This is a genomic window from Desulfurivibrio dismutans, assembly GCF_029210385.1.
Classification (GTDB): domain Bacteria; phylum Desulfobacterota; class Desulfobulbia; order Desulfobulbales; family Desulfurivibrionaceae; genus Desulfurivibrio; species Desulfurivibrio dismutans.
Genome location: NZ_JARGDQ010000009.1, coordinates 1 through 57391 on the forward strand (window position 1 = coordinate 1; position 57391 = coordinate 57391).

Genomic DNA, 57391 nt, shown 5'->3' on the forward strand with positions numbered 1-57391 from the left:
GATCATCCGCCCCAAGGTGTCATACTGGTAGCTGGTGGTATGGCCGTTGGGGTCGATATGGTAGAGGAGGTTGCCGGCCGGATCGTAGGCGGCAGTGGCAGCCTGACCCAGAGAGTCGGTGATGCGGACCGGGTTGTCCCGGTCATCATAGGCAATGGTGGTGGTTTCGCCGCCGGGTCCGATCTGCTCGATCAGCCGGCCGAGCTGGTCGTACTGGTAGCTGGTAGTTGCCCCGGCCGGGTCGGTGACGGCCAGCAGGTTGCCGGCCGGATCATGGTTCATGGTAACGGTGCGGCCGGTGGGATCAGTCAGGGCGCTCGGGTATCCCCGTCCATCCACCGAGATTTGGGTGACGGCCCCCGCCGGGTCGGTTACCGCGATCAGGTTGCCCCGGGCGTCATACTGGTAGCCGGTGACCCGGTTCTCAGGGTCGATGAACTGGGTCACCTGGTGGAAATGGTTGTAGCTGAACCGGGTGGTCTGATCCAGCGGGTCGGTGACGGCCAGCAGGTTGCCGGCCGGATCGTGGCTGAAATAGGTGGTGTTGCCGGCGGGGTCGGTTTCGGCCAGCGGATTGCGCTGATCGTCGTAGAGATAGCGGGTGATACCACCCAGGGGGTCGCGCTTCTCCAGCAGAAGGCCCTGGTGGCTGTCGTAGGTGTATCGCCAGACCTGGCCGTCCTGCTCGGTGACCAAGGCAGTTTTGATCGGCTCGGCGGTCAGCGGGGCGTAAGCGATGCCGCGGCTGCGGCCTTCGGGGTCGCTGGCGCCGACCAGCCGCCGCTGTTCGTCGAAGTAGTATTGAGTGGTGGCGCCCAGCGGGTCGATTTTGGCGATCAGCAGTTCCCGATCGTCGTAAAGATAGCTCCAGCCGTGGCCATCGGGATAGGTCACGCTCAGCAGCAGGTCGTCGACGATCTGGAACGAGTAAAGCCGACCGCCCGGATCGGTCACCGCCGCCAGTTTACCCAGGGCGTCGTAGCTGAAGCTGGTCGACCGGCCGGCCGAATCGGTGACCCCGACCAAGAGGCCGCCCAGGTAGGCAAAAGAGAGGGCGTTGCCGTTGCGGTCGCTTACGGCAGTCAACCGGCCGTCGACCGCGAAGAGGTAGGAGACGCCACTCTTGCGCAGCAGCGTGAAGGTGTGGTCGGGATGCTTGGTCAGGAGCGAATGGTTGCCGGCCGGTGGCAGGTAGCCCCCATCGGGGGCTGGGGTGAACAGTTCGCGACCGTCACCGCCGTTTTTAATCAGCACAGAGCTGTCCGAGTGTTCGATCAGTTGTAACTCGTAATTGTGGCTCCAGCCCCGGCCAAGAACGCCGGAATCGGGACTCAGACTGTTGTAATGCAGATCAAATCCGGTGGGAAGATCGGCAAGACGCCCGGCAAAGAGTTGCCGGCTGAATGAGAGGTTGCCGCTGGCAAAATTGGCCTTGGAACCGACGGTCACGTTCAGGTTGCAGTCGTCATTACGGGTGACCCGGACCGGCAGCGAGGCCGAACTGCCTTTGGACGGATCATCCACCACCCAGGCGTTAAGAACCAAGGTGTAGTTGCCGGGATCACTCAAGCCACCCAGGGCTGTTTTTCCGTTCCACAGTTCCTCGACATGGCGGTTGTCGCCTTTGGCGATTTGACCGGGATGGGCTCCCGACGAAGGCGGAATAAGGCTCAGCTCCCAGGCCACCTCCCGGTCGGGGCAACCGGTGATCTCGGCGGACAACCCCAGCACGCCACCGGAGGCCGGGTCGATACTGCCTGCACCGCCGCTGAAATTTTCGATATCAAGCTCGCAGTCCTCGACATAAAACTCATTCTCCTCGGCCACCGTGACCCCGCCGCCTAAGGCCACAAGCCGCGCGTAGTAGGGGCCACCGGGATTGCGATGGAGCAGATTGCCGGTAATCTCCTGGTAACTGAAGGAACATTCTTCGGTGGTACAGCTTTTACTGGTCAAATACCGGTAAGATCCGCTTCCGAACCGGATATAGGCGAAGATGGTTCCCTTGGTTGCATTGAGCGTCGGCTTGAATGTGACGGTGCCGGTCACATCGAAAGAATTGGAGACGGTACCGGAGGGGGCCGTTGTGGTTACCGTTGGGGTTTTGTCGACACTGAATTCGAGTTCGTTACTGTAAACCGTGACGCCGCCGCCTATTGCCCGCAGTCTTACTTCGTAGTCGCCGTGATTACGGTCCATCAAGGTGTTTCTTATTTCCTGGTAGCTGAACGAACACTCTTCTGTCTCGCACACTTTGGTGGCAATGCTGTTTCCCCAGAGGCTGGAAGATGCAGATTTGATGTACAGGTCTATGCGGCCTTTAGTGCTGCTGAGCGTCGGCTTGAATATGGCGCTGCCGACAATATCGAAGGGTTCGGAGACGGTACCGGAGGGGGCCGTGGCCGACACGGCAGGTGTGTTGTCGAAAGTAACCGTTATTTGATTAGTGGCGCTTCCTTTGCAATCTCTGGCATATCCTCTGAAAAGGGTTTCCCCATGCATGCTTCCCCGGTCAAATATATGCTCACACGATGCCGAGCCGTTTCCGGAACTGCTGCAGGTCGCATACCAACTGGAACCACGGTAAAGCGAAACACTTCCGCGATTGGTGGTGCGGCACTCGTTGTCCTCATTGCAATATGTACAGGATGCAAATGAACCGGAAACCTGCGCCATAACCCCACCGTTTCCAAGATCTGTGGCCGAGACCGAAACGCTGGCGGCCTGGAGCATTTGCGGCACCAGGCAGAAAAAAAACATGCATATGGTTGTTATGAATTTGCTTGCTGAATGGCGGCGTGTTTTCATGGCCCCCTCCGTTTTCAACCATGAGTCTAACCACTTTATGGTGACACTTGAGTGCCTTTTTCTGTGGCAGCTTTTAGTTGAACGGCGTTCAATACAACTGCCATAAGATTTTTTAAACCAGAAGATCAAAGAAACAGATAGGCAATATTGAACAAACCATCCCTCCATCTGCTGCCTAACATGGTCAGGCGGAGCTTGTCAATAACCTAAGCCGAATTAGATTTTACTCGTTTTCTTCCGGCAGTTCCTCGGAGTAGCGGCACTCTTTGTCCGGGCAGACCAGGCGGCGGCCCTTCTTGTTGCTTTTTTCTACCAGGAAGGGGGAGTTGCACAGCGGGCAGGGTTTGGCCACTGGTTTGTCCCATAGGGCGAAGGTGCACTTGGGGTAGCGGTTGCAACTGTAGAAGACCTTGCCCCTTTTGGAGACCTTCTGCACGAGTTCCCCGTCGCAGCCCTCTTCCGGGCAGCCCACCCCGGTGCTGATGGCCCGGACGTTTTTGCAGTCCGGGTAACCCGAACAGGCCAGAAATTTGCCGAAGCGGCCATGTTTGTAGACCATGGGGCGGCCGCATTTATCGCAACTCTCGCCCGATTCTTCCGGGGCCTCCCGCTCCAGGGGTTTGATTTTGCCCTCTTCGTCGCGGGTGAAATCCTGGGTGTGTTTGCAGTCGGGGTAGTTGCTGCAGGCCAGGAATTCCCCCTTGCGGCCCCATTTGATCACCAGTTCTCCCTCGCACTGGGGGCAGTTGAGGCCGGTGGGCACGGCGCTGTGTTTGACCGATTTCATCTCTTCCTTGGCCTGTTCCAGGTTCTGCTGGAAAGGGCCATAGAAATTGCGCATCACCTGAACCCAGTCGACCTTGCCGGTTTCAATCTCGTCCAGTTCCTGCTCCAGTTTGGCGGTGAAATCGGTGTCGATAACCTTGGGGAAATGGGCCACCAGCAGTTGGTTGACCATTCGGCCCAGGTCGGTGGGGTAAAACTTGCGCTGGGTAAGTCGGGCGTACTCCTTGTCGACGATGGTGGAGAGGATGGCGGCGTAGGTGCTGGGCCGGCCCACCCCGTTTTCCTCCAGGGCCTTGACCAGGGTGGCCTCGGTGTAGCGGGGCGGCGGCTGGGTGAAGTGCTGTTTGGGGGTAATTTCCTCCAGTTTCAGGATCTGGCCTTCTTCGAGGTCGGGCAGGGGCGCGTCCTTGCCGCTTTTGCCGCTCTCCTTGCCGTCTTCCGGGGTCTCGTCCATCGCTTCCACGTAGAGGGTCATAAAACCGGGAAAACGCATGATGGAGCCGGTGGCCTTAAGCTCATGCCGGCCGTCCGGGCCGGCGGCAATCCGAATGCTGGTCTGATCATAAATCGCCGGGGCCATCTGGCTGGCCACGAAACGTTTCCAGATCAGGGTGTACAGGGCCAGCATGTCTTTGTCCAGCTTGCCGGCCAGGCTTTCCGGGGTGCGACTGACATCGGTGGGCCGGACGGCTTCGTGGGCGTCCTGGGCGCCCTTGCCGGTTTTGTACTGCACCGGCTTGGCCGGCAGGTAATCGGCGCCGTAGGCCTGCTTGATGTGATCCCGGGCCATGCCCAGGGCCTCGTCGTTGACCCGGGTGGAGTCGGTCCGCATATAGGTGATCAGCCCCACCGGACCTTCCTTGCCCAGGTCGATGCCCTCGTAGAGGCGCTGGGCTTGAGCCATGGTTTTTTTGGCCGAAAAACGGAGCTTGCGGTTGGCGTCCATCTGCATGGTGCTGGTGATAAAGGGCGGGCTGGGGCGGCGGCGCTGCTGCTTTTTGTCCACCCCGGCGACTTTCAGTTCCGCCTCTTTGATCTGCCCGACCAGGCCCTCGGCCTCGTCCTGGTTGGCTATTTTCCGCTTGCGGTTGTCCAGTTTCCGCCCGTCCACCTTTTCCAGCAGGGCCTGGAAAGGTGGCGGCTGGGGGCCGGCCAGACGGGTGGTTACCGACCAGTACTCCTCGGGTACGAATTTTTCGATTTCATCCTCCCGCTCACAAACCATCCGCACGGCCACCGACTGCACCCGGCCGGCGGAAAGTCCGCGGCGCACTTTGTCCCAGAGCAACGGCGAGATCTGGTAGCCCACCAGCCGGTCCAGTACCCGCCGGGCCTGCTGGGCTTCAAAGAGATGGTGGTCAACCTCGCCGGATTTTTCCAGCGCCGCCAGCACCGCCTTGTGGGTGAGCTCGTGAAACAGAACCCGGCGGATGGGCTTTTTGATGGTCTTGAGGGCTTCGGCGATATGGTAGGCGATGGCCTCCCCCTCGCGGTCGGGGTCGGGGGCCAGGTAGATCTGTTCGGCCTCTTGGGCCGCCTTTTTTAACTCGCTGATGACCTTGGCCTTACCCTTGATGGTGACATACTGGGGGGTAAAGTCATGGTCGATATCAACGCCTAAGGTACTGACCGGCAGATCCCGGATATGGCCCACCGAGGCTTTGACCGTGTAGTCTTTGCCCAGGTGTTTCTGCAGGGTACGGGCTTTGGCCGGCGATTCCACAATAATTAATGATTTTCCCATAAGTCCAGCTTGTATAGTTTATCTTTAACAATCTTTTACTTAATTTTGCGATACTGGGGGCCGGGTTCGGTTTCAATCTGCCCCATCATTTCCAATTCCAGCAGCACCGCATTGACCTGCTGGGCCGGCAGGCCGGCCTGGCCGATGACTTCCTCGATGGCCTTGGGGTAGTCGTCCAGGACGGCCAGCACGGCGGTAGCCTCAGCGGAGAGCGATGGTGCCTGGCGGCTGGCGCCGGTTGATGCTCCGGCCGCTCCGGTGGCGGCCAGCGGGCTGCGGCCGAGTTCCTCCAGGATATCCTCTATCCCGTGCACCAGTTTGGCCCCTTCCTTGATCAGGCGGTGACAGCCTTCGCTTTTGTTGCTGTCCGCCCGGCCCGGCACGGCAAAGACTTCCCGGCCCTGTTCCATGGCCATTTCGGCGGTGATCAAGGAGCCGCTGCGGCGGGCCGCTTCAATCACCGCAGTGCCGGCGCTCATGCCGCTGATAATGCGGTTGCGGGCCGGAAAACGGAAAGGTTCCGGTCTGGTGCCCGGCGGATATTCGCTCAGGAGCATACCTGTTGTGCCGATCTTTGCAAAAAGTTTTTTGTTTTGAGGCGGGTAAACAATATCCAGCCCGCAGCCCAGCACCGCCACCGTTCGCCCGTCGGGGGCGTTCAGCGCCCCTTGGTGGGCGGCGCTGTCGATCCCCAAGGCGCCGCCGCTGACCACGGTGATGCCGGCGGCGGCCAGTTCGGCGGCCAGTTTTGCCGCCATCTTCAGCCCGTAAACCGAGGCGGCCCGGGCCCCGACCAGAGCCAGGGCAGGTTGGGCCAGTGCCGCCGGGTCGCCGGCGCCGTACAGCATCAACGGTGGATCGCTGATTTCCTTCAGCAGGGTGGGATAAAGGGGGTGGTCCCGGGGCAGGCAGTGGAGACCGGCGCGGCGGGCGGCGGTCAGCTCCCGGCGGGCTGCGGCCAGTCCCTCACGCTCGGTCAGGGCCCGGGCGCTTTTCGGGCGCAGACCCAGGGATTGCAGTTCGGCGGAGCCGAGGGCAAAGAGTTGGGCGATATCACCGGCGGCATTAAGCAGACGGTTGGCGCTGGTCAGTCCCAGGCCCGGGGTGTGGGCCAGGGTCAGCCAGCGCAGCAGCGGAATATCCGGATCAGTCGTCGTCATAAAAAGGTGAGAGGATGTTTTTGCGGGTGGGATGTTTAAGTTTTTTCAGAGCTTTGGCTTCAATCTGGCGGATCCGCTCGCGGGTGACGGAAAAGTTTTCCCCCACCTCTTCCAGGGTCAGATCGGTGGCGGTGTCGATGCCGAAGCGCAGCCGCAGGACCATCTCCTCGCGGGGGGTCAGGGTTTTCAGGACCTGCGCCAGGTTGCCCTGTAGACTGTCGTAAATGGTGGCCTCGTCGGGGGAGGTGGAATCGGCATCCTCGATGAAATCGGAGAGAAAGCTGTCCTCTCCGCTGCCCACCGGGGTATCCAGCGACAGGGGCTCCTTGGCGATCTTGAGAATGCTTTTGACCTTGGCGATATCCACCCCCAGATGTTCCGCCATTTCCTCGGGGGTCGGTTCCCGGCCGTGCTGGCGCTGGTATTCCTTGGCGCCCTTGAGCATCCGATTAATGGTGTCGATCATGTGGACCGGTATTCGGATGGTCCGGCCCTGGTCGGCAATGGCCCGGGTTACCGCCTGGCGGATCCACCAGGTGGCGTAGGTGCTGAATTTGTAGCCTCGGCGGTATTCAAACTTTTCCACCGCCTTCATCAGGCCGATGTTGCCCTCCTGGACCAGATCCAGCAGTTGCAGGCCGCGGCCGGCATATTTTTTGGCCACACTGACCACCAGCCGCAGGTTGCCCTGGACCAGCCGGTTTTTTGCCTCGCGGCTGATCTCCTCGCCCCGGCTTACCTCTGCCAGTCGAGCGCACAATTCCTGCTGGTCAAGGCCGTATTTTTCCAGGCAGGTCAGGTGCCAGTCCAGCAAAGCCGTCGCCTCCGTGGTCGGCGGCTGTCTGGCGGTCGTCTTCTTCGCCAGTTCCCGTAAGTCGCGGGTCATGGTCTGCAGGTGTTTGGCGCTGAAGCGATCTTCGGCAAACAGGGCGCATTGGGCTCTGTGGTTGCGGTCGATGCGGCTCTGGAGCCTGGGTTTTTGTTTCGCGTCGTTGCCGGACTTCAGTAAATCCCGGCGCAGAGCGGCGGTCTCTCGGGCCAGGCGGCCGGCTTCTTCGATGCGCCAGAGAAAGTTTTTTTGTTTTTCTTCGTGGGTTTCCCGGTCCAGTTCGTCCAGCCCCCGGATGATATCGCTAAGCATTCGTTTGCCGTGCGCAATCTTTTTCGCGAGCTCGTCAAGGTAGGTCAGGGCCGGCGGGGTCATGACCAGGGCGTCCTGGATGATCCGTTCGCCCCGTTCGATCTCTTTGGCCACCACCACCTCTTCTTCCGAAGAGAGCAGGGCCACCGCGCCCATCTCTTGGAGATACACCTTGACCGGGTCAACTTGGTCGGTGGCCGACTCTCCCGGCCAGAAATAAGGATCGCCGGGGTCTTCGTCCTGGTCGTTGTCATCATCGGCACGGTAGCTATTTTTCAGGCCGGAGGCAGGGGTGTCGTCATCGTCATCATCAACGCTTTTACGGTTCCGGGGCAGGGGGGTCTCGTCGTTATCCGGCAGCAGCCAGCTGCTTTCATCGTTCAGTTCTTCCTGGTCCTGTAGTTTTTCGTCCACGCCGGTTGGAGATATTCTTTTTCCCCGTTTGCCGGCGACTTTGGCCGGGTCGCTGGTTAAGTCGCCGGTGTTTTTTTTCTTGCCGCTCATCTGCCACTCCTTGTTGCTGAAGCTTGTAGCCGCTCACCAGGGTCAACAACCCGCTGCTGAACGTTTGTATGCTCGCAAAAACCCGCCGAGCGTGTTGGTCGGTAACACGAAAACAAGTAGTTACAAAGCGTGCCCAGTCGGCGGCGCGGCTTTTTGCGACGCCGACAACGTTTACTAAGGCTTGCCAAGACCGGTTGGTATGGTCAACCGTGCAAGGCCTGTTTCTGCTGCATCAGTTCCAGTAGCCGCTGCTGGTCGCCGCTCTGGTAGGCGGCGTTGATTTCCCGGTTGAGCTGGTCGGCGTTTTTTTTACGTTGGTGGCGCTGCAGCCAGGTCATGAGCTGCTGGGCGCTTTCCTCCCGGTGCTCATCGGGGTAGAAAGACCCTCCTTGGATCAGCAGGCGGGCCACTAAAGTCTTGAGGCCGCCGTTGGCCAGGTTGAGCAGGTTCTCCGGGGCGCGGACAAAATCGCTTTCGGCATCGGTCATCAGCGCCAGCAGCCGGTGGGAGGCAGGGCTGGTTGCGATTTCTTGCAGGCCGGCGGCCAGGAAGTCAGGCAGGTAGGAACCATGCAGAAAAAGGAAAGCAAAAAGCTTTTCCTCGTTGGGCTCCAGCCTGACGGCTTCTTCCTGGTTCTGTTCTTCCGTTGCCGGCCGGCGAACCTGGGGGCGGCGGCCGATGCTCTGGCAGAACTGGTCCCCGGAAATGCCCAGCCGTTCACTGAAGTGCGCGATAAAGCGGGTGCGCAGCAGCATCTGGTCGTCCAGGCTGTGGACGATGGGGGCCAGCTCTTCGATGATCCGGTTTTTGCCGTCAACTCCCAGGCCGTGCCGGGCCACCAGTTCGGCAAAGACGAATTCCGGCAGCGAAACGGCGGCCTCGCTCAGCCGTCGCAGTCCGTCGCGGCCATGCTGGCGCACAAAGGTGTCCGGGTCGTGGCGGTCCGGCAGGATGGCCACCCGGCCCGTGAGCTTGGCGGCCAGAAACAGGGGAATGGCCCGCATGGCCGCTTTCAGCCCGGCGGCGTCACCGTCGAACAGCAGCACCACTTCATCGGCGTAGCCCCGGAGGATCCGGAGGTGTTCGGCGGTCAGGGCGGTGCCCAGAGGGGCGACCACTTCGGCGATATCGTGGGCTGCCAGCGCCAGCAGGTCGAAGTTGCCCTCCACCAGCAGGCAGCTTTTGGCCTTACGAATGGGGTCGCGGTGCTGATACAGGCCGAACAGGGTGCGGCTTTTGTCGAACACCGGGGTCTCCGGAGTGTTGAGGTACTTGGGCTCGCCCTCGCCCAGGATGCGGCCGCCAAAGCCGCAAACCCGGCCGGTCAGGTCGGTGATGGGAAAAATTATCCGGTTGCGAAAACGGTCGTAAAAGCCGCGCGAGGACAAGCCCGAATCGCCGCTTTTTTTTGCTGCCAGCAACCCGGCTTCGGCCGCCGCTGCCGGTGAGAGTTTTTCCTGGCGCAACTGGTTGTACAAAAAATCCCAGCTGTCCGGGGCGTATCCCAACTGGAAGCGGGCGATGATTTCCCCGGACATGCCCCGCTGAGCCAGGTAATCACGAGCCGCGGCGGCGGCGGGGCTGTGCAGCAGATAATGGTGGTAGAGTTCGGCCGCCCTGGCGTTGATGGCGTAAAGATTTTCCCGCTGGCGGGCTTCCGCCTGCTGCTGGGGGGTCAGGGTGTTTTCCGCCATGGGAATGCGGTAGCGGTCGGCCAGTTGTCTTAAGGCTTCGGGGAAGCTGAGCCGGTGGTAGAGCATGAGAAAGCTCAAAACATCGCCCCCCTCGCCACAGCCGAAACAGTGGAAGCTGCCCCGCTGGGGGCTGACCATGAAGGAAGGAGTTTTCTCGGCGTGGAAGGGACACAGGCCCTTGAGATTGGCTCCGGACCTCTGCAGGCTGACATGCTCACCGATAATCTCGGCAATATCAGCCGCTTCCTTGATGCGTCGAACGACTTCCTGGCGTGACTGTTCTGCCGCCATAAGTTCAAATCCCCTCGGTAACCAAAAGGGCAGACGGGCTGCCTGGGCGTCTTTTTCGCCCCGGGTTAACTGTCCAAAAAGAACCTGGTTTTCCGCCGCTGTCAAGGGAAAAGGCTTTACCGGGGGCAGTGGGCCTGGTACTTTTGGTGGCCACTGCAAGGGGGCGGCGGCCGTTGGTTGCTACCCCGGGAAACACTGCAAGGAAATGTAATGACGGAAACCACCTTTGTCTGGCCGCTGTTGATCCTGCTCAGCGGTTTACTGTTGCTGTGGGGCGGCGGCGAGCTGCTGGTGGGCGGGGCCCGTCGGCTGGCACGGCTGTGGGGGATGCCGCCTTTGCTGATCGGCTTGACCGTGGTGGCCTTCGGCACTTCGCTGCCGGAACTGTTTATCAGTCTGGCGGCGAGTTGGCGGGGTCATCCGGAGATCATGCTGGGCAATGTGGTCGGCAGTAATATTGCCAATATCGGTTTGGTTCTGGCGCTCTCCCTGTTGCTGGTGCCGCTGCGGCTCTCATTCAGGACGGTGGCTCTGGAACTGGGCCTGTTGCATCTGGTTACGGCACTGCTGCTGGCGTTGGCCTTTTACGGTTTTTTCCCTCGCCTGGGCGGGGTTTTGTTTGTCGGGACGTTGATCTTTTACACCTTCCAGGCCTATCGCAGCAGCAGCGCGGCTAAGCAGGCCGCCCGGCACCAGGCGGCCGAAATCGAACACCAGCCGAGGGATGGCGGCGCCATTATCAGGGCCCTGCTGCTGGTGATCGGAGGTTTGGCGGCCCTGGCCTGGGGGTCGGAGTTGTTTATCCATGGTGCAGTGGCCATTGCTTCTTATTTCGGGGTTTCGGAGCTGGTGATCGGCCTTACTCTGGCCGCCATCGGCACTTCACTGCCGGAGCTGGCCACCTGTCTGGTGGCCATTCGTCATCGCCAGGATGCGCTGCTGGTGGGCAACATCATCGGCAGCAACCTGTTCAATCTCCTGATGGTGCTGGGGGTTACCGCCAGCCTGATGCCGTTTGCTCTGCCGGCGGTGCTGCTGGCCCGCGATCTGCCGGTGATGCTGGCCTTTTCCCTGGCCCTGCTGATTATCCTGGCCTGGCGCCAAAAGATGGGACGCCTGTTCGGGGGAGTCCTGCTGGCCGGCTATCTGCTCTATATCGCCCTGTTGGTGGTAACAGGATGAGGCCAGGGTGTTCTTCGCCTGGACGGGGCCGTGCTGGCCGGAACTTACGTGAAAGCAAAAAGAGGGTCAAGAAATGAAAAATCGCTATAACCACGAAGAGGCCCAGGCCTTCGCGGCGTCCCGGCCGGAGTGTTCCGAATTCCTGGCCCTGCGGGTTTATACCTCGCGGCTGATCGGCGCCGAGGCCGAACTGGTGCTCCACGGTGGCGGCAATACCTCGGTCAAGGACGTGGCGCATAACATCCTGGGCGAGGAGATGGAGGTGCTCTACATCAAGGGCAGCGGCTGGGATCTGGCCACCATCGAGGCCGCCGGCTTTCCCGCCTTGGATCTGGCCTGGCTGCGCCGTTTGCGGGCTCTTGACCGTTTAAGTGACGAGGAGATGGTCAATCAGTTTCGTACGCATCTGCTGGATGCTTCCGCCCCGGGGCCTTCCATCGAGACCCTGGTGCATGCTTTTCTGCCCCACCGTTTCATCGATCATACCCATGCCGACGCCATTGTCACCCTGACCAACCGCCAGCGGCCGGAAGAGCACCTGCGCCGGGCCCTGGGGGAAAAAATCGCTATTCTGCCCTTTATCATGCCGGGTTTCCCGCTGGCCAAGGCGATGGCGGTGGCCTATGAGCAAAATCCCGGCATCGAAGCGATTATTCTGCTTAATCATGGTATTTTCACCTTTGCCGACGAAGCGGAGATCGCCTACCGGCGGATGATCGATTATGTCAACCGGGCCGAAGATTATCTGACCCTGGCCGCCGGGAAGCCGGTTACTGTTTCGGCGGCGGCAATCGAAGTCTCCGAGTCACCGGCGGAGATTCTGCCCTTGCTGCGGGGGGCGTTGAGCCGGGGCACGGAAGATTGCCGCAGCTTCAGCCTGGAGTGGCGGCGCGACCCTGATCTGCTAACGGCCCTGGCCCGCCCCGACGCCCGGCATCTTTTTACCGGCGGGGTGCTGACCCCCGATCATGTGATTCGTACCAAAAATTATCCCCTGTGGCTTGATTTTGCTGGCGCAGTCGACGAGGCCCCCCGGGCCGCCGTGCTGGGGCGGGCCCTGGCGGAATACGCCGCCGCTTACGAGCGTTATTTTGCCGAGCAGTGTGCGGCTCTGCAGGTCGAGAAAAAGCGGCTGGACCCCATGCCCCGGGTGATCATGATTCCCGGCCTGGGCCTGCTGGGGGCCGGCGACGGCCCGGCGGCGGCCCGGATCGCCGCCGATATCGCCAGCCACACGGTAAGGGCCAAGTTGCGGGGTGAGGCCCTGGGAGAGTATCGGGAACTGGAGGCGGCTTCCATCTTTGCCATGGAGTACTGGAGCCTGGAGCAGGTCAAGCTGGGTAAAGGCAGCCCGCGTTTGCTGGAGGGCAGGGTAGCCTTGGTCACCGGCGGCGGTGGGGCCATGGCCCTGGGGATTGCCGACCGGCTGCTGGCCGCCGGGGCCCGGGTCTTTTTGGCCGATATTCAGCCGGAGCGCCTGCAGATGGTGGTCGACAAGCTGCGGGAGCGTTTTGCGCCTGAACTGGTGCAGGGGGTGGAGTTTGACGTAACCGACCCGGAATCGGTGCGCTCGGGGCTGGAACGGTTGGTGGCCCAAACCGGTGGTCTGGACATCCTGGTGCCCAACGCCGGCATTGCCCAGGTGGCCCGGCTTGAGGATTTGCGCCTGGCGGATTTTCGTCGGGTGATGGCGGTTAATGCCGACGGGGTGCTGCTGACCATCCGGGAAGCGGCGAAAATCTTCCGCCGTCAGGGCTGCGGCGGCCAGATCGTGATCAACAGCAGCAAGAATGTCTTCGACCCCGGCGCCTCGTTCGGGGCCTACAGCGCCTCCAAGGCGGCGGCTCACCAGCTGGGCAAAATAGCCGCCCTGGAGCTGGCCGAAATCGGAGTCAGGGTCAACATGATCAACGCCGACGCGGTCTTCGACGCCGAGGGGGTCAGTTCCGGCCTCTGGGACCTGGTGGGCCCGGAGCGGATGCGGGCCCGCAACCTGGACCCGGAAGGCCTGCGGGCCTACTATCGCGACCGCAACCTGCTGAAAACCGAGGTCAAGGCCGAGGACGTGGGTAACGCCGTAGTCTTCTTCGCCGCCAACCTGACCCCCACCACCGGCGCCACCCTCCCGGTGGATGGCGGCATCCCCGCCGCCTTTCCCCGGTAAAAGCCGGTAAGCACCGCATCTTCGGGCGATCGCCCCGGCTTGCGTACCTGGGGTACGCGGCGCCGGGCCGCTTGCCCGAACCTGCGGCATTTACCGACTTTTACCTCGTCGCTAGGGTTGTGTCTTGGGTGGTGGTTTTCGTGGGGGTGGGGATAGTGGAGGATACTTTGGTCAACCAGGGATAGGAATGACGGGCCCAATTACCTCGGGACTATTCCTGCCAGGCAACACCAGGTAAACGGGCCGCAGCACCGCAGGGTGCGGCGGCGGTGGGGGCGCTGGAAGCTGGTTGGGTGTACGCAATTACGGTGGGGTGGTTGTCTGTGGCAACATGCAAGTGCAAGCTGTGTGCAGCGAAGTAAATTGTTAAGCAACACCAGGTAAACGGGCCGCAGTGCCGCAGGTTGCGGCAAGCAGGCCGGCGCCGCGTACCCCGGGTACGCAAGTCGGCCTGATCGCCGCAAGATGCGGTGCTGCGGCCCGTTTACCTACCAGCCCCAGAGGAGGTCGCGGGACATCCAGCCGGTGAGGCCGTTTTCATGGCGAACTTTCACCCAGCCGCTGCCCCTTTCCAAAGTATGCAGCACCACCCCGTAGCGGGCCTGCCCTACCAGGCGGTAGCGGGTGCCGGGGCCGCTGCGGATGTTGGCAATCGGCACCTTAACCACCAGGTACGGGGTCCGGCCCACCAGAGGCTGGTAAACCCACCCTTCGTCACCCTCAAAATCGCGGACCTTCAGCCAGTTGTCCTGTCGCCCGATGATCATTAAGGGATAGCCTTTGCCCAGCTCCCACAAGATTGAGTGGTTGGTGCCGGGCCCGCTGCGCATGTTGATCTTGGGGCGGTCGACGCTGACCATTTCAATGGCCTGGGCCACGGAAACCAGGCCGAGCAGGAACAGGACGGTGAAAAAGAGGCTTAAGGCAGTGCGTTTACCGATCATGGTCATACCTGTTTTTGGGGTTTGCAGGGTCGCGGTTGCCGTCTTGGTTATGGGGCCGGTTAGCGGTTAACCCGGTTCCCGGTTTCCCGGGCCGGGGCGGCAACGGGCCGGGAGGCGCGCCCGCCCACCGGCACTCCGCCGATCTCCAGAGAGATGGCGTCAAATTCGCAGGCCTTGTCCATACAGGCCAGGCAGGTGATGCACTCGGCATCGTCCGGGGATTCGTTAAATTTGACCCCCATGGGACAAACCTGGTGGCAGGCCTTGCAGTTGGTGCAGCGGGAATGATCCAGGCGTAGCCTAACCAGCTTTACCTTGGCAAAAAGGGCGTAAAAAGCGCCCAGCGGACATGTGGTCCGGCAGAAGGGCCTGCTCGCGTAAACGGCCCATATCATGAACATAACCATAATAAATAATTTATTCAAGAAAAGAAGGCCTGCCGCCTGGCGCAGGCCGGGCTGCATGAGCAGCATGGGGATTCCGGCGGTCAGGGTGCCGGCCGGACAAACGTATTTGCAGAACCAGGTTTGCCCGGAACCCATATGGTCAACCACCAGCAGTGGCAGCAGGATGACGAAAAAGGCCAGAAAGCCGTATTTGAGGTAACGCAGCACCGACGGGATACCGAACTTGCGGCTGGGAATCTTGTAGAGCAGATCCTGGATCAGCCCAAAGGGGCAGAGCCAGCCGCAGACCGCCCGGCCCAGCACACCGCCCATCACCCCCATGAACCCGACGATATAAAGGCCGATATAGAGCTGGCCGCTATCGATGGTGTGTCGTACCCCGGCCAAGAGCTGTTGCAGGGCGCCGATGGGGCAGGAGGTGGTGGCGGCCGGGCAGGAATAACAGTTCAGCCCCGGTGAGCACAGCACCTTCAGTGGCCCCTGGTAGATGGTGCGGGTGACGGGGAATTCCCAGTAACCGTTAACCAGCAGGGTGGAGAGCACCTGTACCCAGCGTCGGATGGTTTCCATCGGTTCAGCCTACTCCGATACAGCTCAGGCACACCTGTACGGCCTGCTCCAGTACTCGCCGGGGCTCACCGGTGGCAATGCCGATGATGCCCAGGAGCGTGAAAACCAGAATCACCACAAAGGGGGTCCGGCGAACTTCGACTTTGGTTTTGCTGCTACGGCTGGGCTTGCGGCTTACTTGCGGGGGCATGGAATCGACTCCAGTGATGACGATGGTTGTTTAGATAATAGTATCCGGTTTTTCCAGTTGGCGGTGAAACTCCTCTTCCACCTGGTCCGGGTCGCCGAGATTGTAGGCGATGATATTTTTCAAATGATAAAAACTGTCCAGGTCCATGGCAAAAAGCCGCAGGGCCAGGCCGTCGGGTTCCACTCGGACCACTTCGCCCTTCATCTGCAGACGCAGGTTGCTGGTGCTGCCGGTAAGATAAAGCTCCACCCGACAATGCTCACCAACCCGATGGCCGCTGACGCCGTCCACCGAGACCCCTTTCAGGCTGAGATCGGAGGTGCGGCAGTGTTCGTAAGTGTGATTGTCAAAACGCAGGGTGGCGGTGGCCCGGAAGGGAACCCGGCTGTTGTGGCGGCGGTTGGCGGTGGTCATGGCCTTACTCCCTGGTCTGGGCGGTTGGTGCGACCCCATGGGGCGGATCGGTGATCTCGGTGGTCAGCCCTGCTCGGGCATGGTCAGAAATCCTTCCCGTTCCAGCAGGGAGCGGGGGTTGAGCAGGGGATAGGAGGCGTCGTCGTCGGTGGTCCCCAGGCCGGCTATATCTCCGTTGGCCGCCGTCTGAAAGCGCTGCAGGATCAATTGATTGCGGTTACCGAGGCGGACCGGCACCACTCCGTGCCATTGGCCGTGGCTGAGCACCAGCAGGTGGTCGGCGTCTTCCGCCGGCAGCGTCGGCAGGCCGCCGCCCCTGGGCATGATAAGGGGAAGTTTGAGTTTTTTCAAGCGGCTGGCGGGAATTTTGGCCAGGGGGCCCCGAAAAAGCCGGGGTAACCGCCGGAAGAGACGGCCGAAAGCATTCAACGGTACTTCGGTGGACGCCAGTCGGGCCTGGCGCTCCCGGGGCTTGATCGGCATCAGCCGGGCGATGGCATTGACGGGAATAAGCAGCGGGAAATCGCCAAGTTCAACCAGTCGGCAAGGTTCGCCGGGGATTGGGGCGTAGTGGTGCAGCCGGTTGTTTCCCCGACGGCGCTCCCAGGGCGGCAACGGGGCTGTCTCGGCGATGGACTGCTTGGTGATGCCGTTTCCCACCGCCGACTTTGCTTCGGGCGCACTTGCGGGCTGGTTCCCGTGGTCGGCCACCGCCGTGGTGGCTTCGTTGGCCGGGGCGGCGGGAGGAGGGGGTGGGACGTCGTAGCCGGTCGCCGCCGGTTTGGGAGGAGGCGAGGCCTGGGACGCTGACCCCGCCCGCCCGTCTTCAGTGGCGGTTCGGGGGGCGGTTGGCGGCGTAGCCGGTCGCTCTTTCAGGCGATTTTTAAGGCTGGTGAAGCGTTTGTACATGCGCCGCCCCAGTTCCTCCTCCCGTTGGGGGTCAAATTTGCCTTCCTCGTAGACATTGACCACATGAGCTAAGGCTTCTTTAAGGAAGTCCAGGCAGTCAGGGTCTGCCGTCGCCTCCCGTTTGCGCATATAAAGGATGACCCCTTCCGCCATGCCCAGCATGGCCAGAATGTTTTTTCGGGAATTAAAACGCTGCTTCAGGCAGGCGCAGGCTTCCAGCAGCGGTTCACTGCGGCGCACCGGCAGGCGATGGTCCTGGGAGATGATTTCTGCCTTGAATATACGGATCGACTCGTCGATGGAAATGGCCATGGTGAAACCTTCAATTTGGGTAACTGTCCAGCAGCACCCCCGAAAGCGGCGATCAGGTCGGCTTGAGTACCTGATGTACGCTACGCCGACCTGCTTACCGCAGGGGGCACTGCTGAACAGTTACGTACCAGAATGAGCTGGATAGTTACCAATTTGGATGACCTTTTTTGCTGCATCTTAACCGATTACGATATACCATGCGGGGATGGAATATCCCATCCCTTATTATCTTCTGATAACCGCCGCCGTGGTGTTGGGGGCGGTGGTCGGCAGCTTTTTAAACGTGGTTATCCTTCGCTTGCCGGCCAGCATGCTGGGGGCGGCGGAGAACATCATCTGGCCGGCTTCCCGTTGCCCGCAATGCAAAACGTCCCTGGCCTGGTACGATAACATTCCGATTGTCAGCTTTGTCCTGCTCCGTCGGCGCTGCCGGGCCTGCGGTGGTAAAATCTCCTGGCGCTACCCTTTGGTGGAAGCGGCCATGGCCGGCCTGGCCCTGGCTCTGCTGCTGCGCTTTGGGCCGACATTGGACTGGCTGATTTACTTTATCTTTTCTGCGGCCCTGCTGGCTATCTTTTTTATCGATCTCGACCACCAATTGATCCCCGATGTCATCAGCCTGCCAGGCATTGCGATGGGATTTGCCGCTTCCTTCGGGTTAAGCGGTGTTACCTGGCCTGATGCCGGCCTGGGCATTGTGCTGGGCGGCGGCACCTTTTACCTGGTGGCCCTGGGCTACAGTCTGGCCACCGGTCGCGAGGGCATGGGCGGCGGGGATATCAAGCTGCTGGCCATGCTGGGGGCTTTTCTGGGCTGGCAGGCGCTGCCCTTCATCATCCTGGCCAGCTCGCTGCTGGGGCTGGTGGTGGGCATCGGCGCCATGATCCGCCAGGGCAAGGGCGGCCGCAGTGTGATCCCCTTTGGCCCCTTCCTGATCACCGCCGCCTGGCTCTGGCTCTTCTTCCCGGAACAGATCGACCAGCTTTGGCGACTGCTTTTCCTGCCGTAACCGTCCAGCAGCACCCCCGAAAGCGGCGATCGGGTCGGCTTGAGTACCTGATGCACGCTACGCCGACTTGGCTTACCGCAACCTGGGGCACGGCTGTTCAGTTACATGCCAGAATGAACTGGATAGTTACTTCCTGCCTTAAGCTCGTCCCCGCTTTTTCAACTGTACCTGCAAAATACTGATGGCCGCCGGGGTGATGCCGGAGATACGGGCGGCCTGGCCCAGGGTGCGAGGGCGGACCCGCTCCAGTTTTTCCGCCACCTCCAGGCTCAGGCCCGGCATCCCGGTGTACTGCAGATCATCGGGCAGCCGCTGGGCCTCCAGCTTGCGGAAACGCTGCACCTGTTCCTGCTGGCGGTCGATATAGCCGGCGTATTTGAGCTCCAGTTCCACTTCCTGGCGGATGTGGCGGGAAAAATCGGCGGGCTGTTCCGAGTCGTTGGCGGTGGGGCCAGAAATGGGGACAGATTTATTTTTGTTGTCCAAAAATAAATCTGTCCCCATTTCTGGCCCCATTTCTGCCAGGGCCAGCACCGTGTCGATATTCATCTCCGGTCTTCTTAGCAGTTCCGCCAGGCTGGCGGGCTGGCGCAGGGGGGAGCTTTGTCGCCGGGCCAGTTGCTCGTTCACCGCCGGGGAGGGGTAAAGCCTGGTCTGTTCCAGTTGCTGCCGCAACTCGGCCATGGCCTGGCGTTTGCGGCGGAAGCAGCGGTAACGCTGCTCATCCAGCAGGCCGATTTCGCGGCCGATTTCACACAGGCGAAAGTCGGCGTTGTCCTCCCGCAGCAGCAGGCGGTACTCGGCCCGGGAGGTGAATAGCCGATAGGGCTCCTTGGTCCCCTTGGTCACCAGGTCGTCGATCAGCACCCCGATATAGGCCTGGGAACGGTCCAATACCAGGGGCTCCAGGCCTCCCAGTTGACGGGTGGCGTTGATGCCGGCCATCAGCCCCTGGGCCGCCGCCTCTTCATACCCCGAGGTGCCGTTGATCTGGCCGGCCAGGAAAAGATGGTCAAGGCGCTTGCACTCCAGCCAGGGGTGCAGTTCCAGCGGATCGACGTAGTCGTACTCGATGGCATAGCCCGGACGGATCATGCGGGCCTGCTCCAGCCCCGGCACGCTGCGGATCATGGCGTGCTGGACGGCCAGCGGCAGGCTGGTGGAAAGCCCGTTGGGGTACACTTCCAAGGTATCCAACCCTTCCGGTTCCAGGAAGATCTGGTGGCGGTCCTTGTCCGGGAAACGGATCACCTTATCTTCCACCGAGGGGCAGTAACGGGCCCCCACCCCCTGGATGATCCCGGTGAACAGCGGTGACTGGTCGCAGCCTTTGCGGATGATCTCGTGGGTTTGGGCGGTGGTGTAGGTGATATGACACGGCACCTGGGGCAGGGTCGGCTTTTGCCCGACGTTGGCAAAGGAAAAGAGCTGGGGCGGCTCATCGCCGGGCTGGCTCTCAAGTTGCCGGTAGTCGATGCTGCCGCCGGCCAGCCGCGGCGGGGTGCCGGTTTTCATCCGACCCATGGCAAAGCCCAGCTCCTTGAGGTGCCCGGGCAAGGAGCGGGAGGGCGGGTCTCCCAGGCGACCGGCGGCGAAATGCTTGAGCCCGACGTGAATCAGGCCGTTGAGAAAGGTGCCGGTGGTGATGATCACCGCTCCGGCCCGCAGCTCTTCCCCCAGCGAGGTTGCCACCCCGCAGACCCGGGGCCGTCCCCGGCGCTGCTCGATGAGCAGCCGGTCGGCGGTGGCCTGGCGCAGCTCCAGGTTGGGCTGCTCTTCGATTACCCGTTTCATTCGTTGCGGGTACAGCCGACGGTCGGCCTGGGCCCGGGAGGAGCGCACCGCCGGCCCCCGGCTGGTGTTGAGCTGCCGGAACTGGATACCGGTGGCGTCGATGTTGCGGGCCATCTCGCCGCCCAGGGCGTCGATCTCCCGCACCAGGTGGCCTTTGGCCAGCCCTCCCACCGCCGGGTTGCAGCTCAGGGCGGCGATGGTATCGGCGTTGATCACCAGCAGCGCCGTGCGGCTGCCCAGCCGGGCCGCCGCCAGGGCCGCCTCGCAGCCGGCATGGCCGGCGCCGATCACTATGACATCGTAATGTTCATTCATCTTTTGACCGGTGCGTTTACGGCGCTGTGGTGGGTTGTCTACGGGCGAAAAAGCGTACTTCCGGCCGGCGGGCAGTGCGCCAGAAGGCGGGGGTCAGCAGAACGATCACCGTATAAAGCTCCAGGCGGCCGGCCAGCATGCAGAAAGTGAGAATCACCTTGGCCAGGGCCGGCAAATCGGCAAAACCGTGGGCCGGCCCCACCAGGTGCAGTCCCGGGCCGATGTTGTTGAGGGTGGCGATCACCGCCGTGGTGCCGGTGACCAGGTCCACCCCCAGGGCGGTGACCACCAGGGTGGCAATCAAAAATATCATGAAATAAAGGGCGAAAAACCCCAGTACGGCGGTCATTACCTCCCGGGGCACCCGGTGGCCGCCCAGCTTGATGATGCTCACCGTCTGGGGGTGGATCAGGCTGCGCAACTGCAACCGGACATACTTGAAAAAGAGCAGGAAGCGCACGGTTTTAATGCTGCCGGCGGTGGAGCCGGCCATGCCGCCCACCAGCATCAGCCCCACCAGGATCAACTGTGACGACGAGGGCCAGAGGGTGAAATCGGCGGTGCCAAAACCCGAGGTGGTGAGGATGGAGACCGTCTGAAAGGAGGCGTAGCGCAGCGAAGTGGCAAGGTTTTGGTAAATATTGAAGTGGTAGTTGAAAAAGGTGATCAGCAGCATGGCGCCCACGGTCAGCCCCAGGTAGAGCCGGAACTCTTCACTGTGCCAGTAGGTGAGCAGCCGCCCCCGCAGCGCGTGGTGGTGCATGGCGAAGTTGATGCCGCCGATGAACATGAAGATAATGATCACCACTTCAACGTAGGTGGAGTTGAAATGCCCCACGCTGTCGTTGTAAGGCGAAAAGCCGGCGGTGGAAATGGTGCAGAAGGCGTGGGTGGTGGCGTCGTAAAAGCTTAAACCCCCGAACATCAGCAGGGCGATCAGCACCAGGGTGAAGAACACATAAACCGACCAGAGAATGCGGGCCGTGTCCTGGATGCGGGGGGTCAGCCGGTCCTTGGTGGGGCCGGTCATCTCGGCCTGGAACAACTGCATGCCGCCAATCCCCAGCAGCGGCAGGATAGCCAGGGAGAGCACGATGATCCCCATGCCCCCCAGCCACTGGGTGGTGGCCCGCCAGAAGAGCAGGCTGGGGGCCAGGGCCTCGATGTCGGTGAGGATGGTGGAGCCGGTGGTGGTAAAGCCGCTCATGGACTCAAACAGGGCGTCGACGAAGGAGGGCACCTGGGCGGCAAGCAGGTAGGGCAGGGAGCCCAGCAGGGCCATGCCCAGCCAGCAGACCGTCACCACCGCGAAACCATCCCGCAGGCTCAACTCCTTGATGGGCCTGAACAGCAGAATCAGCCCCGCCCCGACCCCGACCCCGATCCCGGCGCAGAGCAGAAAAATTTCCACCAGCCCGTCATCGTAATAGGCACTGACGGGAATGGGGGTCAGCAGAAAAAGGGAAATCAGCAGCAGCAGCTTCCCTAAAATATTTAACACGCCACCGGTATGCATGACTTTCTATCCCACGCTATTCTTGGCCAGACTAGCAAGAAAATGAGCGGCAGTGCCGCAGATTCGGGCAAGCGCCCCGGCGCCGCGTACCTCGGTACGCAAGTCGGGGCGATCGCCCGAAGATGTGGTGCTGCCGCTCATTTTCACTTGTCGAAGAGGGATTCCACTCCCTGCTCCGCGTCGCTGGTAAAGAAGATGATCAGGTTGTCGTCCGGGGCCAGCATGGTCTCGCCGGTGGGGATAATGGTCTGGTGCCCCCGGATGATGGCGCCGACAATGGAGCCGTGAGGGAAAGTCAGGTGCTTCAAGGGCAGGTCGACAAACTGGTCCTGGTCCGGCACCTTCATCTCCACCACCTCGGCCTCGCCGCCCAGCAGGCTGGCCACACTGACGATGCGGCCGCCGCCGTGGCGCACATAGCGCAGAATCATATTGGCCGCCACCTGGCGTGGACTCAGAGGGACATCGATGCCCAGTTTGCCCAGCATGGGAACAAAGCCGGGGTTGGAAATCAGGGTGATGCACTTTTTGGCCCCGTGGTGCTTGGCCAGCAGGCTGGAAAGGATGTTGGTGGTGTCGCTGTTGGTCACCGCGATCACCAGGTCCACCTGGTCGATATCCTCTTCCAGCAGGTCGTTGGCTTCCAGGCCGTCGCTGTTGAGCACCACCGTGTCGTCCAGCTGCTCGGCCAGGGTCTCGCAGACCGCCGGGTCCTGCTCCAGCAGGCTGACATCGATGTTGAGCTGTTCCATCTGGCGGGCCACCATGGCGCCGATGGGGCCGCCGCCGATGATGAACACCTTGCGGGGCAGGCGGCTGGTGCTGGCAAAGAGCAGGTGCTCCACCGCCGGTACGTCCGGGCGGCGGGCCACCAGGTAGAGTTTGTCGCCGGGTTCCACTTTGTCGTTGCCCCGGGGAATGATGGTTTTTTCGCCCCGGGTGATGGCGACCACCAGGAAGTGGTAAAGATCCTGCAGGTCCCGCAGGTCGGCCAGGGTGGAACCGACGCAGGGGTGTTCCTCCTTGGCCACGTAGCCCAGCATGTCCACCTGGCCGTGGCCGAATTCCGCCACCTCGACGGCCTGGCTCAGGGTGGTGAGCCGCAGGATCTCCTCGCTCATGGCCAGATCCGGGCTGATCACCAGGTCGATCCCCAGGGTCTCTTCCACTCCGGAGGTGCCGTGGGCGTAGAAGTCCTTGTTGCGGACCCGGGCAATCCGGGTCTTGACCTTGTACTGGCGGGAGATGATGCAGGCAATCAGGTTGATCTCGTCGCTGTCGGTGACCGCGATGAACAGCTCGGTGCGTTCGATACCCGCCTTTTCCAGCACCTTGGGGGAGGCGCCGGTACCGTGCACCGGCATGACGTTGAGTTCGCGCTCCAGGCGGCGCAGCTTCTTCTCGTCGCTGTCCACCAGCACCACTTCCTGGCCCTCGCCGGAGAGCTTTTCACAAAGATGGCGGCCGACCATGCCGGCCCCGACGATCATGATCCGCATCGGGTGCCTCCGCTTTGATTCGTCGAAGTTTTTGGTTGTTGCACCGGGGTGGGGGCCGCGAAGCCCGGTAGCGGCTCATTCTCGGCGGGTTGCCTGCCCGCTCCCAAATCATCTATGGCGGTGCCGGCAGCCTCCTGCACGTCCATGTGCCCGGCTGCCGGCAAACCCGCCGCTACCGGGCTTCGCGGCCCCCGTCCAAGTGCGCAAGCCTGACTCTTTTCCCAATGGATAAGGGCCCACTTGGAGGGGGTGTCGCGGCGTAGGGCAAAAGTTCCGTCCGGCTTGGGGTGCAGGCGGGCGTCTGCGTACTCTTCCAGGCGGCGCTGTTCTTCGGCGGACAGGGGTTCTTCGGCCGGGATCATCCAGAGCAGGGAGTCGATGGCCCTTTGCCGATCCGGATAAATTCGTTCGTGGTCGAGGATGATGAAGTCCACCCCGGCGTGGATACCCAGCCGGTAGAGGATATTGATGGTGTAGATATAATCCGGGCCGGGGTCGAAGGGGCGGCCCAGGGCGGCAAACAGCTCCGGGTCGAAGGGGCCGGCCCCCACCCGGTCGCCGATAATGGCCAACCGCCGGCTGTAACGGTCCATTTTGGCCAGGGCCCCGGCCAGATTGTCCACCGCCAGGGAGCGGGAGGCGATGACCACGTCGTGGGGTTCAAGACCCAGGGCGGCCCAGTCATCCTCCCAGGCCGCCTGGACGGTGCGAATGTTTGACAATTCCTGGCTTTGCTTTTGCTTGTCCAGTTCTGCCAGCATGGCGGCGGAGTAGTCAACGGCGCTTACCTGTTGTACCCGGCGGGCCAAGGGCAGGGCCAGGGTGCCGGGGCCGCAGCCGGCATCCAGCACTGTCCAGTGGGGTTGCCAGGCAAACTTGGCCAGGAACTGGTCGGTGTAGGGCGAATCCAGGTTGCGGGTGGCGAAATCCGCCGCCCGCCGGTCCCATTCCCGCCGATTGCGACGGGGCCGGCTCTTGTGCTGCCGCTCTTCACGCCACATGGCATTCCAGTCCAGATCTTGGTAGCGCATGTTAACGAGGTTTTTTTTGTAAACGGCTTAGGATGACGGTGTGTTCGCTGTCATCGCTTTGCATCCGGCGCTGGCTGATGGCGATGGTAAACCCCTTTTCCTTCTCCGCCCGGGTAAGGAATGGGGAGACGCTCTGGCGGCGGATGTCGTGGGCCAGGTAAACAGTGCCGCCTGGCGCCAGAAAACGGTCTATGATCTCCAGCAGCGGGGTGAAAAACTCTTCCCGGAAGAGGATCTCGGCCCCGATGATGGTGGTGAACTGCGGTAATTCCACCGGGTTCAGCCAATCCAGCAGCAGGTGTTCCACCTGCGGATCAACACCGCTGGCAGCGGCGCTTACCCGTTGAAAATCAAGGATATGCTCTTCGTAGTCGCTCAAGGTTACCCGGTGTCCGGCGGCGGCGGCGGCCAGGCCGGGCAGGCCCAGGCCGGCTCCCAGTTCCAGCACCCGGCCTTCCGGGTCGGGGGTCTGGGCGGCCATGAAATCAGCCAGCACCAGGGCCGCTTCCCAGATCTTGACCCAGAAGGGAAAACTTTCCACATCCTCAAAAGGATCCTTGTCGCCCAGCAGTGGTGCCAGGTCGCTTACCTGGAGCAGGTGCAACCGGTGCTCCCGGATATTCCACGGTTCCAGTTCCACCTGGTAGCTTTTTTGCAGTTTTGCCAGGGTTTCCGCTGCTGGCGGCGGTAGTGTGAGGTCGGCTTGCATACGTGGTCCTTTGCGGCAATGTCCCGGGGCGCAACCGGATGGCTGGCCCGGATGGTTTATAGTCTATAAAAGATGAAGTCGCCAAAAGTCCATGGGCGCGATGATGACTTCTTGCAAAGTCATCATAAAACGGCCTGCAACTCGCGCTCCAGCACGCGGATGTCCACGTAGCCGTCAAAGCGCTGAATGATTTCCCCCTGGCGATCAATGAGAAAAGTGGTGGGGATGCCGAAGACGTCACCGAAGTTTCGCGGGGTATCGGGGCCGCTCATCACCACCGGGTAGTTAATGCCCAATTCGGACATGAAATTGCGCACCCCCCGGGCATCGCCCTGGTCCACCGAGATACCCAGAACGGTAAAATCGCCGTTGCCGTATTTTTCCTGCAGGGCGATCAGGGTGGGTACTTCCTGGCGGCAGGGTGGGCACCAGGTGGCAAAGAAGGTAACCACCAGGGTTTGGCCGACGAAATCACGGCTGTTGATGGTGCGGCCGTCCTGGGCGGACGTCAGGGAAAAAGCTGGCATGCTGGTAACCGGGTCTGCGTTGCGGGAGCAACCGGTGGCGGCCGGCAGCGTGAGCAGGATCAGGGCGAGCAGGTAAATCGGCAACAGGGACAGGGGGGAACGGTGGGGTAGCATAATTCTGTTTTCTCCGTAGCTAAGCAGGTCAGTGGCCAGATAAAAAAAGTTCATAATGAAAGCAAATGGCAAGATGACTAAAAAAGACAAATTCTCACCGGGCAGGTTCCCGGTGAGAATTTGGCTTGGCAAGCGGTGATTATACCGTATTGTTTAGAGAAATGCCAACCCCCTGTTTGGGTTGGTTTTTTGGCGTGATATCAGGTGATTGTCTGGACAGTAAGGGCCGGCGTCTTACAGCCGGTTACCCCGCACCCCGATGACCACCTCTTCCACCGGGATGGAGGTGCCGGCCCGCTGCTGGGCGGCCTGGATAATGCCGCGCATGCTGCCGCAGCAGGGGACCTCCATGATGGCCATGGTGATGCTCTTAATGCCGGCCACCTGGAAAATCTCGCTGAACTTCGCCACGTAGGATTCGGCATCGTCAAACTTGGGGCAGCCCAGCAGCACCGTCTTGCCCGGCAACAGCTCCCGGTTGAAGGCGGGATGCGCCACCGGCACACAGTCGGCGGCCACCAGTAGATCGGCGCCTTTCAGGAAAGGGGCCTCGGGCGGTACCAGCCGAATCTGGATGGGCCAGTGGGTAAGGGCGGACTGGGCGGGGTCGGCCCCGGCGTAAGCGGCCGGCACCGCCGGCGCTCCGGCCGTGGACCGGGGTTGATTGGCGGCCTGGCAGGGCGAAGTGGCCGGGCCGAAGCTCTGGATATGCGACGAGGCGCAGCCACAGGCCATGGTGTCCGCCGCCGCCGGAGCGGGGGCCTCGGCCTGGACCTTTTTGGCGGCCAGCAGTTCTTCCACTGCCGCTTCATCAAAATCATCGGCCTGGCGCTCAATCACCTTCAGGGCTCCGGTGGGGCAGGCCCCAAGGCAGGCGCCCAGGCCGTCGCAGTATTTTTCCGCCACCAGTCGGGCCTTGCCATCGATAATCTCCAGGGCGCCTTCGGCGCAGTCGGGCACGCACTGGCCGCAGCCGTCACAGAGATTTTCGTCTATCTCAATTATTTTTCGTGTTACTTTCATGGTTGTTGCTCCCCTGGGCCGGGTAATTTTTTCCGGCAGGTTTTCAGTTTAAGTATACCGTGGGTTTGATTTGTCGGCGCTGTTGTTATTGCTGCTGTTCCGCCGCCCGGTGGGCCTTGCGAATAATTTGCAGATTGATATCCTCGCCCTCGGCGGTGGGGGCGGCCGCCGGCTGCCGCAGCTGTTCCACGACCCGGCAAACTTCCTCCACCAGGCCGGGGTTGGCGCCGGCCTCGGCCAGCAGTCGCCGGATGTCGGCGAAGGACCGGGGCGGTTCGGCCGCCGGTTGATAAAGATCGTGCAGGTAGGCGGCCAGCCGCACCACTGCCGGGTTGGCCCCTTCCGTGTCGGCGGCCAGTTGGGCGGCCCGATTGGCCACCCGCCCGGCATGACCGATACGCGTGAAATCATCGCCGTAAAGCTTTTTCACTGCCACCGCCACCTTATCAACCAACTCTTCCTGCTTCTTTTTCAGCAACTCCGGCGGCAACTCACCCAGGCACTGCTCGGCGTAAGGGCAGTAGGAGGCGCAGCCGAAGTCCATCTTGGGATTGAGCATGCGGTGGCCGCAATTCTTGCAAATCCGCCTGGCGTCATCCTTGAAAAACTCCATCTCGGCGCCGCATTTCTCGCAGGTGGTCTCAAACACCGCGCTGGAGTCCCAAAAGCGGCTGTCCTGTCCGGGGCATTGCATAACAATTAGCTCTCTTGGTCTCAGTTAAGTTGGTCGGCGCCGCAATAATTCGTCAAAGTAATTGGTTTTGGCCACGGGGTGGGGTCCGCAAAACCCGGTAGCAACTCATTCTTGGCCGGCCTCCTGCGCGTCCATGCGCCCGCCCGCCGGCGAACCCGTTGCTACTGGGTTTCGCGGCCCCCGTCCAGGCGGTGAGCGAGTTTAACGTTGCAAGGGTGGCGCTGCCAAGGAGCGTTCCGGGTTGGCCGCCGTCCTGTTTTCGCGGAGTTTGGCCGCTGCCGGGCACATGGACGTGCAGGAGGCAGCGGCCACCCCCATAGATGATGGGGGGCGGGCAGGCAACCCGCCGAGAATGAGCGAAAACAGGACGGTGGCCAACCCTTGCTACGGGCCCTTAGTGCAACCCCTTACCCCAAAATGGTCTTCAGGTCCTCATCCGGGGTGCTGATGGGCTTGATGTCGAAATTCTCCACCAGCACATTGAGCACATTGGGGGTAACAAAGGCCGGCAGGCTGGGTCCCAGGCGGATGTCCTTGATGCCCAGGTGCAGCAGGGTCAGCAGGATGGCCACCGCCTTTTGCTCGTACCAGGAGAGCACCATGCTCAACGGCAGGTCGTTAACCCCGCACTCGAAGGCCTTGGACAGTGCCACGGCGATCTGGATGGCCGAGTAGGCGTCGTTGCACTGGCCCACGTCCAGCAGCCGCGGGATGCCGCCGATGTCGCCCAGGTTTTTATCGAAGAAGCGGAACTTGCCGCAGGCCAGGGTCAGCACCACGCAGTCGGACGGTACCTTCTCTACGAACTCGGTGTAGTAGTTACGGCCCGGTTTGGCGCCGTCGCAACCGGCCACCAGGAAGAAGTGACGGATATTCTTGTCCTTGACCGCCTGGATAACCTTGTCGGCCACGCCCATCACGGTGTTGCGGGCAAAACCCACCATGACCTTGCCCTTGTCGGTGTCGGCGGCAAAACCGGGCAGTTCCTGGGCCTTCTTGATCACCGCGCTGAAGTCCTTGCCCTTGCCGGCGCAACCCAGGCCCACGGCGCTTTTGACCTTGTCCAGCATGGAGGGGCAACCCTTGTCGTCCACATGGGCCACTGCCGGCCAGCCCACCAGGCCGGTGGTGAAGATGTTGTCCTGGTAAGAACCCTGGGGCTTCTGGATGCAGTTGGTGGTCATCAGGATGGCGCCGGGGAACTCGCCAAACTCCTTATGCTGGTTCTGCCAGGCGGTGCCGTAATGGCCGTGCAGGTGGGGGTACTTCTTCAGCTCGGGATAACCGTGGGCCGGCAGCATCTCGCCGTGGGTGTAGATGTTGATCCCCTTACCCTCGGTCTGCTTGAGCAGCATCTCCAGGTCTTTCAAGTCGTGGCCGGAAACCAGGATGGCCTTGCCGGCCTTGGCGCCCAGGGGCACCTCGGTGGGCACCGGATGGCCGTAAGTGCCGGTGTTGCCGGCATCCAGCAACTCCATGGCCCGCAGGTTGACCTCGCCGCACTTGAGCACCAGGCCTACCCAGTCCTGCAGGCCCATGTCCTTACGCAGCAGGTTGGCCAGGCTTTCCTGGATAAAGGCGTATACCTGATCGTCTTCCTGGCCCAGGATCTTGGCATGGTCGGCGTAGGCGGCCACACCCTTGATGCCGAAGAGCAGGATGTGCTTGAGTGACTGGATGTCGGCGTTGTCGTCGGAGGCGTTTTTCATGTCCACCTCCTCGCCCTGCTTGACCATACCGTCCATGTCGGCGGCGGGCTGGAAGGTAAAGGCGGCTTCGTTGAAATCGGTTTTGCCGCCGGCGGCCTGGACTTTTTTGGTCAACTCCTGGCGCAGGGACACGGTGCGTTTGATCAGGGCCACGAAGCGTTCGGGATCGAAATCCACGTTGGTCAGGGTGGAGAAAACCGCCTCGCAGGTGAACAGGTTGACCTCTTCATCAACTACCCCCACCTTGCGCCCTTCCGTCGCCACCAAGGCCAGTCCCTGCATGGCGTAAACCAGCAGATCCTGCAGCGCCGCCACTTCCGGCTTCTTGCCGCAAACCCCAATGGTCTTGCATCCTTCACCCTTGGCCGTCTGTTCACACTGATAACAAAACATGGTTTATCCTCCTTCTGAATTGAAATAACAAAGCTGGCCGGCAACCCTTATGCCGCCGACCGGTTTCTATCTTCATGTTGCCGGTATGGTAGCGGATGGAATCTTTTGGCACCTTGACCTGGGTCAAATGTTTTGATTTTTTTTGTAACTGTCCAGCAGCGCCCCATCTTGCGGTGATCAGGCCGGCTTGCGTACTGATGTACGCGGCGCCGACCTGATCACCGCAAGATGGGGCGCTGCTGAACAGTTACTTGACCAAAAGTGCCGGATAGTTACGATTTTTTTCGATAAAGATGATGTCGCAAAAAGTCCGTCCATGGACTTTTTGCTCCCCGGAAAGCGGAAACCGCGTTTTCGCTTTCCTTACAAATCAATAACTTACACAGCAAGCTATTGATTTGCGCGCCCATCCATGGGCGCGTTGATAACTTCTTGCGAAGTCATCAATAAAGTATTTTATCCGGCATCTCCTGCCATTTCTTGAACAGCGGCAGAGCCTGGTCCCGCAGCAACTGGCGAGTGGGAAGTTGGCGCGCTGCCGACGGGCGGGCCAGTTCTTCATAGATGTGCAGATCGGCAAAGCCGATGGCCGCCGCGTCGTGGCGGTCGGCGGCGTAGTAGATGGCCTCGATGCCGGCCCAGTAGGCGGCGGCCAGGCACATGGGGCAGGGTTCGCAGTTGACGTACAGGGTGCAACCGGCCAGGCTGAAGTCTTTAAGATGGGCGCAGGCGTCGCGGATGGCTTCCACTTCGGCGTGGGCGGTGGGATCGTTGGCGGAGGTAACCCGGTTCCAGCCCCGGCCGATGATCTCTCCCTCCCGCACCACCAGGGCGGCAAAGGGCCCCCCTTCCCGCCGGCTCATGGTTTCTTCCGCCAAAGCGATGGTGGCCGCGAGGAGTTCTTTATGATCCATGCAGCAACTCCAGAATTGCGTGGTTACGGTTTCCCCGGCCGGGCAAGGTCAAAAACGTATCGCGCTGGGGACTGCAAAACCCGGTGCCCAGGCCAATTACATTGCGGTTGCCCTGTTGTGTGCGGCGTGCTGCTAGCCAGTTGTTCGCAAACATGATACTCTGGCAGCTCCAAAAACCGGTTACAACGATGTTATCATATTCGGGCGGGCAAATGACAATGGAATTTTCGATGCTTACTTATACAATGCTGGTCGTTGGCGCCTACCTGCTGGGTTCGGTCCCTTTTGGTCTGCTGCTGGGCAAAATGGCGGGTATGGATGTGCGGCGGGAGGGTAGCGGCAATATCGGGGCCACCAATGTCGGGCGGCTGCTGGGTAAAAAGCTGGGGGCGGTGACGTTGCTGGCCGACCTGCTCAAGGGAGTGCTGCCGATGATGCTGGCTTCCTGGTGGCTGGCGGGGGATCCGTGGCACTCACCGGTGGTGGCGCTGTGCGGCACGGCGGCCTTTTTGGGGCACCTGTTTCCGATTTACCTGGGCTTTAAAGGCGGCAAGGGGGTGGCCACCGCTCTGGGCGTTTTTTTGTACCTGACGCCGCTGGCGGCCTTGGGAGCCATGATGGTTTTTGTGCTGGTGCTGCTTAACTGGGGTTATGTTTCCCTGGCCTCGCTGAGCGCCTCTTTGCTGATGCCGGGGCTGGTATGGCTGCTGTACCACTCGGCGGCTCCCGTTGAGCCGGGGTTGATGGAAATTCTGGGGGCGACCTGGGCCGAGGTGTGGCTGGAGACGCTGTTGGCGCTCTTTTTCGCGCTGCTGATCTGGTTTAAGCACCGGGACAACATCGGCCGGCTGTTGCGGGGTGAAGAAAAGAGCTGGCGTAACTATAAAGAATGACGGCCGGTACGGACCTTAGTAAAGAGGGGAGTTGACGGCACTTCCTTGTGCCGTATGACCGTTTGCTGGCAGCCCTGCCCGGCTCTAAACCCTCTACAGGTCGGCGGCTTCGTGGCCCCCTAGTTCTCTTCCGGCTCGAATACCGGCCAGGCGGCGTCGAATTTGTTGGGGTCCAGCAGGACCTGTTTGGCCAACAGGGAGACCGGGTTTAAGACCACCGGGCCCAGCAGATTGGCGGTCATCTGTTCGGGCTGGCCCTTGGGGATGGCCAGGATCAGCAGCATCTCCAGGCTGCCGTCATTACTTTCGCCCAGTTCCCGCATGGCGGCGGCGGGCAGTTCCGGCTGATACTGGGGCACTAGGCGGCTGGCCTGAATAACCACAAAGGCCAGATCGGGGTTGTCCAGCGACTGCAGCCACATGAACGGCGATTTGCTGCTGTGCTGCCGCAGCACGAAGCGCCGGGACTCGGGAAAACCGGGAAAAGCGCTGGTCATGGTGATGATTTTTTCCGGGTCGATGCTGATCTCGCCGAAACGGCTGGTCGGTACGGTGATGGTTGGGGTACTTTCTTCAATTTTCATCGCTGCTTGAGCCATTGGTTCACCTCCTGGTGGTTTTAAAGGCAGACCTCATGTCCACCCTTTTTTGTAATATCGGTTTGTTGTCCGATCTCTGAAACAAATTATCAAGTATGCCGTTTTTTTTCGGCCAGGTTGGTGGCCAGGCTTTCCAGATCACCGAACTGCTCGGCGGCGGCCCGGCGGTTGGCCTCTAAAATGCGGCGGTAGATCTCGTCCCGGTGCACGGGTATATGGTCCGGCGCCTCCACCCCGAGCTTCACCTGGCCGTTTTTGATCTCCAGTACGCGGATGGAAATATCGTCGCCGATGGCCACCGCCTCTCCCGGTTTACGGGCTAAAATCAACATGGCTGTACCCTCCTGGTATTTTTTGCCGTCGGCCTTCCTGGCCGCCGGTTGCTTTAGTTAAACCGGTAAGTTAGCAGCCCTGGTGAACGCTACACCTTACAAGAAGTTCACCAGGCTCAACTGCATAGTCCTGGAGGCCGCGCTGAGGGCCGCTTCGTATGCTACTTCCTTGGCTTTTAGCTCCATGATGGCCTCAATAAGATCGGTGTCCTCCAGTTCGGAAAGATTTTCCGCCGTGGCCAGTTGCAGGTTCATGTAAATATTGCTCTGGACATCCATGCGGTTGGCCCGGGCGCCGAAATCGGCGATCTGGTTGGTCAGCTCGTTGAGCAGGTCTTCCAGGTCGGCGATGGATTTGTTCAGGCCGCTGACCTGCAGATTGTCGAACTCCAGGCCGGTGGCGTTGAGCAGGCTGCTGGTGTCTTCCCTGAGGTCAAAACTGTAACGCTCATCGCTGCTGTTGAGTTGCAGGTAGCCGCTGTCATCCCACTTGGCGTTGAGGCCCGGGATGCCGTTGAGCCGTTGGGCGATATCCTCCAGGGTGTCGTTTTCCGGGTCAACCTGGATCACCGTCACTCGCTCCATCGGCGGCACCTGGTGGTGATCGGTTACCGCCACCTTGAAGGTGCCGGACTGGATGCGGTCTTCCAGTTCCAGCCCGGTTTCACCGCCTCCCAAGGTGACATTGATGTCACCGGCCTGGGCGGCGCTGGTGGCGGTGTGGAACCCTTCGCCCTTGAGAAACTGTTCAAGATCCTTCAGGACACTGAAAACCCCGGTTTCGTAAACGGCGTCAAAACCGTTCTTGCTGATCTCGATGGTGCTGTGCTGGCCCACCTTGATGGCGATGTCGTTGTTGCGGTCGCCGGCATAGCGGACATGGTCGTTGTCCCGGTGGATGGTCCGAACCTGCATGACCCCGCCTTCCAGGCGATCGTCTTTGCCGGTGGGCTCTCCGGTCAGGCCCAGGGCCTCGAAACCGGAACTGATGGTCTCCTCGTCTTCTCCCAACTGCCCGCTTTCCAGCCGGAAAGGCTGGTCGGACCACAGGCGCACCGAACCGAAATGGACCTGATCATTGGCCAGGCCGGTGGCATATTCGCCTTGGGCCGAGGTTTCGATATGGACGTTGCGGCCGTCCACCGCAGTAAGGATCAGCCTGCCCTGCTGGTCGCGGCCGGCGGTGACCCCGGTGTCTTCCGACTTGGCGTTGATGGCCCGGACCAGGACATTATCGGCGTCCCGGTCCGTGATGGCGGTAGGTTCGTCAAAAATGCCGACTCCGTTGATGACCAGATCGTTTTCACCCATGGCGGTAGGGTCGGGATGGCCGCTGGTCACTGCGGTGCCGGCGGTAAATGAGGCGGGGGTGATTTCCGCCGTCACCCCGTAATTGCCTTCATTGATGGCGGTGGCCTTGGCGGCGGCGGAGGCGTCGGCGTAGATGGTGGAATGCTCATCGGCGGTGGTGATTACCGGCTTGCCGTTGATCAGCAGGTCGCCTTCCTGCAGGGCCGGGCCGTAACGCAGCACCCCGTCACCGGCCAGATCGGCAAACCCGCGGTCGCCACCGCCAAGGCCGATCAGAGCAAGAATGTCGTCGTCGGGCGGGTCGTTCTCGGCCCCGCTGGTGGTGATGGTAAAGGCTTCGGCACTGCGCAGGGAAATGGCGCCGGTGTTGCCGTCGTTGATGGTGTAGGTGCCGGCGGTCAGGCCGGTATCGGCGGTGGTGCTGGTAAGTGTGCCGACCTCGATGTCCGATTCATTGCCGGGGCCGAGGTTGTACAGCACCACCGCGTTTTCCTCGCCCCCGTTAGTGCCATCTCCGACCCTGGCGCCAACCCCGGTTAGTTCCGAGATGCCGTTGATTGCTGCCGCGGTGAGTTCGGCAACTTCTGCCGCCGTGGCACCATCGGGAACGGTAACGGCGAAGGTGGCCCCGTTAATGGACTGAAGCATGGTTTCGCCGTCATTGCTGCCTTCCGCAGTGGCTGCAGCACCGGCAGTCAAGGTGGTCAGGTTGGCGCGGACCCCGGTTTCATCCGTCACGGTATTGATGGCGGCCTGTAAATTGGCGCTCCCCGCCATATTTAAACCTTCCGTCAGGGTGGTGGTAAGATCTACCATGCCAACATCAACCCCGTTGATTAACAGGTCGTTTTCCGCCAGATCGGCCGTGTTCAGCACATTACCCCCCGTCAGTGATCCGCTGATCCCTTGCGGAGCGGGGTTGGCGCCATTAACGAAATAGCCGTCCATGGCGCCTTTGACGAAGGGGGTGGGTTCGGCCTGGGTGTAGCCGATGGTGCGGAAGCCGCCGAAGATGTGCTTGCCGTTGACCGCCGAGTTGCCCAGGATGATGGCCTGCTCCCAGAGGTTTTTTACCTCCATCGCGGCGTTTTCGCGGTTTTCGGCGGTCATGGGGGCGTTGGCCATTTGGATGGCCAGGGTTTTGGCCCGCATCACCAGGTCCTTGGTTTCGGTCAGGGCGTTTTCCGAGGCGCTGATCACCGTGTTGCCGTACTGGATATTCTTCTGGTACTGGCCGATCTCCGCCAGGTTGGTGCGCAGTCCCAGGGCGTTGACCAGGTTCACCGGATTGTCCGAGATCTTGGACATCTGCTTGCCCGAGGAGATCTGCTGATTGATCCGGTTCATGTCGCCGTTGACCTTGTTCAGATTGGTCAATACATTGGCGTATATGGACTGCATTGTAACCCGCATGGCCTTGTCTCCTATCTTACGGTATCCAGCAGGGTGACCAGCATTTCATCGGAGGTGGAAATCAACCTGGCCGCCGCCGTGTAGGCATGCTGGAACTTGATCAAGTTGGCCATCTCCTCGTCCAGGGAGACCCCGGAAACGGTGTCCCGCATCTCGTTCATCTGGTTGAGCACCAGGGTGTTGAACTCCACGTTGCGGTCGATGGTCCGCCCTTTGTTGCCGATATCTCCCACCAGGGAATTATAAAAACCGTTGAGCGAGTTGACCTTGCCGCCCAGGAAATAAATGTCGTCCTTGTGCTGGAGGTTGCTGAGGGCCAGGGCGTTAAGGTTGTCGCCGGGGAAGATTTCACCGTTTTCACCCACCTTGCCGGCGGCCAGGTGGTCGAGATTGTCGACGATGGTCTGGTTGATCCCGATGGTGCCGGCGCTGTGGCCGGTGAAAAAGGTGTTGAGCCCGGCCACCTGCAGGAAGTTGGTGGAATCCTCACCAAGGGCGAACTGGTGGCCGGCGGTGGGGGTTAACTGAAAACGGCCGCTTTGGCGATCGAATGCGGCCCGGACCCAGGGGTTCTCGCCGTCGCTGGTGCCCCCGGCCTCGATAATGGCCTGGTTGATGGCCTGGGCGGCATCTTGGGCGGAATAGGCCCGCTCCAGGGAAACGGTGACCGGTTCGGGCAGGGCCAGGGAGCCGTCGGCATCATAGAGCCAGATTTCAAAACTGCCGTCTTCGGTGTTCAGTTCATCACCGTATTTGAAGCCGGTCAGCAGGACTTTATCCTCCATGGGGTCGGGGGTTATCGTGATCCGGCCGTTACCGGTGATGCCGTCATCGCTTTTGTCGTGCAGCCCCAACTGGGCCAGGATGGTATCGTCCACCCCGGCCTGAATGGTGTAGCGTTGATCGGCAAAGAGGGTGACCTGGCCGGTATTGTGATCGGCGTCGGCGACTATGGTCTCTCCGGCAAGGGCATCCAGGCCCAGGATGGAGGCGCTGAGCCCGGGATCGGCGAAGTTGTCGTGCAAGTTATCAATGGTGATGGATGATTCATCGCCGGCGTTGGTGTTGCGAAAGATCAGGGCATTGGCGGCGGCGCCGTTGCTGCCGTCACCCACTGCCGCCTCGATGTTGTGATCTTCGAGGACGCCGCTGATTTCTTCGGTCAGCTTATCCAGGAAAATTGCACGAGCACTGTCGCTATCGGGATCATCCAGGTCTGTGATGGTGATCTCTTGGCCATTGACGCTAAAAACAATATCTGCGGTGTCGTCGTTAAAGCCATCAGTGTCGGTAAACTCAACGACGATCTCCTCGCCGTTGACCGTAAAGCTGAAAGCGTCGCCAGCGCTGATGCTGTTCAGGTCAGCTTCGGTAATGGCCACCCCGTTAACCTGGGTGGTCAGCCGGGCGGTGACGCCGGTATCGGCCTTGTTGATGGCCTCCACCGTGCTGGCCGCCTTGGTGGTGCCCAGGCCATGTACCGGGAAGCCGCCGTTGATGGCGCCGATGTCCAGGCCGTTGACCTGGATTGAGCCGCCGGGAATGCTACGGTTGGCGGTGCCGGTGGTCACTTTGCCGGTGGTTACCGAGGTGGGTCGACCGATGTCGCCGCCCACCAGCTGGTCGGCAAATTTTACCGTGCCGGTGCCGGTGCTGTGGACCTGGTTGAGTTCACGGACCAGGGAGTTGGCCAGGGAATCCAGCCGGCCGGCGTAGTTGTTGGGATCCCCCGGCGCCAGTTCGCCATGAATTTCAAGCCAGCCGCCCATCTTGCCGCCCAGTTGAGCACCGGTCAGGGGGCGGGAGACGGTTTTGCCGGCGCCGTCGGTGCTGACCCAGTTGAGCTGGTTGTCAACCCAGTCCACCTGCCAGGCCTCGTCGCCTTCCACCATGGGATGACCGTTGGCTAGCAAAACTGTGTAGGTGCCGTTTTTGCCGGCAAAATGGCTGATATCCACCAGCTCGGCCAGTTCCTTGACCAGGTTGTCGCGCTGGTCCCGCAGGTCGTTGGCTTGCGCATTGCCCACCTCGGAGCTGGTGATCCGGGTGTTGAGGGTGGCGATCTGCGAGGTCAGGGAATTGACATCGCCGACGGCGGTGCTGATGTTGGTGCCGATATCCGAGCGGGCCCGGATGATCTCGTTGTTCATGGTTTTAAAATGATCCGACAGCAAATGGCCGTTCTGCAGTACATTCTGTCGCGCCGCCAGGCTTTCCGGGTTATCGCTGAGCTCCTGCCAGGAGTCCCAGAACTGGTTGAGCAGATCATTCATGGCCAGTCCCCGGGCCTCGTTGAAGATCGGCTCCACCACCCGCAGGGACTGTTGCTGGGCCTGCAGGTTGCCCATCAGGGAGGACTGGCGGGTGATTCGTTCCACCATGAACTGGTCGTAGTTGCGGGCAATGGTGTCCGCCAGGACCCCGCCGCCCAGCATGGCGTTGCCGGCCTGCACCGCCTGGTTGGGCTTGATGCTGTGGGTCTGTCGGGAGTACCCCGGGGTGTCCACATTGGCCACGTTGTGGCCGGTGACCTGGATCGATCGCTGGTGGGTCAGCAGAGCCAGTTTGGCGGTATTTAAGACATGGGATAACCCGGCCATGGTTTATACCTCGCGGCTGATCATGCTGGGGCGGGCTGCCCCCGGCCGGCTGTACTGTCCCGGTTTGCCGTAACTCTGGTGTTGTTCGCCGACGGTGCTGGTGATCATGCCGATGGCGTCATGTAAATGACGCTTGGTGTCTTCGACAAAGTTGTAGTTGATGACGCTTTTGGCGGCGATCTCCTGACGCAGAGCCACCAGCTCACGGCGCTGGGTTTCCAGCCGCTTTTTTTCTTCGCCGGTGGCCATGGCGGCCAGGTCCGAGAGCCGTACCGCGTTTTCCGAAGGTTGGCCGGTGAACTCTTCCACCGCCAGCCGCAACTGTTCATCCACCTCCTTCAGGGTGGCGATCTGCCGGGTCTTGCCACGGCTCAGATTGACCAGCCCCCGCATGTCCATGGCCACCAGCGCCTGCTGTTCCTGGTCGAGCAGGGCCAGCAGTTCACGGGAGAGGGTGAATTCCTGCGCCAGCAGGTCAAAAATATTGGCGGGTATTTTTTGCCGCATGGTCTTATCCTCTGCTGTAATGCTGCTGGTTGATCTGTCGGTAAAGCATCTCGCCAAACCCCATCCCCTTGCCGGCGGCCAAGTGCTGGGCCATTTCCTGGTCGTAGAGGGAGCGGTACATCTCTTCGGCGTGGCCCCCGTCCAGCAGGTCGCTCTGCGGGCCGGCCTGGCGGGACATGCTCAGGAATTTCTGCAGAATAATGGCCTCGAAATCGGCGCAGGCCTGGCGCAACTGGGAATTTTCCTTCTTATCGGCAACCGGGGCCTGATGCTTGAATGTTCCACCGGTCAGGCTGTTGATGTCCATGTTTTCCTCCCGTTGCGGGTTGGCGTTTTAGATGATTTCCAGTTCGGCGTTAAGGGCGCCGGAGGCCTTGATGGATTGAAAGATGGCGATCAGGTCGCGGGGGGCGGCCCCTACCGCGTTCAGGGCCTGAACCACTTCGCCCAGGGTGGCGCCCGGATCCAGCCGCACCAATTGATCGCCTTCGGCGGCCCGGGGGGGGGCGGCGTCCGGCATCATCAACTCGTCGGGATCCAGGGCGGGGGCCACCTGCAGGTTGAGGTCGCCATGGGCCACGGCCAACTCCCGGATGCGGACGTTTTCGCCCATTACCACCGTGCCGGTGCGTTCATCCAGCACTACCCGGGCCCGGTTGTCGGGAACGATCTGCAGATTTTCGACTTCGGCCAGCAGGGCTATTTCATTGTGGCGATATTGCTCCGGCACCCTGACCACCACCGTGGCCCCGTCCCGGGACCGGGCGGCGCCGTTGCCCAGATGATTGTTGATGGCCTGGGTCATGCGTTGGACGGTGGTAAAATCGGGGGAATTCAGGCTGATCACGATTTCTTCGCGCTGGGCGAAGGTCACCGGCACTTCCCGCTCCACCGAGGCCCCGCCGGGAATCCGGGCCACCGTTTGATGGTTCTGCTGCCGGCCCGGCGCCGCCGGCCCCTGGAGCTCGAAACCGCCGATGCTTAAAGGCCCCTGGGCGATGGCGTAAACCTGGTTGTCCAGCCCCTTGAGGGGCGTGACCAGCAGGGTGCCACCCCGCAACGAGGAGGCGTCGCCCACCGAAGAGACGGTAACGTCAATATGCTGGCCGGATTTGGCAAAGGGCGGCAGCTTGGCGGTGACCATCACCGCCGCCACGTTGCGAACCTGAATATCGTCGGGGTTGATATTGATGCCCATGTTGCGCAGGGCGTTGGCCAGGCCGCTGATGGTAAATGCGGCGTTACGGCCGTCGCCGGAGCCATCCAGGCCCACCACGATGCCGTAGCCCACCAGCTGGTTGTGCCGGACTCCCTGGATTGAGGCCAGATCCTTGAGCCGCACCGAAGCGGCGGCTTCGGCAACCAAGAAAACCAGGCAGATCAGCCCCAAAGTCAGCCCGGTCACGACCGGCAAAAGCTTAGGCCGAGCGGCGGGAGCTGGCCTGCGGGAATGTCTAATCGTTGCTGCGTTCATCGTTTCCCTCGATAGAAAAGTTATTTTGCACTTCTGCCGGCCGCGCCGACGGAAGCCAAAAGCCTTTGCCGAATTGCAATGCACTATTCATGCCAACAGGTAGGGGGCAACTTTTGCCGCCAGCAAAAGCTCCCGCCAGCGGCCATCCCAAACCCCAAAAGTCGTCCAGCCACCCGGAAAACGTACGGCAGTGCCGCAGGTTGCGGCAAGCGGTCCGGCGCCGCGTACTCCAGTACGCAAGCCGGGCCGATCGCCGCAAGATGCGGTGCTGCCGTACGTTTTCCTAGAAGGGCCAGATGGCTTCCACCGCTCTGGAGAGCCAGCCGGGCCGCTGCTTGTCGGCCAGCAAGCCTTTGCCGCTGTATTCGATGCGGGCGTCGGCGATCCGGTCGGAATTGACGGCGTTGTTGGTGTTGATGTCATCGGGGCGCACCAGCCCCGAGAGGATGATGAACTGGGTCTCGTTGTTGACCCTTACCTCCTGGTAGCCGCGGATCACCAGGTTGCCCTCCATGGTTTTGTCCACCACCCGGGCGGAGATGGTGGCGGTGACGTCGCTGTCGCGACTGGTCCGGCCGGTCCCCTCAAAGTCGGTGGTAATGCCGGCATTGACGGAACTGCGCTCGCCGACGAAATTGTCCAGCCCGAAAAAGGAGGTGATACCGGCGTTGATGCCGGCGTCCCGTTCGGTGATGGTGGTGGCGTTTTTTCGGCCACTGGAGGTTTCCACCACCCGCACCAGTAAAATATCGCCCACTTCCCGGGCCCGGTTATCGCGATAGAGGTCGAGTCCCCGATTACCGTTGTAAATGGTGCCTTCCGGCGGGGTTTCCGGCGGGCTGCCGGGTTCCGGCAGGGCAAATCGCTCCGGAAGACGCTGGGAGGGCGGGACTTCGGCATGGCCGCTGTCGCTGTCGCCGCTGCCGCCACTGCCGAGGGTCGCGCAGCCGGTCAGCCACAGGGGCAGCAGGGCAAGCAATAAAAGGTAGGTACGCATAGCTTTTCTCCTTTACAAGGCTACAATTGTCGGCGCCGCAAAAAGCAGCGACGCCGACGGGGCACGCTTGGCAACTGCTTGTTTTCGCATTATCGACCAAGCCGTTTGGCGGGTTTTTGCGAAGTGGTCACAATTCGGTTTCAACCAGGCCGCCGTTGACCACCCGGGCCATGATTTCCCGGCGGCTCATCAGGTTACGGACCCGGATCAGATCGCCTTCGGCGCCGATTTCCCGTACTTCGCCCGGGGCGTTGACCTGCACCCGGCCGGTGGTCGCGCGAATGGTGACCCGGTCGCCCCGGCGTACCAGGGGTGGCTTTTCCAGCAGGTTCTGGTAGACGATGGCACCCGCCTGCAGGGTGGTGCGCAGTTGCTTGCCCGCCGCCTGCCTGGGATCGTCGATGATGCTGCCGTCCAGCATGCTGATATCGCGCCGGTGCACGGTCAGGTCATCGGGGCTGATCACCTCCCCCCGGTTGATCCGGCGGGTGGTCATGACCACCTTGCCCATCCGCTGCAGATTGGCATTGAGCCGCAGCCGGGCCTCGGCCCGGCCGTTGACCAGCAAGGTAACCTGCAGGCTTTGCCGCCCCAGGCGGCCGGGGTCGGGGTCGCTGTCCAACTGGTAATCGAGCAGGCCGGCGGGGATGGTGACGCTTTCGGGAAACGAGGAAAAACCGCTTATCTCCAGCTCGTTTCGGGGCCAGATGCTCTCCCTGGTGATGATGGTGGCAAAAATTTCCTGCAGTTCGGCCTCCCCCAGAGTGATGGTGTTGCCGCCGCTCCGGGCCTGGGCCGGGATGGCGGACAGGATTAGCAGCAGCAGCAGGGGGGTGATGATCAGGCGACGGCCGGTGGTCATGGTTTGTCTCCTCTTTTTCTCAAGTCTCATATACTGGTTCGCGGTCGAGTAAACGTTCAGCAGTGCCGCAGGTTGCGGCAAGCGAGCCGGCGAAGCGTACATCAGTACGTGAGCCGGTTCGATCGCCGCAACCTGCGGTGCTGCTGGACGTTTACATTAACGTTTCAGGGTGTTGGCCACTTCCAGCAACTGATCGGCGGTCTGCACCGACTTGGAGTTCATCTCAAAGGCCCGCTGGGTAATAATCAGGTTGACCAGTTCCTCGGTAACATCGACGTTGGACACCTCAATGAAATTCTGCAGGATCACCCCGGCCCCGTCGGTTCCGGGGTCGGACTCAATGGGGTCGCCGGAGGCCTCGGTGGGGCGGAAAAGATTGCCGCCCTCGGCCCGCAGGCCGCCGGGATTGATGAAGTTGTGCAGGGTGAGTTGCCCTTCGGCGATGATCTCCTGAGCGGCGTTTTTGGCCTGGATCAGGCCGTCGGCGCCGACGCTCAGGATTACGGTGTCGGCCGGAATGGCGAACTCCGGCTGCAGCCGGTCGCCGTTCTGGGTGACGATGAAACCGTCGGCGTCCCGGGTGAAGTTGCCCGAGCGGGTATAAAACTCTTCGCCGTCGCGGATTACCTGGAAAAACCCCCGGCCCTCGATGGCCAGATCGAGATCGTTGCCGGTTTCATGAATACTGCCCTGGGTAAACTGCTTCTGGGTGGAGGTGGCGATTACCCCCAGGCCCACCTGGATGCCCGAGGGCACTTGGCCGCCGTCCACCGTTTCCACCCCCACCGCCCGCATTTCCTGGTAGTAAAGGTCTTCGAACTGGACCCGGCTTTTCTTAAAGCCGGCGGTATTGACGTTGGCCAGGTTGTTGGAAATGGTATCCAGTTGCAGCTGCTGGCCCCGCATGCCGGTGGTGCCGGAATAAAGTGCGCGGATCATGGTGGTTCCTCCTTAATGGTTCAGCAAAATTTTTGCCGGCGGCGAGCCGGAGAGTGATAAATTATCGGTTGAAGCGGCCGACTCGGCTGATCGCCTGGTCGTCCATGTCGTCCACCGCCTGGATCATCTTCTGCTGTGCCTCGTAGTTGCGCTGCAGGTCGATCATGATGGTCATCTCCTCCATGGAGTTGACGTTGGATTTTTCCAGAAAACCCTGCCGGACCTGAAAATTCATGGCCTCCAGGGGCACCTCTTCGCCCTCCGGCGCCAGCCGGAAGAGGTTGCGGCCTTCCTTGATCAGTTGAGTCAAATCATTGACGCCGACCACCTCCAACTGGTTGACCAGCACCCCGTCCACCAGGACCCGGCCGTCCCGCTCCACGGCGAAATTTTCACCGTCAACCACGATGGGGCCGCCGTCGCCCAGTACCAAACCGCCTTCCGGGGTGCGTAATTGGCCCATGGGGTCCAGCTCGAAGCTGCCGGCTCGGCTGTAACGGATCCCTTGGTCGGTTTGGATGCGAAAAAAGCCCTCGCCATGGATGGCCAGATCCAGCGGGTTGCCGGTGGGATCGACATGCCCCTGCTGATGGTCGGTGAGCACGTTAAGGGCTTTACCCACCCGTTGCCGCTCGGCGTTGGCCTGGTAAAGCATCTCCCAGAAAGTCACAGAATCCTTCTTGTAGCCGGCGGTATCGACGTTGGCCAGGTTGTTGGCCACCTGATCCAGGCGACGCTCCTGGGCCAGCATGGTCTCAACCCCTTCAATCATGCCCAGGCGATTATGGATGTACATGGCGTTACCTCGTAGCTTGGTAAAAAACAAAACAATCCTTACTCAAGCACCATGCAACAGCCGTGCCAGGGGGTAGTCGGAGGATGACTAAAAATTAGAGGAATTAAGGCAGGCGCGCGGCAGTGCCGCAGGTTTGAGCAAGCGCCCCGGTGCTGCAACGTCCAGTACGCAAGCCGGGGTGATCGCGCAAAGATGCGGTGCTGCCGCGCGCCTACCTGTAGGACTGGTTGGTGCGGTAGATGAAGGCCAGAATTTCGGCCACCAACAGATAGGTCTCGGGGGGGATTTCCTGGTAAAGATCCAGGCGGGAAAGAATTTCCGTCAGGTCGGCGTCCTGGTGAATGGGTACACCGTGTTCCTTGGCAATGGCAATCAGCTTTTCCGCCACCGCCCCGCTGCCCTTGGCCACCATCTGCGGGGCGCCTTGCTGCTCGGTGTCATAGCGCAGGGCCACAGCTTTTTGGCGCGGGGTTGATTTCTTGGCGGGTTTTTCAGTGGGCATGTTCGTTCTCGTGGAACCGGGCAAACGGCGGTTTTTGTGGCAGGAAACTTATGCCATAGTGTTCTGGCATGCAGGTCAAATTTAATGATAACCGCTCTGCAATCGTTACCACGGCAGGTTATTGAACATGATGCACGGTTGCAACAAATTTATGAGTGGGTTAAGTGATTCTTCCCATGCGAGGCCTTGGCCAGGGTGGCCACCGGGGTGTCGAAATTTTGGCCTGTCGAATCTCCTCCACTCCTGAAGGTATCGTGGTTGATACCCTGCTTTCGATTCATCTCTTGGTTAATCGTTACAGCAGCAGATAAAACAGCAGTAAAATCAGCAGCACCGAGGCACAGCCGGCCATCGGCCAAAGGGCCACTTGCTTCTCCAGTTGGCGGGCCGGTTGTTGCCAGACGGTGGCCAGAGTTTGCCACAGTCGCTGGAGCAGTTGGTCCAGAGTCTTGACGGTGCGCCCGGTCCAGCCGGCGCCGGCGTGCCAGGCGGCGGCCAGCCGTTTTACGGTGCGGGGTTCCTGGGGCTCGGAGACCAGCCTGGCCGGCCAGCGTCGGCGGAGAAGCCAGGCCAGAGCCAGAGCCGCCAGCAGCGGCAACAGGGTGCCAGGCAGCATACCGGGCGCCATCGGTAGCGTGAACTCCGGCATCGGCACCGTAATCGCAGGCAGATAAAAAGACCAAAACGGCAGCCCGGAGAGCACCAGCAGGCCCCAGGGCAGCAGCATCGACCAGGGGGTGGTGGCGGCGGTGTTGTCCGGGCGGTTGTTTTGCTGCCACTGCTGCCGCAGCAGGGCCAAAAAGCGCAGCAGCAGCAGGGTGGTGGCAAACCCGCTGAGTTTCAGCAGCCACTCCCACCAGCCGGGCGACAACAGGGAGCCGGCGGCAGGATCGGCAAAAAATGCCTGGCCGAGGGCCAGCAACTGGTCCTTGGCGAAATAACCGCCGGTCAGGGGTGCCCCGGCCAGGGCCAGGGCCGGCAGCAGGACCCCGCAGGTCAGCAGTTTGCCGTTGATGCGGTAAGCCGCCAGGGCCACTGCCAGAAACAGGGCGCCTTTGGCCAGGCCGTGGTGCAGGGCGTAAAGCTTGATGGTCTCAAGAACCCGGGGAAAAAGTTCCGGGGCGCTCAAGCCCAGCCCCAGGGCGGTGGTGATAAGCCCCATCTGGCTGATGCTGGACCAGGCCAGCACGGTTTTTGGTTCCTGCCTGGTCATGCCCATAAAGGCGCCGTAAAAGGCCGCCGCCAGTCCCAGCAGCAGTAGCAGCAGGCCCCATTCCGGCATAGTCGGGCTCGCAGTGGCCGGGTCGACCGTGGCGGCGGGGGCCGGAGGGGCCAGAAAGCGCAGCCAGCCCAGCAGGCCGGCCTTGATCATGGCCCCGGAAAGCACGGCGCTGGCTGGTACCGGGGCGGCGGGGTGCGCCAGCGGCAGCCAGAAGTGCACCGGCAGCATCCCGGCCTTGACGCCGAAGCCCAGCAGAAAAAAGAAGGTAAAGCTGCCCGGCGGCGGTCCCTCGCCCATTGCCGTTGGCAGGTTTAAGGCGCCGTCGGTGGTGAAAATCAGCCCCAGCAGGCCGACGAAGATCAGCACCTCGCCCAGCACCACCAGGGTCAGGTAAACCCGGCCGGCCCGCAGGTCGGCTTCGTTGCGGCGGTGAATCACCAGGCCGTAGGCGGCTAGGCCCATGAGGGTGAAAAAGAGGTTGAAGCTGATCAGGTCATTGGCCAGGATCAGGCCGAAATTGCCGGCCTGGGCCAGCAGAAAGAACAGCAGAAAGTAATGGGCCCGGCGGTCCCGGGCCAGATAGCCGGCGGCAAACCAGGCGGCAATCAGCCACAGCCAGGCGGTGAAGAGCAGAAAAAAACGGCCGGTGTCATCCAGGCGCAGTTCCGCTCCCAGCAGCAACCAGGATAAAGGCAACACCTCTTCACTGCCGGTCAGGGCCAGCATCAGGGCCGGCAGGGCGGTCAGCGGCGCCAGCCGCCGCACCACTCCCCGAGCCGCCGGCCGGAACAACAGGGCTGCGGCCAGCAGTGGTACGGCCACCGCCAGGGCGAGGCCCATACCCGGCGGCAGGATAGTGATTATTTCGGGGTAACCTTTCATTCTTTCAGTTGATTGGTTTTTTCGTTTTTAAATTTTCCCGCAGCAGGTCCACACCCGGAACCGCCGGGGGATGCCGCCTCCCCCGTTCATTAAAAGCCGCCAGGTTTTTGTTGCCTTACGGAAAGCCGCCGCTGACGATAAAAATGGCCCACGACAGCGGACTGGCGGGGGCGGCGGCCAGCAGGCCGGCGATAACTACCAGCAGGGCGGTGATCAGCGACGGGACCAGCAGCATGTTGTTGGCCTCGTGCCCGCCCCGGCGGTGGCCGGCCTGGGCCGCCCGCCGTTCCCGCACCGGCCTGGACTGCGGCTCCAGGAACCAGACCCGGTGCAACACCGGCAGGAAATAGGCGGCGTTAAGCAGGGTGCTGACCACCAGCACCGCCAGGATCCAGGGCTGACCGGCTTCCAGGGCGCCCCAGCCCAAATACCACTTGCTGAAAAAACCGGCCATGGGCGGCAGGCCGATCATGCCCAGTGCACCGATGCTGAAAGCGCCCATGGTCCAGGGCATTCGCCGGCCCAGGCCGGCCATTTCGTCGATGCGGTGAATGCCCAAAGTTTCCGCCACGTTGCCGGCGCAAAAAAAGAGGGTGATCTTCATCAGCCCCTGGTGCACCAGATGGACCAGGCCGCCGGTCACCGCCAGCGGCCCGGCCAGGCTCACCCCCAGGCCGATATAGGAAACCTGGCTCACCGTGGACCAGGCCAGCCGTTTTTTGATGTTGTTTTCATTCAAGGCCCGGATGGAGCCGTAAATAATGGTTATTGCGGCAAGAGCGCTCAGCAGCGGCAGCACTCCCAGCAGCTGGCAAAATTCTAACCCGTAAAGGTCCACCACCACCCGGAAAATCCCGAAGGCTCCGGCTTTGACCACCGCCACTGCGTGCAGCAGAGCGCTGACCGGGGCCGGCGCCGCCATGGCCACCGGCAGCCAGCCGCACAGGGGCACCAGGGCCGCCTTAACCCCCAGGCCGGCGATCAGCAGTACGAAGATCAACTGCAGCGGCAGGCGGTCACCCTCACCGGCGCTGGCGGCTATGACCCCGTTGCCGAAGCTCAGGTCGCCACCCCAGCTCCAGAGCCAGGCGGTGCCCAGCAGCAGCACGGCGCCGCCGCCCACCGTGTAATAAAGATAGACCTTGCCGGCCTGCAGGGCCTCGGGGGTGCCGCGGTGGACCACCAGGGGGTAGGTGGCCAGGGTCAGCATTTCGTAAAAGAGCAGGAAGGTGAACAGGTCGCCGGCCAACGAGACTCCCACCGTGGCGCTTACACATAAGCTGAAGAAGCCGAAAAAGCGGCTGCGGTTGGGGGAGTTTTCCAGGTATCCCACGGCGTAAATGGTGGTCAGCAGCCAGAGCACCGCCGACAGGGTGGCGAAAAAAACCGCCAGGGAGTCGGCTCGCAGCACCAGGGTAATCCCGGGCAGCAGGGGCATCACCGCCTGGTACTCGATGCCGGCAAAAAGGCCGCGCACCAGAATGCCGATCAGCACCAGTTTGACCAGGGCGGCACCCAGGTTGAGGGTGGTGCGCAGGGCGATGCTCTCTTCTTTAAGGAAGAAGATGATGATGCCGACGCAAAAAGAGCTGAACAAAATGGCCAGCGGCAGCCAGGCGTTGATGTTGCTCATGGCCCTCCTCCCGCAAGAGTCCCGGCCGGCGGCAGCCAGCCGGCGGGCAGACCGCCGCCGGCAATTTCCAGGGTGAGCCAGGGGAACAGGCCCAGCAGGATGCCGGCCAGGGCCAGCAGCAGAGGGGGCCACTGCATAAAAAGCGGCGCGGCGAAAACGGCGACCGGTTGGCCGGTGACCTTGGCTGTTTGCCGGTGCCGGGCCGGCCGGGAGAAGGTGGCGGTGACGGGGCGCAGCAGATAGGCGACGCTTAGCAGGCTGCCGCCGATGATGGCCAGGGTCCACCACCACTGGCCGGCCTCCATGGTGGCCAGCAGCAGGTACCACTTGCCGATGAAGCCGGAGCTGGGCGGTAGTCCCATCAGGATCACGGCGGCCAGGGATATGGTGATGGCGGTCAGCGGTAAGCCTTGGCTCAAGGCCCGGAGATCGCTGACCAGCAGGGGGCGGTCTTGGTTGCCGGGGTTTTGCGGAGCGGCTTGCGGATCGCCGGTTCGGCTGTTGCTCGGGGGGGCGGTTGGTTGCTGTTGGCCCTTGGCTTTGGAAGGGCACTCCCCAGGGGCCAGGCGAGGGGTGGGGACAATATACTGCTGGACGGTGCCGGCGGCCAGGAATAAGGCGGTTTTGGCCAGGGCGTGACCGGCCAGGATAAAGAGCAGGCCGTAGAGGGCGGCCTGGGGGTTGGGGCCCAGCAGCAGGGGGAAGGCCAGAAAGAGGTAGCCCATCTGGGCCACGGTGGAGTAGGCGATTAACTCTTTTAAGGCCTGGCTGCGCAGGGCCTGCAGGGAGCCCCAGAACACCGCCGCCGCCCCCAGGCCGCCCAGCAGTTGAAAGGCGGCGAAAAGTTCCAGGTCGGCGTGTTGCCACAGCGGCAGCCAGAGCTTGAGCAGCAGGTAAAGAGAGGCCTTGACCACCAGGGCGGAGAGCAGGGCGCTGGCCGGCGCCGGGGCGTTGGCGTGGGCCGGCGGCAGCCAGAAGTGGAGAGGGAACAGGGCCGATTTTATGATCAGTCCCAGGGTCATGCCGGCCAGAGCCAGGCGGACCAGCGGATCGGGGGTGGTAAGTTCGGTGAACAGGGCCAGGTTTAATGAGCCAGTCTGGCGGTAGATCAGTATCACCCCCAGCAGGAAACAGAAGGAACCAAAGATATTCAGCAGCAGGTAACGCAGGGCGGCCTGCCGGGCGGCGGCTGTACCGGACAGGCTCACCAGGCAGACCGCCGCCAGCCCCAGCAGTTCCAGGCCGACGTAAATATTGAACAGGTCGGCGCTGAGCAACAGACCGTTGAGGGAGGCCCAGAGCACCAGCCAGAGCGGATAAAAGTAGGTCAGCCGACGGTCATGGGCCGGCGATTGGAAATAACCGGGGCTGTACAGGCCGACGGCGATATTGATCAGGGCGGTCAACCAGAGCAGCCAGAGGCTCAACCCGTCGGCGGCCAGGCCGATGCCCACTTCCGCCGCCCAGCCGCCCAGGGGGTAAAGCAGTTGTTCCTGTTTGCCCAGGTCGCCGGTCAGCAAGGCCAGCAGCGTCGCCGTTCCGGCCATGGTGACCAGGCCGCAGAAACGGTTCCAGCGGGGGGCGGCAAAGGCCAGGATGGCCGCGGCCAGCGGCAAGGCGATCAGCAGGATCGGCCAGGGCGGCGGCAAGGGACTCATTTTCCCGGCTCTCCCCGGTCAGCGTCCCGGTCCCGGCGGTGTTCTTCTTCCTTTGCCCGAGCGGCCAGGGCCAGGGCGAAACCGGTGATGCTGACGGTGATTACGATCCCGGTCAGCACCAGGGCGTGAAGAACCGGGTCGGGGTCGCCGTCGGGGTTGTAAGCGACACTGATCATCAACAGAAAGATGCCGCTGCCGCAGATATTAACGGCCAGAATCCGGTGCAGCAGTTCCTGGCGGGTAAAAAGTGCCACCAGACCCAGCAGAAACAGCATCAGCCCGGTGATCCCATAAAGCAGAGCGGCACTCATCGCTGTTCCTCCGCCGCCGGCAAGCGGCGTTCGGGGGCGTGTAACTGTTCATCAGGAGGGACAACAGCCTGCTGATTTAAAGGCTCGCGACCGAACAGCCGTGCCGCAGATTCGGGTAAGCCGCCAGGCGCCGAGTACCCCCTGTACGCAAGCCTGGCTGATCGCCCGCGCGGGATAAAGCGTGCCAGTACCTCTTGCTTTCGCGACGGTATTTGGCGGCCAAGGTTACCAGAGCTTGGCCAGTCGGCGCTAGCCGCCGACAAGGTGCGGTGCGGCTGTTTGGTTGTGGGGGCGCCGGCGTCGGGCAGCAAACATAGAGCCAGGCCGATGGAAATGGCCGCCGTCGCCTCAATGGCCAGAATAAAGGCCCCGGCCTGCTCCGCAGGATACTGGAAAAAGAGTTTGCCCATGGCTAATGGCACGGCGGCCAGCCCGAGAAAGATCAGGGAGCCGCCCACCAGGGTGGCCCGCAGCAAGGGCCGGGGACAGAAACTCGGCAGGGGCCGACCGGCCAGGGCCAGCAGAATGCCGGCGGCCCCCAGTACTGCCCCGCCCTGAAAGGCGCCGCCCGGTGCGTGTTCCCCCAGCCAGACCAGGTAGCCGGCCACCAGGATGGCAAAGGGCAGAATCCCCCGGATCATGGTCAATAGAATGGGGTTGACCGCCATCCCCGCCGGTGGGCGGGCCGCCCGGCCCAGGGACCAGATCCCGATCACCGCCAGCAGCAGCACCGCCAGTTCCAGCAGGGTGTCAAAGCTGCGAAAGTTGAGCAGCACGGCGGTCACCTGGTTGCTCACTCCGCTCAACGGCATGGCCTCGCTGGTAACCGCCGCCGGCCCCAGCCGCGAGGCGGGATAAGACCACAACAACCATCCTCCCACCCCCAATAACACCAGGGCCCCCAGCCCACAGGTAAAAACCGCCCACCAGGGACCGCTTGCCGCAGGATCTGGCGCTGCTGGACGTTTAAGAAGACCGAGGTAGGAGAGGAGCAGCGCTCCGCTGATCCCGGCCCCGATGGCCGCTTCGGCCAGGCCCACCTCCAGAGCGTCCAGGCGTACCCAGGCCAGGGCCATGACCAGTCCCAGGGCGATGAACAGCACCACGGCCCGAAACTTATCCCGGCTGAACAGCACCGCCCAGGCCAGGCCCAGCAGAGTGACGGCCAGGGTAATATCCAGCCCCCAGGTCAGCAGATTCATGGTTTATTTTCCGTTGCCGCCGGCCGGCCCTGGTCGCGCCTGGCGGTGGCGCCCACCAGGTGACCGGCGGTGGCGCCGGCGGACAGCACCAGCACCCAGATCAACAGCAACTCGGCCCCGGCCGCCGGGCTCCAGTTGCGCAGGATCAGCCCCGTCACCAGCAGCCCCAGGCCGACGTTATCCGCTTTGGTCACCGCGTGAATGCGGGTAAGGGTGTCGGGAAACCTGAGCAGGCCCACGGTGCCGGCCAGAAAAAAAGGCATGGCCGCCACGATCAGCCCCAGGGCCAGCCAGTGCCGAATATCCGCCATCAGCTCCAAAATTATGCCTTCTTCTCTGTGTTCAAGGACGCGGTTTTTATGGTCTCTGTCTTCCCCGGCGCTGTTTTCGCCGCCCGGAACGTGGTGGTGGCCTCGGCGCCCCGGTAGCGGCGGACGAAGGTGATCACCGCCACCGCCGCCAGCATGGCATAAACCAGGGCGATATGGCGCAGGGTGGGGTGATTGGAAACTTCCGCCAGCAGCAGGAAAATTCCCACCCCACTGGTGCCGAACAGCTGGGCGGTGAGCATCCGGTCCGCCGCTGTGGGGCCTTTGACCACCCGAAGCAGCCCAAGGCAGATGGTCAGCAGCAAAAAAAGTACGCAGGCCAGCAACAGGGTGGTGTCGTTCATGGTGGTGGTGCCTCCGACGCGCTTCCCGGCCGTTCGGCGGCTGGTTCACTTTCCTGCCGGAACAACTCGTCGATCCTGGTTTCCAGTCGGCGCAGGTCCTGTTCCAGGCCGGCGTCGTCGTCCAGGCTGTGGATCTCCAGCTTTTCCCGGTCAAAACCGACGCTGAGGGTGCCCGGCAGCAGAGAAACGGTGTTGGCGAAAAAAACCCGGGCCGGCCCTTCGGACAGGCGCCAGCGGAAAGTGACCAGGGTGGGCGCCAGGCGAGGATTACGACTGAAGGCCCGGCGGGCTACATCAGTGCCGGCCAGCAGCGAGCGCAGCAGAAAAAAAGGCAAGAAACGCAGCAGTCCCAGTGGCCGCCAGACCCAGGAGCGGCCCGGAGGCAGCAGCAGCGAGGCCACGGCGGCAGAAATCACCACCACCAGGCCGGGCAGCAGGCCGTCGGGGGCGGCGCCGGTGAGCACCAGCCAGACGACTGCCAGTTCCAGGCTGCGACGCAGCAGTCGGCGGGCGTAGTGGCGGTGGTCGGCAAAGAGGATCATAGCGGATATTCAACCACAAACCTTGTTTCGTTGTCAATTATCGCCCGTTGCCGGCACTTCGTAAGTGTTAACCACAGGGCCAACGAAGTGTTGATTTAACGGGCTGTAAACGTTCTGCAGTGCCCCAGATTCGGGCAAGCAGCCAAGCGCCGCGTACCCCGTGTACGTAAGCTTGGCTGATCGCCCGAAGGTGGGGGTGCGGCTGAACGTTTACGGCAGTTCGGTATTGACGATCGCCGTTGGATGGGGGTAGGTTGGCGGTATGACGGAGCGGATAACAAGCGGCGGCCTGGAGCCGCAGGTTTTAGTCGACGCCCAGGGGCAGCCGGCGGTGGTGCTGCTTTCCGGCGGCCTGGACTCCACCACGGTGCTGGCCCTGGCTTCGGCGGCGGGCTATCGTTGCCACTGCCTCTCTTTCAGCTACGGCCAGCGTCATACCCGGGAACTGGATCTGGCCCGGACCAATGCCGAGCGCTGGGGTGCAGTCCGGCACCTGGTGCTCAATATCGAACTGGACGCCATTGGCGGCTCGGCCTTAACCGGCGATGCGCTGGCGGTGCCGAAAGATAACCTGTTGGCCTTCGAGGCCGCCGGTCCTGCCGGTCATGGGATTGCCGGGGAGGTGCCGGTGACCTACGTGCCGGGCCGCAATACCATTTTTTTGGCCTATGCCGCGTCCTGGGCCGAGGTGCTGGGGGCCCGGGATATCTTCATCGGGGTCAATGCCGTGGACTTCAGCGGCTACCCCGATTGTCGTCCCGATTACCTGGTGGCCATGGCCGCCGCTTTGAATCTGGGCAGTCAATGCGGCCGGGAAGGGCAACCCCTTCGGCTCCAGGCCCCGCTGTTGCACTTGAGCAAGGCGGAGATTATCGCCCAGGGTTTGGAGCTGGGGGTGGATTACGCCCGGACCCACTCCTGTTATGACCCGGACCAGCACCACCGAGCCTGCGGCCATTGCGACGCCTGTATCCTGCGCCGGCGGGGCTTTGCCGCCGCCGGCCATCCCGACCCCGCCACTTACCAGGACCAACCGGATTGACCAGTTTGACATCATCAGCAACCCCGCCGTCCCCCGGCGGCCTGTTTATGATCGGTCTGCCGGGCCCCGAGCTTGACGACTCCACCCGCGACCTGATCGCCCGGGAGCGGATCAACGATTTTATTCTCTTTAAGCGTAACGTGGTGGACCCGTCGCAACTGGGCCGCCTGACCGATGCGCTGACCCGGTCCTGCCGGGCCGTCGGCCTGGGCTCGCCCTTGATTGCCATCGACCAGGAGGGCGGCACCGTGGCCCGCTTGGGGGAGCCTTTTTTTACCACGTTCCCCGATGCCCGGGTACTGGCCGAAGGGCCGGCGCCGGAGGCGGCACTGGGAGGGTATGCCGAAACCTGCGCCCGGGAGCTTCTTGGGGTCGGGATCAATATGAATATGTCCCCGGTGCTGGATTTGTGCCCCGCCGGGCAGGGCTACTACATGGAACGGCGGGTGCTGGGCCATGATCCCGCCGTGGTGGCCCGCCTGGGCCGTCTGCTGATTGAAAAGATGCAGGCCGGCGGGCTGGCCGCCTGCGGCAAACATTTTCCCGGTCTGGGCCTGGCTCGCCTGGACCCCCACCGGGAAATCTCGGCCATCGAACGCCGTCGGGAAGAACTGGTGCAAGATGAGTTGACCCCCTTCAGGGCCGCCATCGCCGCCGGGGTGGCGGCGATCATGACCTCGCATACCGTCTATCCCGCCCTGGACCCGGAGCGGCCCGCCACCATGTCGCCGCTGATCCTGGATGAGCTGTTGCGGCGGCGGCTGGGCTTTGCCGGGGTTATTGTTACCGATGATCTGGAGATGGGAGCCATTGAGCGCCAGGGCGGGGTGCCCGAAGCCGCCCTGGCCGCTTTCAAGGCCGGGGCCGACCAATTGTTGATCTGCCAGGATCACGACAAGATTCGGGCCGCCCTGGCCCGCTTCAAGTCGGCCCTGGATCGGGGCGAGATAACCCCGGCGCGCCTTGGTCAATCACTGCAGCGGCTGGCGCTAATGCGCCAAACCTTTGCCCTGGCTTAGTCGCCAACGCAGGGCAACGTGTCAAAGTCGCTACCGGGTTTTGCGGCCCCACCCCGGTGCCAAAACCAATGACTTTGACGGCTCCTTGCCACCAGGCGGCTTGACCGTGGCTGGTAAGCCCTCTATGCTGATTATGTGCGGGCAGGCGGTCTGCCTGATTTTTGGTTGCAAGCGGGGCGAAGAGCAGGTAATCTAACCATTTTTCGCTCAATTACCCTTCAAATACTCCAACGGGGAGGAAACGCATGGAACTTCAGGTTGAAGGCCGTAACTTGGATATTCGTAAAGCCTGGCAGGAAAAGATCGACAATGAAAAAGCCCGGCTGTTGCGCCATCATGCGGGACTGGTGCACCACCTGCGGGTGAGCATCGAAGAGACCGCCAGCCACAAGAGTGGCGGCTATGAAGTGCGCCTGGTGGCGGGAGTACCCAACGATACCGTGGTGGTCGGCCGCAAGGGCGAGTCGGTGCGCGCCATTCTCGGCGAGGCCTTTGACACCCTGGGCCTGCAGCTTAAAGAGTTGCAGCGCAAACGCCGGCAGTCCCATGCCAAAGTGCCGCCGGCCACGGAACTCGACGAGGAATAAAATTTTCAGTTATGGAAGCATTGGTGCAAGTCGATATCGGCGAGGAATATCTGGGGGTAGACCCCGGGGAGTTGCATGGCCGGATCATCGCCCGCAAGGAAGAGCTGGCCGACCGCCTGCTGCTGCTTAGTCATCACTATCAGCAGGAGGCCGTTTACCAGCATGCCGACGCCACCGGCGACTCCCTGAAACTGGCCCGGATTGCCGCCGAAAACCAGGACCGGGAGTATATCGTCTTCTGCGGGGTCCATTTCATGGCCGAGTCGGCGGATATTTTGACCACCGATAAGCAGCAGGTTTCCCTGCCCGATCTGCGGGCCGGCTGCCCCATGGCCGATATGGCCTCCCGGCCGGAAGTGGAGTGGGCCTGGCAGGAACTGGCCCAACACATCGCGGTCGACCGCCTGGTGCCGGTGACCTATGTCAACTCTTCGGCGGCCATCAAGGCCCTGGTGGGGGAAAAGGGTGGTTCGGTCTGCACCTCATCCAATGCGGAAAAGGTGTTGCAGTGGGCTTTAAGCCAGGGTGAGCGGGTGTTCTTTTTTCCCGACGAACACCTGGGGCGCAACTCCGCCGCTGCCATCGGCCTGGCCGAGGAGGCCGTCATCCTCTGGCGCCGGGGCCAACCTCTGGGAGGCAACACGCCGGAACAGGTAAAACGGGCCAAAGTCATCCTCTGGGACGGCTACTGCACGGTGCATATGCAGTTCCAGCCCGAGCACGTCGAGGCCTGGCGCCAGCGCGATCCGGCGGTGCGGATCATCGTTCATCCCGAATGCCGCCGCGAGGTGGTGAGCCGGGCCGACCAGTACGGTTCCACCGAGATGATCATCAGGGCGGTGAGCGAGTCACCCCCGGGCAGCAAGTGGGCGGTGGGTACCGAGATCAACCTGGTGCGCAGGTTGCAGAATCGCCACCCCGACAAAGAAGTGCATTCACTTTCACCTTTCCAGTGCCTCTGTTCCACCATGTACCGCATCAAGCCGGCCTACCTGCTCTGGGTGCTGGATAATCTTGCCGCGGGCAGGGTGGTCAACCGGATTACCGTCGATCCGGAAACGGCGGCGGCGGCTCGTCGGGCCCTGGATCGGATGCTCAGCATGTAATCGTAAACGTCCAGCAGCACCGCATCTTGCGGCGATCAGCCCGGCTTGCGTACCTGGAGTACGCGGCTCCGAGCCGCTTGCCGCAACCTGCGGCACTGCTGAACGTTTACGGTCGGGGCCGGTGACAGGCTATAGTGTCAGGATACAGCCATGGGCTGTTGTCTTGCGATGGGGGGTTTTAAATTTATGCGGCGAATTTATCTGGACAACAATGCCACCACCCCGTTGCTGCCAGCAGTGGTGGAGGTGATGAGCCATTGCCTGGCGGAGGATTTTGGTAATCCCTCCAGCGGCCATTCTTTTGGTGAGGTGGCCCGTCGGCGGGTGGAAACATCCCGGGGGCAAGTGGCAGGGCTGCTGCGGTGTGCCCCCGATCGGGTGGTGTTCACCAGCGGCGGCAGCGAGGCCAATTGCCAGGCGATTTTCAGCGCTGTCATGGCCCGGCCTGCAGGGCGTCATCTCATTGCCTCGACGGTGGAACACCCCTCTGTCATGGCGCCGCTGGAATTTTTGCGCCGGCGGGGTTACGAGATCGAACTGTTGCCGGTGGATGCCACCGGCCGGTTGGACCCGGCTTTGCTTGAAAACGCCATCCGCCCAGACACCGTGCTGGTTTCTTTGCTGGCCGCCAACAATGAAACCGGGGTATTGTGGGACGTGGCCGAGTTGGGCGGTATCTGCCGCGACCAGGGAGTGCCGTTTCACTGTGATGCCGTGCAATTGGCCGGCAAGGAAGAGATCAGGGCCGAAGAGTGGCCGGTGGATTATCTTGCCCTGGCCGCTCACAAACTGCATGGCCCCAAGGGCTGTGGTGCTTTGTATGCCCGCCGGTCGGTCCCGGTGACGCCGCTGGTGATGGGGGCCGGCCAGGAAGCTGGCCGGCGGGCCGGTACCGAAAACGTGGCCGGGATCGCCGGTTTCGGCCAGGCCTGTGAGCTGGCGGCGGCCTATCTGGCCGACGGCGGCCGGGAGAGCATGGAAAAAATGGGCCGTCGCCTGGAGGAGGGTCTGTTTCAGGCTTGCCCCGAGGTCAGGATCAACGGCGAAGGGGCACCGCGCCTGGCCAACACCGTCAATGTCAGCTTTGAGTACTGTTCTTCGGCCCAGATGATCCAGGATCTGGATGAGCTGGGTTTTGCTGTTTCAGCCCACGCCGCCTGCCATAGCGGGGATCTCGACCCCTCGCCGGTGCTGGCGGCCATGGCGGTGCCGGAAACCTTCCGGCACGGCACGTTGCGGATCAGTTTGAGCCGGCTCAACACGACGGCGGAGATAGATGCCTTGCTGGCGGTATTGCCGAAGGTTGCGCAAAACTCGCGCCAGGGTTTTGTGTAAAAAAACGGAGGGAGTTGGGGAAATGTGCGGAATAGTCGGTTATATCGGCTCCCGGCGTGTGGTGCCGGTGTTGCTGGAAGGATTGAAACGGCTTGAATACCGGGGCTATGATTCGGCGGGCCTGGTTTATCTTGGTAAAAATGGCCTGGTCAAACACCGGGCTCAGGGCAAGCTGGCCAATCTCGAGGCCAAGCTCGACCAGGTGCGGCAAACCCCCAGCCATATCGGCCTGGGTCACACCCGCTGGGCCACCCATGGCTCGCCTTCCGAACTTAACGCCCACCCCCACAGCGACTGCCATGGTGAGCTGGTGGTGGTGCACAACGGCATCATCGAAAATTTTCGCACCCTGCGGGAAGAGTTGCAGGCCGACGGCCATGTCTTTCGTTCGGAAACCGATACCGAAGTGCTGGCGCACCTGATCGAAAGTTTCCTCTGCGGCAGCCGTTGCGACCTGGTCAGCGCCGTGCGCCGGTCCCTGAAAAAG

The 57391-nt window shown here is 61.9% G+C and carries 50 protein-coding genes (1 of these 50 cut by a window edge); 10 read left to right on the plus strand and 40 right to left on the minus strand.

Going from position 1 to position 57391, the window contains the following annotated elements; translation table 11 throughout:
* The 5 genes from P0N66_RS10500 to dnaG form a co-directional block, all read right to left on the minus strand.
* Window positions 1–2409 (minus strand): DUF6531 domain-containing protein (locus P0N66_RS10500; RefSeq protein WP_275805114.1); only part of this gene is annotated, 2409 nt, incomplete at its 3' end.
* 622 nt (window positions 2410–3031) lie between these two features.
* The gene (topA, locus tag P0N66_RS10505) at window positions 3032–5338 is read right to left on the minus strand and encodes a type I DNA topoisomerase (protein ID WP_275805116.1); all 2307 of its coding nucleotides are present in this window, start codon (window positions 5336–5338) and stop codon (window positions 3032–3034) included.
* 35 nt (window positions 5339–5373) lie between these two features.
* On the minus strand, window positions 5374–6498 hold the full coding sequence (gene dprA, locus P0N66_RS10510) for a DNA-processing protein DprA (protein WP_275805118.1): 1125 nt from the start codon (window positions 6496–6498) through the stop codon (window positions 5374–5376).
* Window positions 6485–8143: an RNA polymerase sigma factor RpoD gene (gene rpoD, locus P0N66_RS12815; RefSeq protein WP_338140557.1), complete on the minus strand. Its 1659-nt coding sequence runs from the start codon at window positions 8141–8143 to the stop codon at window positions 6485–6487. The genes dprA and rpoD overlap by 14 nt, the downstream gene beginning before the upstream one ends.
* Before the next feature lie 203 nt (window positions 8144–8346).
* Window positions 8347–10128 (minus strand): DNA primase, encoded by a 1782-nt coding sequence (dnaG, locus tag P0N66_RS10525; RefSeq protein WP_275805121.1) that lies wholly within the window; start codon window positions 10126–10128, stop codon window positions 8347–8349.
* 210 nt (window positions 10129–10338) lie between these two features.
* Here dnaG and P0N66_RS10530 point away from each other — a divergent pair, with 210 nt between their 5' ends.
* Together P0N66_RS10530 and P0N66_RS10535 are read left to right on the plus strand one after the other, a co-directional pair.
* Window positions 10339–11310: a calcium/sodium antiporter gene (locus tag P0N66_RS10530; protein WP_275805123.1), complete on the plus strand. Its 972-nt coding sequence runs from the start codon at window positions 10339–10341 to the stop codon at window positions 11308–11310.
* A 73-nt stretch (window positions 11311–11383) separates the two neighbouring features.
* Entirely contained in the window at window positions 11384–13474 is a 2091-nt protein-coding gene (locus tag P0N66_RS10535) for a bifunctional aldolase/short-chain dehydrogenase (protein ID WP_275805125.1), read from the plus strand.
* A gap of 488 nt (window positions 13475–13962) precedes the next feature.
* On the opposite strand, the gene P0N66_RS10540 is transcribed toward P0N66_RS10535, so the two are convergent.
* From P0N66_RS10540 to P0N66_RS10560, 5 genes are all read right to left on the minus strand, one after another.
* Window positions 13963–14418, minus strand: a complete 456-nt coding sequence (locus tag P0N66_RS10540) for an SH3 domain-containing protein (protein WP_275805127.1) — start codon at window positions 14416–14418, stop codon at window positions 13963–13965.
* Window positions 14419–14477: 59 nt separating this feature from the next.
* A complete protein-coding gene (locus tag P0N66_RS10545; RefSeq protein WP_275805129.1) occupies window positions 14478–15395 on the minus strand; it encodes a 4Fe-4S binding protein in 918 nt (305 codons plus the stop codon).
* Window positions 15396–15399: 4 nt separating this feature from the next.
* Window positions 15400–15585: a CD1871A family CXXC motif-containing protein gene (locus P0N66_RS10550; protein ID WP_275805130.1), complete on the minus strand. Its 186-nt coding sequence runs from the start codon at window positions 15583–15585 to the stop codon at window positions 15400–15402.
* A gap of 30 nt (window positions 15586–15615) precedes the next feature.
* Window positions 15616–15999, minus strand: coding sequence for a PilZ domain-containing protein (locus P0N66_RS10555; protein WP_275805132.1), 384 nt, complete (start codon window positions 15997–15999; stop codon window positions 15616–15618).
* A 63-nt stretch (window positions 16000–16062) separates the two neighbouring features.
* On the minus strand, window positions 16063–17220 hold the full coding sequence (locus P0N66_RS10560) for a hypothetical protein (protein WP_275805135.1): 1158 nt from the start codon (window positions 17218–17220) through the stop codon (window positions 16063–16065).
* Window positions 17221–17425: 205 nt separating this feature from the next.
* Between P0N66_RS10560 and P0N66_RS10565 the strand changes: the two genes are divergently transcribed.
* Window positions 17426–18229 (plus strand): prepilin peptidase, encoded by an 804-nt coding sequence (locus tag P0N66_RS10565; protein WP_275805136.1) that lies wholly within the window; start codon window positions 17426–17428, stop codon window positions 18227–18229.
* A 138-nt stretch (window positions 18230–18367) separates the two neighbouring features.
* Here P0N66_RS10565 and mnmG read toward each other — a convergent pair whose 3' ends face one another.
* The 10 genes from mnmG to P0N66_RS10615 all read right to left on the minus strand — a co-directional run bounded on the left by mnmG (window position 18368) and on the right by P0N66_RS10615 (window position 30467).
* The gene (gene mnmG, locus P0N66_RS10570; RefSeq protein WP_275805138.1) at window positions 18368–20338 is read right to left on the minus strand and encodes a tRNA uridine-5-carboxymethylaminomethyl(34) synthesis enzyme MnmG; all 1971 of its coding nucleotides are present in this window, start codon (window positions 20336–20338) and stop codon (window positions 18368–18370) included.
* A gap of 16 nt (window positions 20339–20354) precedes the next feature.
* The gene (locus tag P0N66_RS10575; protein ID WP_275805140.1) at window positions 20355–21854 is read right to left on the minus strand and encodes a TrkH family potassium uptake protein; all 1500 of its coding nucleotides are present in this window, start codon (window positions 21852–21854) and stop codon (window positions 20355–20357) included.
* A 143-nt stretch (window positions 21855–21997) separates the two neighbouring features.
* On the minus strand, window positions 21998–23353 hold the full coding sequence (trkA, locus tag P0N66_RS10580; protein WP_275805142.1) for a Trk system potassium transporter TrkA: 1356 nt from the start codon (window positions 23351–23353) through the stop codon (window positions 21998–22000).
* A complete protein-coding gene (locus tag P0N66_RS10585) occupies window positions 23341–24384 on the minus strand; it encodes a class I SAM-dependent methyltransferase (RefSeq protein WP_275805144.1) in 1044 nt (347 codons plus the stop codon). The genes trkA and P0N66_RS10585 overlap by 13 nt, the downstream gene beginning before the upstream one ends.
* 1 nt (window position 24385) lies before the next feature.
* Window positions 24386–25093, minus strand: coding sequence for a class I SAM-dependent methyltransferase (locus P0N66_RS10590; RefSeq protein ID WP_275805146.1), 708 nt, complete (start codon window positions 25091–25093; stop codon window positions 24386–24388).
* Window positions 25094–25215: 122 nt separating this feature from the next.
* On the minus strand, window positions 25216–25734 hold the full coding sequence (locus tag P0N66_RS10595) for a TlpA family protein disulfide reductase (RefSeq protein ID WP_275805148.1): 519 nt from the start codon (window positions 25732–25734) through the stop codon (window positions 25216–25218).
* A gap of 234 nt (window positions 25735–25968) precedes the next feature.
* Window positions 25969–26757: an ATP-binding protein gene (locus P0N66_RS10600; protein WP_275805150.1), complete on the minus strand. Its 789-nt coding sequence runs from the start codon at window positions 26755–26757 to the stop codon at window positions 25969–25971.
* A gap of 85 nt (window positions 26758–26842) precedes the next feature.
* A complete protein-coding gene (locus tag P0N66_RS10605; RefSeq protein ID WP_275805152.1) occupies window positions 26843–27451 on the minus strand; it encodes an HD domain-containing protein in 609 nt (202 codons plus the stop codon).
* A gap of 407 nt (window positions 27452–27858) precedes the next feature.
* The gene (gene hcp, locus P0N66_RS10610) at window positions 27859–29553 is read right to left on the minus strand and encodes a hydroxylamine reductase (protein ID WP_275805155.1); all 1695 of its coding nucleotides are present in this window, start codon (window positions 29551–29553) and stop codon (window positions 27859–27861) included.
* A gap of 443 nt (window positions 29554–29996) precedes the next feature.
* Entirely contained in the window at window positions 29997–30467 is a 471-nt protein-coding gene (locus P0N66_RS10615; protein ID WP_275805157.1) for a nucleoside deaminase, read from the minus strand.
* A gap of 230 nt (window positions 30468–30697) precedes the next feature.
* Here P0N66_RS10615 and plsY point away from each other — a divergent pair, with 230 nt between their 5' ends.
* Window positions 30698–31360 (plus strand): glycerol-3-phosphate 1-O-acyltransferase PlsY, encoded by a 663-nt coding sequence (gene plsY / locus P0N66_RS10620; protein ID WP_275805159.1) that lies wholly within the window; start codon window positions 30698–30700, stop codon window positions 31358–31360.
* Between the two features lie 119 nt (window positions 31361–31479).
* On the opposite strand, the gene fliW is transcribed toward plsY, so the two are convergent.
* From fliW to P0N66_RS10720, 20 genes are all read right to left on the minus strand, one after another.
* Window positions 31480–31959, minus strand: a complete 480-nt coding sequence (fliW, locus tag P0N66_RS10625) for a flagellar assembly protein FliW (protein WP_275805162.1) — start codon at window positions 31957–31959, stop codon at window positions 31480–31482.
* An 89-nt stretch (window positions 31960–32048) separates the two neighbouring features.
* Window positions 32049–32291, minus strand: a complete 243-nt coding sequence (csrA, locus tag P0N66_RS10630) for a carbon storage regulator CsrA (RefSeq protein WP_275805164.1) — start codon at window positions 32289–32291, stop codon at window positions 32049–32051.
* Between the two features lie 96 nt (window positions 32292–32387).
* Window positions 32388–35015: a flagellin N-terminal helical domain-containing protein gene (locus P0N66_RS10635; protein ID WP_275805166.1), complete on the minus strand. Its 2628-nt coding sequence runs from the start codon at window positions 35013–35015 to the stop codon at window positions 32388–32390.
* Between the two features lie 11 nt (window positions 35016–35026).
* The gene (gene flgK / locus P0N66_RS10640) at window positions 35027–37615 is read right to left on the minus strand and encodes a flagellar hook-associated protein FlgK (RefSeq protein WP_275805167.1); all 2589 of its coding nucleotides are present in this window, start codon (window positions 37613–37615) and stop codon (window positions 35027–35029) included.
* Between the two features lie 3 nt (window positions 37616–37618).
* Window positions 37619–38122, minus strand: a complete 504-nt coding sequence (locus P0N66_RS10645; protein ID WP_275805169.1) for a flagellar protein FlgN — start codon at window positions 38120–38122, stop codon at window positions 37619–37621.
* A gap of 4 nt (window positions 38123–38126) precedes the next feature.
* Window positions 38127–38429 carry a rod-binding protein gene (locus P0N66_RS10650; protein WP_275805171.1) on the minus strand — a complete coding sequence of 101 codons (303 nt, stop codon included), beginning with the start codon at window positions 38427–38429 and terminating at the stop codon, window positions 38127–38129.
* Between the two features lie 27 nt (window positions 38430–38456).
* Window positions 38457–39527: a flagellar basal body P-ring protein FlgI gene (locus tag P0N66_RS10655; protein ID WP_275805377.1), complete on the minus strand. Its 1071-nt coding sequence runs from the start codon at window positions 39525–39527 to the stop codon at window positions 38457–38459.
* 352 nt (window positions 39528–39879) lie between these two features.
* The gene (locus P0N66_RS10660; protein ID WP_275805173.1) at window positions 39880–40593 is read right to left on the minus strand and encodes a flagellar basal body L-ring protein FlgH; all 714 of its coding nucleotides are present in this window, start codon (window positions 40591–40593) and stop codon (window positions 39880–39882) included.
* Between the two features lie 127 nt (window positions 40594–40720).
* Complete coding sequence (flgA, locus tag P0N66_RS10665; protein ID WP_275805175.1) at window positions 40721–41455, minus strand: flagellar basal body P-ring formation chaperone FlgA; 735 nt, start codon at window positions 41453–41455, stop codon at window positions 40721–40723.
* A 156-nt stretch (window positions 41456–41611) separates the two neighbouring features.
* Window positions 41612–42394, minus strand: a complete 783-nt coding sequence (flgG, locus tag P0N66_RS10670; protein WP_275805177.1) for a flagellar basal-body rod protein FlgG — start codon at window positions 42392–42394, stop codon at window positions 41612–41614.
* A gap of 61 nt (window positions 42395–42455) precedes the next feature.
* A complete protein-coding gene (flgF, locus tag P0N66_RS10675) occupies window positions 42456–43190 on the minus strand; it encodes a flagellar basal-body rod protein FlgF (RefSeq protein WP_275805179.1) in 735 nt (244 codons plus the stop codon).
* A 211-nt stretch (window positions 43191–43401) separates the two neighbouring features.
* Window positions 43402–43692, minus strand: a complete 291-nt coding sequence (locus P0N66_RS10680) for an EscU/YscU/HrcU family type III secretion system export apparatus switch protein (protein WP_275805181.1) — start codon at window positions 43690–43692, stop codon at window positions 43402–43404.
* Between the two features lie 295 nt (window positions 43693–43987).
* Window positions 43988–45796: a complex I subunit 5 family protein gene (locus tag P0N66_RS10685; RefSeq protein WP_275805183.1), complete on the minus strand. Its 1809-nt coding sequence runs from the start codon at window positions 45794–45796 to the stop codon at window positions 43988–43990.
* Between the two features lie 115 nt (window positions 45797–45911).
* The gene (locus P0N66_RS10690; protein WP_275805185.1) at window positions 45912–47429 is read right to left on the minus strand and encodes a complex I subunit 5 family protein; all 1518 of its coding nucleotides are present in this window, start codon (window positions 47427–47429) and stop codon (window positions 45912–45914) included.
* Complete coding sequence (locus P0N66_RS10695) at window positions 47426–49087, minus strand: complex I subunit 5 family protein (RefSeq protein ID WP_275805187.1); 1662 nt, start codon at window positions 49085–49087, stop codon at window positions 47426–47428. Before P0N66_RS10695 ends, P0N66_RS10690 begins: the two co-directional genes overlap by 4 nt.
* Window positions 49084–49398, minus strand: a complete 315-nt coding sequence (locus tag P0N66_RS10700; protein WP_275805189.1) for a cation:proton antiporter subunit C — start codon at window positions 49396–49398, stop codon at window positions 49084–49086. Before P0N66_RS10700 ends, P0N66_RS10695 begins: the two co-directional genes overlap by 4 nt.
* Window positions 49395–50600: a hydrogen gas-evolving membrane-bound hydrogenase subunit E gene (mbhE, locus tag P0N66_RS10705; RefSeq protein ID WP_275805191.1), complete on the minus strand. Its 1206-nt coding sequence runs from the start codon at window positions 50598–50600 to the stop codon at window positions 49395–49397. Before mbhE ends, P0N66_RS10700 begins: the two co-directional genes overlap by 4 nt.
* Window positions 50597–50911, minus strand: a complete 315-nt coding sequence (locus P0N66_RS10710; RefSeq protein WP_275805193.1) for a cation:proton antiporter — start codon at window positions 50909–50911, stop codon at window positions 50597–50599. The genes mbhE and P0N66_RS10710 overlap by 4 nt, the downstream gene beginning before the upstream one ends.
* Before the next feature lie 11 nt (window positions 50912–50922).
* Window positions 50923–51273, minus strand: coding sequence for an MrpF/PhaF family protein (locus P0N66_RS10715; RefSeq protein ID WP_275805195.1), 351 nt, complete (start codon window positions 51271–51273; stop codon window positions 50923–50925).
* A complete protein-coding gene (locus tag P0N66_RS10720; protein ID WP_275805197.1) occupies window positions 51270–51815 on the minus strand; it encodes a Na+/H+ antiporter subunit E in 546 nt (181 codons plus the stop codon). The genes P0N66_RS10715 and P0N66_RS10720 overlap by 4 nt, the downstream gene beginning before the upstream one ends.
* A gap of 262 nt (window positions 51816–52077) precedes the next feature.
* On the opposite strand from P0N66_RS10720, the gene queC reads away from it, so the two are divergent.
* The 6 genes from queC to glmS form a co-directional block, all read left to right on the plus strand.
* Complete coding sequence (gene queC, locus P0N66_RS10725; protein ID WP_275805199.1) at window positions 52078–52857, plus strand: 7-cyano-7-deazaguanine synthase QueC; 780 nt, start codon at window positions 52078–52080, stop codon at window positions 52855–52857.
* 47 nt (window positions 52858–52904) lie between these two features.
* Window positions 52905–53876: a beta-N-acetylhexosaminidase gene (gene nagZ / locus P0N66_RS10730; protein ID WP_275805202.1), complete on the plus strand. Its 972-nt coding sequence runs from the start codon at window positions 52905–52907 to the stop codon at window positions 53874–53876.
* A gap of 245 nt (window positions 53877–54121) precedes the next feature.
* Window positions 54122–54463, plus strand: coding sequence for an HPF/RaiA family ribosome-associated protein (locus P0N66_RS10735; RefSeq protein ID WP_275805204.1), 342 nt, complete (start codon window positions 54122–54124; stop codon window positions 54461–54463).
* Between the two features lie 11 nt (window positions 54464–54474).
* On the plus strand, window positions 54475–55569 hold the full coding sequence (gene nadA, locus P0N66_RS10740; protein ID WP_275805206.1) for a quinolinate synthase NadA: 1095 nt from the start codon (window positions 54475–54477) through the stop codon (window positions 55567–55569).
* Between the two features lie 186 nt (window positions 55570–55755).
* A complete protein-coding gene (locus P0N66_RS10745; protein WP_275805208.1) occupies window positions 55756–56904 on the plus strand; it encodes a cysteine desulfurase family protein in 1149 nt (382 codons plus the stop codon).
* 22 nt (window positions 56905–56926) lie between these two features.
* Window positions 56927–57391 carry the 5' end (the start) of a glutamine--fructose-6-phosphate transaminase (isomerizing) gene (gene glmS / locus P0N66_RS10750; RefSeq protein ID WP_275805210.1) on the plus strand. 1392 nt of this gene lie beyond the right edge of the window, so 465 of the gene's 1857 nt are visible here — the first part of the coding sequence; its start codon is at window positions 56927–56929; its stop codon lies off the right edge, out of view.

Coding starts and splice junctions, on each gene's coding strand:
- flgA (WP_275805175.1), bottom strand. CDS start 41,455: ATGACCACCGGCCGTCGCCTGATCATCACCCCCCTGCTGCTGCTGCTA.
- P0N66_RS10720 (WP_275805197.1), bottom strand. CDS start 51,815: ATGATCCTCTTTGCCGACCACCGCCACTACGCCCGCCGACTGCTGCGT.
- flgG (WP_275805177.1), bottom strand. CDS start 42,394: ATGATCCGCGCACTTTATTCCGGCACCACCGGCATGCGGGGCCAGCAG.
- P0N66_RS10660 (WP_275805173.1), bottom strand. CDS start 40,593: ATGCGTACCTACCTTTTATTGCTTGCCCTGCTGCCCCTGTGGCTGACC.
- P0N66_RS10540 (WP_275805127.1), bottom strand. CDS start 14,418: ATGATCGGTAAACGCACTGCCTTAAGCCTCTTTTTCACCGTCCTGTTC.
- P0N66_RS10710 (WP_275805193.1), bottom strand. CDS start 50,911: ATGGCGGATATTCGGCACTGGCTGGCCCTGGGGCTGATCGTGGCGGCC.
- P0N66_RS10700 (WP_275805189.1), bottom strand. CDS start 49,398: ATGAGTGCCGCTCTGCTTTATGGGATCACCGGGCTGATGCTGTTTCTG.
- P0N66_RS10650 (WP_275805171.1), bottom strand. CDS start 38,429: ATGGACATCAACAGCCTGACCGGTGGAACATTCAAGCATCAGGCCCCG.
- hcp (WP_275805155.1), bottom strand. CDS start 29,553: ATGTTTTGTTATCAGTGTGAACAGACGGCCAAGGGTGAAGGATGCAAG.
- P0N66_RS10530 (WP_275805123.1), top strand. CDS start 10,339: ATGACGGAAACCACCTTTGTCTGGCCGCTGTTGATCCTGCTCAGCGGT.
- P0N66_RS10735 (WP_275805204.1), top strand. CDS start 54,122: ATGGAACTTCAGGTTGAAGGCCGTAACTTGGATATTCGTAAAGCCTGG.
- dnaG (WP_275805121.1), bottom strand. CDS start 10,128: ATGGCGGCAGAACAGTCACGCCAGGAAGTCGTTCGACGCATCAAGGAA.
- P0N66_RS10715 (WP_275805195.1), bottom strand. CDS start 51,273: ATGAACGACACCACCCTGTTGCTGGCCTGCGTACTTTTTTTGCTGCTG.
- P0N66_RS10555 (WP_275805132.1), bottom strand. CDS start 15,999: ATGACCACCGCCAACCGCCGCCACAACAGCCGGGTTCCCTTCCGGGCC.
- P0N66_RS10550 (WP_275805130.1), bottom strand. CDS start 15,585: ATGCCCCCGCAAGTAAGCCGCAAGCCCAGCCGTAGCAGCAAAACCAAA.
- P0N66_RS10605 (WP_275805152.1), bottom strand. CDS start 27,451: ATGCAATGCCCCGGACAGGACAGCCGCTTTTGGGACTCCAGCGCGGTG.
- P0N66_RS10695 (WP_275805187.1), bottom strand. CDS start 49,087: ATGAGTCCCTTGCCGCCGCCCTGGCCGATCCTGCTGATCGCCTTGCCG.
- P0N66_RS10590 (WP_275805146.1), bottom strand. CDS start 25,093: ATGCAAGCCGACCTCACACTACCGCCGCCAGCAGCGGAAACCCTGGCA.
- P0N66_RS10680 (WP_275805181.1), bottom strand. CDS start 43,692: ATGCCCACTGAAAAACCCGCCAAGAAATCAACCCCGCGCCAAAAAGCT.
- nadA (WP_275805206.1), top strand. CDS start 54,475: ATGGAAGCATTGGTGCAAGTCGATATCGGCGAGGAATATCTGGGGGTA.
- P0N66_RS10595 (WP_275805148.1), bottom strand. CDS start 25,734: ATGCTACCCCACCGTTCCCCCCTGTCCCTGTTGCCGATTTACCTGCTC.
- P0N66_RS10545 (WP_275805129.1), bottom strand. CDS start 15,395: ATGGAAACCATCCGACGCTGGGTACAGGTGCTCTCCACCCTGCTGGTT.
- mnmG (WP_275805138.1), bottom strand. CDS start 20,338: ATGAATGAACATTACGATGTCATAGTGATCGGCGCCGGCCATGCCGGC.
- csrA (WP_275805164.1), bottom strand. CDS start 32,291: ATGTTGATTTTAGCCCGTAAACCGGGAGAGGCGGTGGCCATCGGCGAC.
- flgK (WP_275805167.1), bottom strand. CDS start 37,615: ATGGCCGGGTTATCCCATGTCTTAAATACCGCCAAACTGGCTCTGCTG.
- P0N66_RS10565 (WP_275805136.1), top strand. CDS start 17,426: ATGGAATATCCCATCCCTTATTATCTTCTGATAACCGCCGCCGTGGTG.
- dprA (WP_275805118.1), bottom strand. CDS start 6,498: ATGACGACGACTGATCCGGATATTCCGCTGCTGCGCTGGCTGACCCTG.
- P0N66_RS10575 (WP_275805140.1), bottom strand. CDS start 21,854: ATGCATACCGGTGGCGTGTTAAATATTTTAGGGAAGCTGCTGCTGCTG.
- P0N66_RS10615 (WP_275805157.1), bottom strand. CDS start 30,467: ATGGATCATAAAGAACTCCTCGCGGCCACCATCGCTTTGGCGGAAGAA.
- P0N66_RS10645 (WP_275805169.1), bottom strand. CDS start 38,122: ATGCGGCAAAAAATACCCGCCAATATTTTTGACCTGCTGGCGCAGGAA.
- P0N66_RS10600 (WP_275805150.1), bottom strand. CDS start 26,757: ATGAAAGTAACACGAAAAATAATTGAGATAGACGAAAATCTCTGTGAC.
- P0N66_RS10685 (WP_275805183.1), bottom strand. CDS start 45,796: ATGAAAGGTTACCCCGAAATAATCACTATCCTGCCGCCGGGTATGGGC.
- P0N66_RS10585 (WP_275805144.1), bottom strand. CDS start 24,384: ATGCGCTACCAAGATCTGGACTGGAATGCCATGTGGCGTGAAGAGCGG.
- fliW (WP_275805162.1), bottom strand. CDS start 31,959: ATGGCTCAAGCAGCGATGAAAATTGAAGAAAGTACCCCAACCATCACC.
- P0N66_RS10560 (WP_275805135.1), bottom strand. CDS start 17,220: ATGGCCATTTCCATCGACGAGTCGATCCGTATATTCAAGGCAGAAATC.
- P0N66_RS10535 (WP_275805125.1), top strand. CDS start 11,384: ATGAAAAATCGCTATAACCACGAAGAGGCCCAGGCCTTCGCGGCGTCC.
- flgF (WP_275805179.1), bottom strand. CDS start 43,190: ATGTACATCCATAATCGCCTGGGCATGATTGAAGGGGTTGAGACCATG.
- P0N66_RS10635 (WP_275805166.1), bottom strand. CDS start 35,015: ATGCGGGTTACAATGCAGTCCATATACGCCAATGTATTGACCAATCTG.
- queC (WP_275805199.1), top strand. CDS start 52,078: ATGACGGAGCGGATAACAAGCGGCGGCCTGGAGCCGCAGGTTTTAGTC.
- P0N66_RS10690 (WP_275805185.1), bottom strand. CDS start 47,429: ATGAGCAACATCAACGCCTGGCTGCCGCTGGCCATTTTGTTCAGCTCT.
- topA (WP_275805116.1), bottom strand. CDS start 5,338: ATGGGAAAATCATTAATTATTGTGGAATCGCCGGCCAAAGCCCGTACC.
- P0N66_RS10745 (WP_275805208.1), top strand. CDS start 55,756: ATGCGGCGAATTTATCTGGACAACAATGCCACCACCCCGTTGCTGCCA.
- rpoD (WP_338140557.1), bottom strand. CDS start 8,143: ATGAGCGGCAAGAAAAAAAACACCGGCGACTTAACCAGCGACCCGGCC.
- nagZ (WP_275805202.1), top strand. CDS start 52,905: ATGATCGGTCTGCCGGGCCCCGAGCTTGACGACTCCACCCGCGACCTG.
- mbhE (WP_275805191.1), bottom strand. CDS start 50,600: ATGAATCTGCTGACCTGGGGGCTGGATATTACCCTGGCCGTCACTCTG.
- plsY (WP_275805159.1), top strand. CDS start 30,698: ATGCTTACTTATACAATGCTGGTCGTTGGCGCCTACCTGCTGGGTTCG.
- trkA (WP_275805142.1), bottom strand. CDS start 23,353: ATGCGGATCATGATCGTCGGGGCCGGCATGGTCGGCCGCCATCTTTGT.